We start from the raw sequence: 57671 nt of genomic DNA on the forward strand, positions 1-57671 counted from the left end.
CTCTCCGGCCGCGGCGTCTCCTGGTGCGCGACCTGCGACGGCTTCTTCTTCCGCGACCAGGACATCGCGGTCGTCGGCGGCGGCGACACCGCCCTCGAGGAAGCCACCTTCCTGTCCCGCTTCGCCCGCAGCGTCACGATCGTCCACCGCCGCAACACCCTGCGCGCCTCCAAGGCGATGCAGGAGCGCGCCTTCGCCGACCCGAAGATCCGCTTCGAGTGGGACAGCGCGGTCGAGGAGATCCACGGCGACCCGAAGCTGACCGGCCTGACCCTCCGGGACACCAACACCGGTGACCTGCGCGAGCTCCCGGTCACCGGCCTGTTCATCGCGATCGGCCACGACCCGCGCACCGACCTGTTCAAGGGCCAGCTCGACCTCGACGCCGAGGGCTACCTCAAGGTCGAGGCCCCCTCCACCCGCACCAACATCCCCGGCGTCTTCGCCGCCGGCGACGTGGTCGACCACACCTACCGCCAGGCGATCACCGCCGCCGGCACCGGCTGCTCCGCCGCGCTGGACGCCGAGCGCTACCTCGCCGCGCTGACCGACGCCGAGGCCGAGACCGCGGCCGTCGCGGTCTGACGCCACACCGGGCCGAGCAGCCCTCCGGCCGGGGGCGGCGACCGTTTCCTCCCCGAAACAGAACCGCCCCCGCCGTTGTTATCCCTCTCGCATCTCTCCTCCGACCCCAAGGAGTTCCCGTGGCCGGCGCCACCAAGGAAGTAACCGACGCCACCTTCGCGGCCGAGGTCCTCAAGAGCGACAAGCCCGTCCTGGTCGACTTCTGGGCCACCTGGTGCGGCCCGTGCCGCCAGATCGCCCCGGTCCTGGAGGACATCGCGGCCGAGCACGGCGACAAGCTGTCCGTCGTCAAGCTCGACGTGGATGCCAACCAGGAGACCGCCGCGGCCTACAACGTGATCTCCATCCCGACGCTGAACGTCTACAAGGGCGGCGAGCTGGTGAAGACCATCACCGGTGCCCGCCCGAAGGCCGCGCTGCTGCGCGAGCTGGCCGAGTACCTGTAGTCCGTTCCGGACGGCCGTCGCCGAGGCGGCCCGCGCGGGGAACCCCCGTACGGGCCGCCTCGGCGTTTCCGTGGCCCCACGAGCCGTCGCAGGCCACCGCAATGCTCCACGAGGCTTCGTCAGGAAGCCCTGAGAGCACGGCGGCCCGCTCCGCGCCGACCGGCCCGGAGCGCAGAACGCGTCCCGCAAACTCCCTCAGACACCCTCAGAACGGCCGCAGCGCCGGTTCCTTGCGCCGCCCGCCGAGCAGCCGCTCCAGCGCGCCCTCCATGTCACCCTTCCAGGACAGCGTGGAACGCGCCTCCAACCGCAGCCGCGGATACCGGTGGTGCGGCCGGACGGTCTTGAAGCCGACCGCCAGCAGGTACTCGGCGGGCAGCACGCAGCTGGGGATCTCACTGCCCTGTGCGCCGAACGCCTCGATCGCCCGGAAGCCGCGCCGGATCAGGTCCTTGGCCACCGTCTGCACCAACACCCGCCCCAGGCCCTGTCCCTGAAACTCCGGCAGCACCCGGGAGACCATCAGCTGCACCGCGTCCGGGGAGATCGGGCTGGTCGGGAACGACTGCCCGCGCGGCACGTACGCGGGCGGGGCGTAGAGCACGAACCCGGCTGGTCGGTCGTCCACGTAGGCGACTCTGCCGCAGGATCCCCAGTCCAGCAGTACCGCGGAGATCCAGCCCTCCTTCTCCAACTCGCCCTTGCCGCCGTCCTGCGCGGCCCGTCCGCTGACCGGATCGAGCTCCCAGAACACGCAGGAGCGGCAGGTGTTCGGCAGCTCCGAGAGGTTGTCCAGTGTCAGCGGAACGACCCTTCGCCCCACGCCCGTACCTCCTCCTCCACGCGGAAACCGGCCCTGGAGTCCAGTCTGCTCCGAGCGACGAAACGGGTGCACGTTTCACGTGAAACATGCACCCGTTGTTCGCCGTTCGGGCTCACCGTCAGGAGAGCTGCAGCCCCTGCTCGCCCGGCGCGAGGCTGTCCAGGATCCGGTTCAGGTCCTCGACCGAGGCGAACTCCAGCACCACCTTGCCCTTGCCGATCCGGCCGTCACGCTGCGAGGCCTCGACCTTGACCCGGGTCTCGAAGCGGTCCGAGAGCCGGTCCGACAGCTCGGTGAAGGCCGGCGAAACCGTCCGGCCCACCCGCGGACCGGCCTTCTTCGCCTTCGGGGTCTCACCGGCCATCAGCCCGGCGATCTCCTCGGTGGCCCGCACCGTCAGCAGCTCGGCCACCACCCGCTCGGCCAACAGCTCCTGGCCCGCCCCGTCCGGCACCATCAGGATCGCCTTGGCGTGCCCGGCGGTGACCGTCCCTGCCGCGACCTTCAGCTGCACCGCGACCGGCAGCTTCATCAGCCGCAGCGTGTTGGACACGTGCGAGCGGGACTTGCCGACCCGCCCGGCCAACTGGTCGTGCGTGCAGGCGAAGTCGCGCAGCAGCTGGTCGTACGCGGCAGCCTCCTCCAGCGCGTTCAGCTCGGCCCGGTGCAGGTTCTCCAGCAGCGCGTCCAGCAGCAGCTTGTCGTCCTCGGTGGCCCGGACGATCGCCGGAATCACCTCCAGGCCGGCCTCACGGGAGGCCCGCCAGCGGCGCTCACCCATGATCAGTTCATAGCGCTCCGGGCCGGTCTGACGGACCACCACGGGCTGCAGCAGGCCGACCTCCTTGATCGAGGCGACCAGTTCGGCGAGCTTCTCCTCGTCGAACACCTCGCGCGGCTGGCGCGGGTTGGGGCTGATCGAATCCAGCGGCAGCTCGGCGAACCGGGCCCCGTTCACCGGCGCCAGCGCCTGCTCCAGCACACTGCGGCGCTGATCCCCGGCCAGCTCCCGCAGACTCTCCGCGGCGGCCTTGGCCGCCACCGTGCCGCGATCGGTGGGAACCACCGGCGCCGGCGGGCCGGCCGGTGCGGCCGCTCCCCCGGCCGCCGCCGGGGTCGCCGGAATCAGCGCTCCCAGACCCCTGCCCAGACCCCTGCGCGTGCCACTCACCGCTTGCCCTCCATCGAACTGTGCTGTGCCGTCGACGCGGACGGCTCCGCGCCATTGCGAGGCGGAACGACCTCCGCACCCGCCCGGTGGCGCCCCACCGTCGTCTTCGCGACCTCGGCCCGCAGCGCCAGCTCGCGCCCCGCCTCCAGGTAGGAGAGCGCGCCACTGGAACCGGGGTCGTAGGTGAGCACGGTCTGCCCGTAGCTCGGGGCCTCGGAGATGCGCACCGATCGCGGGATGGCGGTGGCCAGCACCTCCTTCTCGAAGTGCGTCCGCACCTCCTCGGCGACCTGCGCGGCCAGCCTGGTCCGGGCGTCGTACATGGTCAGCAGGATGGTCGACACGTGCAGCATCGGGTTCAGGTGCGCCCGCACCAGCTCCACGTTCTTCAGCAGCTGGCCCAGCCCCTCCAGCGCGTAGTACTCGCACTGGATCGGGATCAGCACCTCCTGGCCGGCCACCATGGCGTTGACGGTCAGCAGCCCGAGCGAGGGCGGACAGTCGATCAGCACGTAGTCCAGCGGCTGCTCGTAGGCGGCGATGGCCCGCTGCAGCCGGCTCTCCCGGGCCACCAGCGAGACCAGTTCGATCTCCGCGCCGGCCAGGTCGATGGTGGCCGGGCAGCAGAACAGCCCCTCGACGTCCACCACCGGCTGCACCACGTCGGCCAGCGGCTTGCCCTCCACCAGCACGTCGTAGATCGACGGCACTTCGGCGTGGTGGTCGATGCCCAGGGCGGTCGAGGCGTTGCCCTGCGGATCGAGGTCGATGACCAGCACCCGCAGGCCGTGCATGGCGAGCGAGGCGGCCAGGTTGACGGTGGTGGTGGTCTTGCCGACCCCACCCTTCTGGTTGGCGACCACCATGACCCGGGTGGCGGCGGGTCGGGGAAGCCCCTCCCCGGCGTACCCGGTGACGGGGACGACGGCGTGCGCGGCACGTGCGACGGGGGTTTCATCCACCTGATCGACGATCTCCGACTCCTGCATGGGGGCCAGTGTTTCACGTGAAACCGGAGCCGCGACAGTCACTGCCGGGTCCCGTTCACGGGTCCGGTTCAGCTCCTGATCAAGTACGCCGGTCAGCAGGAAGCGACGTTTCACGTGGAACACGATGCCCGGAATGTCGGTATCCGGCGGCCCGACACTCCGGGGTGCCGACAAGCCGACGGGGCGGGTGACCCGATCGCCACCCGCCCCGCAACTTCACCGCGTCCAACCGGGTCAGCGCCGCCCGCGGCCACTGCCGCCACGCCGGCCGGCGCCCTCGGCGCCCTTGCCGCCGCGACCGGCCCGGGCCGCCTTGGCCCGCCGGGTGGCCGCCTTGACGCCGCCGGGGCTCTCGCCGGCCTCCACCCGGACCACCCGGGTCTGGGTCTCCAGCACGCCCTCGCCGACGCCGATCACCGACCACTTCACCGCGCCGAGCCGGGTCAGCGCCGCCCGCGAGTCGGTCAGCTCCTGCTCCGCGGTGTCGCCCTTCAGCGCCAGCATCTGCCCGTAGGGCCGCAGCAGCGGCATGCCCCATCCGGCCAGCCGGTCCAGCGGAGCCACCGCACGGGCGGTCACCACGTCCACGGCCAGCTTGCCGATCATCTCCTCGGCCCGGCCGCGCAACACGGTGACGTTCTCCAGACCGAGCTCACGGACCACCTCCTCCAGGAAGGTGGTGCGCCGCAGCAGCGGCTCCAGCAGCGTCACCGAGACGTCCGGGCGGGCCAGCGCCACCGGGATGCCGGGCAGCCCGGCACCCGAGCCGACGTCGCACAGCGAGACCTCGTTGGGCAGCAACTCGCCCAGCACCGCGCAGTTGAGCACGTGCCGGTCCCACAGCCGGGGCACCTCACGCGGACCGATCAGGCCGCGCTGCACGCCGGCGGTCGCCAACAGCTCGGTGTAGCGCACGGCCAGTGGCAGCCGATCGCCGAAGATCCGTCCCGCTGCCGCCGGCGCTTCGGCCAGCCCCTCCAGCGGCGCCTCAGGCTCCGTGCCGTCCCTGTCCATCTCTGCCTCTCCGCTCACCGTCGAATCCACCCACCCGTCCTGCACTGTTCCACGTGAAACATCAGTCCACCGCAAAGGCAACGACCCCGCCCGCGAGAGGCGGGCGGGGTCGGACGCCGTTCCGACGGCACCACCGGCATCAGGCCGGCAGTACGACCACACAACGCTGGGGCTCCTCGCCCTCCGACTCGCTGCGCAGCCCCGCGGCTGCCACCGCGTCGTGCACCACCTTGCGCTCGAACGGGGTCATCGGCTGCAGCTTGACCTGCTCGCCGGTGCGCTTGACCCGCTCGGCCGCGTCCGCGCCCAGCTCCGCGAGCTCGGCCCGCTTGCGCGCCCGGAAGCCCGCGACATCCAGCATCAGTCGGCTGCGCTCACCGGTCTCCCGGTGCACGGCCAGCCGGGTCAGCTCCTGGAGCGCCTCCAGCACCTCGCCGTCCTGGCCCACCAGCCGCTGCAGCGTCCGGTCGTCGCCCTCGCCGACGATGGAGACCAGCGCCCGGTCCCCCTCGACGTCCATGTCGATGTCGCCGTCCAGGTCCGCGATGTCCAGCAGACCCTCCAGGTAGTCGGCGGCGATGTCACCCTCGCGTTCCAGACGCGTGAGGGCGCTCTCACCGGCCGGCGCGGTCTCGACGGCGGAGGTGGTGCCATCGGTCACAGGTGGACTCCTTCAGCAATGAGGCCCTCGGATGGGGCCGGGAACGAGGGTCGGGACTACTTCTTCTTCGGCCGCGAGGTCTGGCCGCCGCGCTTCGGCTGCTGGCGCTGACCCTGCCGGTCGGCCGGCTTCGCCCCGCCCGCCTTCGTACCGGACTGCTCGGCATCGGTCGGCTCGGCGCTCGCCTCGTCGCCCGCCGGGCCCTGCTCCTCCGCGGCGTGCGCCTGGTGGGCCGCCGTCGCCTGGCGCTGGGCCTTGCTCTGCTTGCGCGGCTGCTGCCGGCGCACCTGCACGCTCTCCTCGGCCACCGCCTGGGCCTGGGCCTCGGCGCTCTTGGAACCGGTCAGCGTGGCCAGCACACCGCCGGCCTTCTTGACCGAGCCGTCCGGGTTGAGCCGGCCCTGCTTCTTCAGGCGGGCCTGCCGCTCGTCCCACGCCCGGCTGCCCGGCGTCGGGTTGTTGCGGATGACGACCAGCTGCTGGCCCATCGACCAGACGTTGGTGGTGAGCCAGTAGACCAGCACACCGACCGGGAAGTTGATACCCATCACGGCGAACATGACCGGGAAGACGTACATCAGCATCTTCTGCTGCTGCATGAACGGCGTCTTGACCGACAGGTCCACGTTCTTCGTCATCAGCTGGCGCTGCGTGATGAACTGCGACAGCGACATCAGCACGATCATGACCGCGCAGACGATCTGCACCTGGATGCTGTCCGCGCCGACGAACTTCGCCGACAGCGGGGCACCGAAGATGTGCGCGTGCTTGGCGCTCTCCAGCAGGCTCTGGTCGATGACGCCGATCGGCTTGTCGTTGGCGACCGAGGCCAGCACACCGTAGAGGGCGGTGAAGAACGGCGCCTGCACGAGGATCGGAAGGCACGAGGAGAACGGGTTGGTACCCGCCTCCTTGTACAGCTTCATCATCTCTTCGGACTGGCGCTGCTTGTCGTTCTTGTAGCGCTCCTGGATGGCCTTCATCTTCGGCTGGATCGCCTGCATGGCCCGGGTCGCCTTGATCTGCTTCACGAAGAGCGGGATCAGGCAGATCCGGATGACGACCACCATCATCACGATGGACAGGCCCCAGGCCCAGCCGCCGTCAGGATCGAAGACGTGGCTGAACAGCGAGTGGAACTGGACGATGATCCAGGACACCGCGTAGTAGAGGGGACTCAGAAAACCGAAGGTCACCGGTCAGACTCCTTGGACATCGGGCTTCGCCACCGGCTCCGGCTCGGCGGTCCCGCTCGTGGGGGTCATCAGATTGCGCAGCCGGCGGTGCCACACCGGATGCTTTCGCGGCGGAACATGGTCGACCCCACCGGGAGACCAGGGATTGCAGCGCAGGATGCGCCAAGCGGTCAGCCCGCTTCCCTTGATCGCCCCATGGACGCGCACCGCCTCGTACCCGTAGCGGGAGCACGAGGGGTAGTAACGGCACACCGGGCCGAGCAGTGGACTGATCGTCCACTGGTAGAGCCTGATCAGGCCCATCAGCAGGTACTTCATCGCCCTGTTCCCGTCGGGGCACTGCCGGCCGGATCCGACCTGAACAGGCGGCGCAGCGCCGCGTCCAGGTCGTGCCCGAGCTCTTCGTACGAGGCCGCCGCCGCAGCGGGCAGCGCCCGTACCACTATCAGGCTACCTTCGGGCACCCGGGACAGACGCTCGCGGACCAGGTGACGCAGCCGACGCTTCACCACGTTGCGGACCACGGCCGGACCAACGGCCTTGCTCACGACGAAACCCGCACGCGCCGAAGGAAGCCCCTCGGCGACGTGCGGGCGGGAGTCGCTGTTCCGGTCGGCGCCCTCATCAGGTGCCACCTCTCTGTGGAGGTGGACCACCAGCAGGGGCCGACCGGCGCGGCGACCGCGTTTCACCGCGGTCGCGAAGTCCTGGCGCCGCCGCAGCCGATTCTCGGTGGGCAGCACTGCAGACCCTTGGCGCGGATCAGGCGGACAGGGCGCTGCGGCCCTTGTTGCGACGCGCGGCCAGGATGGCGCGGCCGGCGCGGGTACGCATACGCAGCCGGAAGCCGTGGGTCTTGGCGCGACGACGGTTGTTCGGCTGGAAGGTGCGCTTGCTCACTCGGGGGCTCCTGGGGTGAATCGTAGGATGACGGGAGGTCGCTTGGCCGTCACCGTGCGTCCGCGCGATCTCCCCTTGCACTGGGAAATCCGGTCCCGGGGCCCAGATCTGCTGGACCGGGACCACCACGGCGCCCGTGCTGCGCGCGTCATGGAAGCGGGTGGACCCGCGGACATGCGGCAGCGGCCATCGACAACTCGACCTGGTTACGGTACGCGGCGGCGGGTCCGAGGGTCAAACCAGGTGGGTGGCGGCCCGTTGCCCACAGCCTGTGGACAACGACTTGAATCAGCTCTGCGCGCTGACTACCGTTGCAGGACTTGTCTCTTTTGTTCTGTGCTCGCGGCCGCCTTCGCGCCGCGCCCACCCCAACCACTCCCGACCTTGACTGACTGCCCCTGCCCGGGGAACGAGAAAGCGTGTACCAGTGGCTGATGTCAACAGCGATCTCGTCCTGATGTGGTCGAGGGTCGTCGAGCGACTGGTCAGCGACAGCGATGTCGTGGAGAAGGACAAGAACTGGGTCCGCCGCACCCAGCCGATGTGGATGATGCACGACACCGCCCTGCTCGCGGCGCCCAACGAGTTCGCCAAGCAGGTGCTGGAGGGCCGGCTGCTGCCGCAGCTGACCGAGGCCATCTCGCACGAATTCGGCCGGCAGGTGCGGATCGCCGTCATGGTGGACGCCAACGCCGCCCCGCCCGCCGAGCAGGAGCCCGAGCCGGAGCCCGAGGACGGCGCGGAGTGGCCGCACCCGCGGTCCGAACACGGCTACCCGTCCGAGCAGGGCTACCCGTCGGAGCAGGGCTACCAGCAGGCCGAACAGGGCTACCAGCCGCAGCCGGGCGCCTGGCCGGGCCGCCCCGGCGGCGACGACTACCAGCGTCCGTCCTACCCGCAGGGCTACCCGCCGGCCGAGCCCTACGGGGCCCCGCCGCAGGACCCGTACCGGGAGCAGCCCGACCCGAACGGCGGGAGCTGGGAGCCGCAGGCGGCGCCCGAGCGGCGCCCGGAGCCGGCCCCGCGGCGGACCAGCCGTCCGGGCCCGGACTCGGCGCAGGGCGACCTGTTCGGCGGCGCGCTGGGTTCCCCGGACGAGGACCGGCCGCGGCACGGCGGCTCCCGGCGGGGCGCGCCCCGTCCGTCCGACCGGCCGGCCCCGGTGGAGCGGCGCCCCGCTCCCGGCGTCCCGGCCCCGCCCGGCGCTCCCCCGGCCGGCGGCTCCCGCAAGGACGAGCCGAACGCCCGGCTGAACCCCAAGTACCTGTTCGACACTTTCGTGATCGGCGCCAGCAACCGCTTCGCGCACGCCGCGGCGGTGGCGGTCGCCGAGGCCCCGGCCAAGGCGTACAACCCGCTGTTCATCTACGGCGAGTCCGGTCTCGGCAAGACCCACCTGCTGCACGCCATCGGGCACTACTCGCGCAGCCTGTTCCCGGGCACCCGGGTGCGGTACGTGAGCTCCGAGGAATTCACCAACGAGTTCATCAACTCGATCCGGGACGGCAAGGCGGACGCGTTCCGCAAGCGCTACCGGGACATCGACATCCTGCTGGTCGACGACATCCAGTTCCTGGCCAGCAAGGAGTCGACGCAGGAGGAGTTCTTCCACACGTTCAACACCCTGCACAACGCCAACAAGCAGATCGTGCTCTCCTCGGACCGGCCGCCCAAGCAGCTGATCACGCTGGAGGACCGGCTGCGCAACCGGTTCGAGTGGGGCCTGATCACCGACGTCACGCCGCCGGAGCTGGAGACCCGGATCGCGATCCTGCGCAAGAAGGCGATCCAGGAGCAACTCAACGCTCCCGCCGACGTGTTGGAGTTCATCGCGTCCCGGATCACCCGCAACATCCGGGAGTTGGAGGGCGCGCTGATCCGGGTCACCGCGTTCGCCAACCTGAACCGGGCGCCGGTGGACCTGGAGTTGGCCGGGATCGTCCTGAAGGACCTGATCCCGGGCGGCGCCGAGGACGCCGGGCCGGAGATCACCGCGCAGGTGATCATGCAGCAGACCGCCGCGTACTTCGGGCTGGGCGTGGAGGACCTGTGCGGATCCTCGCGCAGCCGGGTGCTGGTGACGGCCCGTCAGATCGCCATGTACCTGTGCCGGGAGCTGACCGACCTGTCGCTGCCGAAGATCGGCGCGCAGTTCGGCGGCCGGGACCACACCACGGTGATGCACGCGGACCGGAAGATCCGCTCACTGATGGCCGAGCGGCGGTCCATCTACAACCAGGTCACCGAGCTGACCAACCGCATCAAGAGCTAGCCGCAGGGCGGCAGTTGACGCATCCGAAGGGGAGTCGGGCCGAGTCGGCCGGGCTCCCCTTCGGCGTGCCCGCAGCGGGCCGCAGACGGGCCGGAAACAGGTCGGAGACGGGCCGGAGATAGGCCGGGAACGGGCCGGAGACGGGCTGCCCGGGCGAATCCGGGCGATCCGTGGGTGTGGAACGGCCGGCAGCGGGGCAGGAATCGACTCAGTGGCCCCGGGCGGCCGACCCGCCGCCCACCCGAACATCAGCGCAGCAATTCGAACGGTTCGGGTGCGTACTGGAGTTGTCCACAGGAACGGGTGGGATTTCCCCGTCCACAGGCTCCACCGGCCCGAGTTATCCAGAGGTTCCTCCACAGGCGGATCACGGCTACGCTCTTCGGCGCAGGTCAGACCCCTGTGGACTTGTGCACAACAGTTATCCACAGCCTGTGGAGAACTGAGGAGCCGTCAGGGTGTCCTCATGGTCGTCCACAGGTCGTCCACAGGAGATGGGGAGTTATCCCCAGGTTTTCCACAGCGGCGTCCACAGTTCGACAACATCAACTCCCTTGTCAGGCCTGGGTGTGAAAGGCGTCACGTGATGTTGATCGAAGCCCGTGGATAACCCAGGCAATTTCTGTGGATGAACCTGGGGATAACCTGTGGATACTGACAGTGCCCTGTGGATTACGCTCCGCTGTCCACAGCAGGCCTAGGTTGTCCACATCGGCCGTCCACAAGACCTGTGGACAAAAAACCGGCTCTGACCTGCGAAAACGGGGTTATCCACGGTATCCACAGGCCCTACTACTACTGCTACACCTAGAGACCTCGAGACTTGATCAACAGTGGGGGTGGCCCGAATCTGTGGACAACCGCGCCCCGACATCTGTTCGGCTTGCTTCCGCCCATCTGCCCCGACTGTCGGCCGAGTACGTCAGACTGTCCTTCGGCACCTGGAAGCCGAGCGGAGCTAGTCCGGTCGGCGGGGAGCCGGAAGACGATCAACAGCGCCGGTCGGCGATACGGGCCGACGGCGCGGCGACAGCAGCCAGGAGGCGGTTACCGGTGAAGTTCCGGGTGGAGCGTGATGTCCTCGCGGAGGCGGTGGCCTGGGCCGCCCGCAGCCTCCCCGCGCGGCCGCCGGTGCCGGTGCTGGCCGGCCTGCTGCTGACGGCGCAGGAGGGCAAGCTGGCGCTGTCCGGCTTCGACTACGAGGTCTCGGCCCGGGTCGAGCTGGAGGCGGACGTCGAGGAGGCCGGCACCGTCCTGGTCTCCGGTCGTCTGCTCAACGACATCTCGCGCAACCTGCCGAACCGCCCGGTGGAGATCTCCACCGACGGTATGCGGGTCAGCGTGGTCTGCGGAAGCTCGCGGTTCACCCTGCCGACGCTGCCGGTCGACGAGTACCCGGCGCTGCCGCAGATGCCGACCGCCACCGGCACCGTCCCGGGCGACGTGTTCGCCTCGGCGGTCAGCCAGGCCGCGGTCGCCGCCGGCCGTGACGACACCCTCCCGGTGCTGACCGGCGTCCGGGTCGAGATCAACGGCAGCGGGATCACCCTGGCCGCCACCGACCGGTACCGGTTCGCCGTCCGCGAGCTGCTGTGGAAGCCCGAGCAGGACGACATCAACGCCGTCGCGCTCGTCCCGGCCAAGACCCTGCAGGACATCGCCAAGTCGCTGGGCAGCGGCGACCACGTGTCGATCGCGCTGTCCACCGGCGGTGCCGGCGAGGGCCTGATCGGCTTCGAGGGCGCCGGCCGGCGGACCACCACCCGCCTGCTGGAGGGCGAGTTCCCGAAGTTCCGGTCGATCTTCCCGACCGAGTTCTCGGCGGTCGCCGCGGTGCAGACCCAGCCGTTCCTGGAGGCGCTCAAGCGCGTCTCGCTGGTGGCCGAGCGCAACACCCCGGTCCGGCTGAACTTCGAGCAGGGCGTGCTGACCCTGGAGGCCGGCTCGGGCGACGACGCCCAGGCCTCCGAGCGGGTCGAGGCGGACCTCGAGGGCGACGACATCTCGATCGCGTTCAACCCCGGCTACCTGGAGGAGGGGCTCAAGGCGATCGACGCCGCCTACGCGCAGCTGAGCTTCACCACCCCGACCAAGCCGGCCCTGCTCACCGGCAAGCCCGCGGTGGACGCGGAGCCCGACGAGGCCTACCAGTACCTGATCATGCCGGTCCGCCTCTCCGGCTGACCGAGCCCGGACCACCAGGGGCGCGAGGGCCACCGGCCTCCGCGCCCCTGTGGCTGCCCGGACCTTCCCGATCAGCGGCGTAGGCTCGGGGAGCGCGGCAACGGCGCCGCCGTCAAGCACGACACCACAGTGAAGGACTTGTCATGGAGCTCGGCCTCATCGGTCTCGGCAAGATGGGCGGCAACATGCGCGAGCGCATCCGCCGCGCCGGCCACACCGTCATCGGCTACGACCGCAACCCCGACCTCGCCGACGTCGACAGCGTGGAGCAGCTGGTCGCCAAGCTCGAGGGCCCCCGCGTGGTGTGGGTGATGGTCCCGGCCGGCGGTCCGACCCAGGAGACCGTCGAGCACCTGGCCGAGCTGCTCTCCCCCGGCGACGTGGTGGTGGACGGCGGCAACTCCCGCTGGACCGACGACATCCAGCACGCCGAGCTGCTGGCCGCCAAGGGCATCGGCTTCGTCGACTGCGGCGTCTCCGGCGGCGTCTGGGGCCTGGAGAACGGCTACGCGCTGATGTACGGCGGCAACGCCGAGCACGTCGCGAAGGTCCAGCCGGTCTTCGACGCGCTCAAGCCCGAGGGCGAGTTCGGCTCGGTGCACGCCGGCAAGGTCGGCGCCGGCCACTTCGCCAAGATGGTCCACAACGGCATCGAGTACGCGATGATGCAGGCCTTCGCCGAGGGCTGGGAGCTGCTGGAGGCGGCCCCCGAGGTCACCGACGTGCGCGAGGTGTTCCGCAGCTGGCAGGAGGGCACCGTCATCCGCTCCTGGCTGCTCGACCTGGCGGTCCGGGCGCTGGACGACGACGAGCACCTGGCCAAGCTCAAGGGCTGGGCCGCGGACTCCGGCGAGGGCCGCTGGACGGTCGAGGCCGCGATCGACCACGCGGTGCCGCTGCCGGCGATCACCGCCTCGCTGTTCGCCCGCTTCGCCTCCCGCCAGGACGACTCGCCGCAGATGAAGATGATCGCCGCGCTGCGCAACCAGTTCGGCGGCCACGCGGTCGAGTCGAAGTAACCACCCACGGCCAGAAGGCGAGCGCAGTCCACCGTCATGCACGTCGCGCACCTGTCGCTCGCCGACTTCCGTTCCTACGCCCGGGTCGAGGTTCCGCTCGACCCGGGCGTCACCGCGTTCGTGGGGCCCAACGGGCAGGGCAAGACCAACCTGGTCGAGGCGATCGGCTACATCGCCACCCTGGGCAGCCACCGGGTCGCCACCGACGCCCCGCTGGTGCGCCTCGGCACCGAGCGGGCGGTGATCCGTGCCAACGTGGTCGCGCAGGGCGGCCGGAACACCCTGGTGGAGCTGGAGATCACCCCCGGCAAGGCCAACCGGGCCCGGCTGAACCGCTCCGACAACGTCCGCCCGCGCGACGTGCTGGGCGTGCTGCGCACCGTGCTGTTCGCCCCCGAGGACCTCACCCTCGTCAAGGGCGACCCGGGCGAGCGCCGTCGCTTCCTGGACGAGCTGCTGACCGCCCGCGCGCCCCGGCTGGCCGGGGTGCGCTCCGACTACGAGCGGGTGCTCAAGCAGCGCAACGCCCTGCTGAAGACCGCCGCGACGGCCCGCCGGCACGGCGGCGGCAAGGCCGCCGACCTGGCCACCCTGGAGGTCTGGGACGGCCACCTGGCGCGCACCGGGGCCGAACTGACCGCCTTCCGGATCCAGCTGGTCGCCGCCCTGCAGCCGCTGGTCGCCGAGGCCTACCGCCAGCTCGCCCCGGGCGGCGGGGAGACCGTGCTGGAGTACCGCTCCTCCTTCGAGGGCGAGCTGCCGACCAGCCGCGAACAGGCCGAGCAGCAGCTGCTGGACGCCCTGCAGGCGGCCCGGCCGCAGGAGGTCGCGCGAGGTCTGACCCTGGTCGGCCCGCACCGCGACGAACTGCTGCTGCGGCTCGGCCCGCTGCCCGCCAAGGGCTACGCCAGCCACGGCGAATCCTGGTCGTACGCGCTGGCCCTGCGGCTCGCCTCGTACGAGCTGCTGCGCTCCGAGGGCGGCGAGCCGGTGCTGATCCTGGACGACGTCTTCGCCGAGCTGGACGCCCGCCGCCGCGACCGGCTGGCCGAGCTGGTGGCCGGCGGCGAGCAGGTGCTGGTCACCGCGGCGGTCGCGGAGGACGTCCCGAAGGCGCTCAGCGGCGCCCGGTACGCCGTCGCGGACGGCACCGTGACCCGGCTCACCGCGTGAGTCCCGGCGAGCCCGTACCCTGGACCGCTCGTCGGTGCAGTTGTCCACAGCCTGGGGATGGAGCGTGATGTCGGAGGGTTCGGAGCTTTCGGGTGTGGACCTGGCCCGGGTGGCGTTGCGCGCCGCCAAGGAGCAGGCCCGGCAGCGCGGCGAGCAGGTCCGCGAGCGCCGGGAGGCCAAGCGGACCGGACTGCGCAGCGGCGCCCGCGCGGACGGCCGCGACCCGGTGCCGCTGGGTGCCGCGCTGAACCGGCTGATCACCGAACGGGGCTGGGAGGCGCCGGCCGCGGTGGGCGGCGTGATGGGCCGCTGGTCGCAGATCGTGGGGCCGGACATCGCTGCGCACTGTGAACCCAAGTCGTACGCGGAGTCCGAGGCGGTGCTCACCGTGCAGTGCGACTCCACCGCGTGGGCCACTCAACTCCGGCTGCTGGCACGCCAGTTGGTGGCCCGGCTGAATCACGAGCTGGGGCACGGCACGGTCCGGGTGATCAAGGTGCTCGGCCCGGACGCCCCGGTCCGCGGTTACGGGCGGTTGCGGGCGCCCGGCAGCAAGGGCCCCGGGGACACCTGGGGCTGAGCCCGGCGGAGCGGATCGGGGCCCTCCGGAATCGCTGACGGCCCGTCCAGGCGCTCTGAGCCCCCCTGCCGAGTATCGGGACTCGTCCCGAGGGGATTCAGGGCGGCACATCTGCCCTCAGGGGCTGCCAAACGCCCCTCTCTGTCAGTCGTACCGGTAGACTGAAGCGCAAACACCGTTGCGTGGAGCAACAGAGTCGAAACGCCGTGGTCGCACACCTGCCCAGACAAGCGGGAAGGGGCGCGGCCCCGCTGTGCCAGAGAGGGCGCTTCGTGGCCGATTCCGGCAACCCCAGCCAGACCCCAGACCCGTCCGACAACAAGGCGTACGACGCCAGCGCGATCCAGGTGCTGGAGGGACTCGACGCCGTCCGCAAGCGCCCCGGCATGTACATCGGCTCGACCGGTGAGCGCGGCCTGCACCACCTGGTCTACGAGATCGTCGACAACTCGGTCGACGAGGCGCTGGCCGGCCACGCCGACACCATCGACGTGACGATCCTGTCCGACGGCGGCGTGCGGGTGGTGGACAACGGCCGAGGCATCCCGGTGGGCATCATGCCCGGCCAGGACAAGCCGGCCGTCGAGGTCGTCCTGACCGTGCTGCACGCGGGCGGCAAGTTCGGCGGCGGCGGCTACGCGGTCTCCGGCGGTCTGCACGGCGTCGGCATCTCCGTGGTGAACGCGCTCTCCAACCGCCTCGCGGTGGACATCCTCACCGACGGCGCCCGCTGGACCCAGGAGTACAAGGCCGGTGCCCCGACCGCCCCGCTGGCCAAGCACGAGGCCACCGAGGAGACCGGCACCACCGTCACCTTCTGGGCCGACCCGGACATCTTCGAGACCACCGTCTACTCCTTCGAGACGCTCTCGCGCCGCTTCCAGGAGATGGCCTTCCTCAACAAGGGCCTGACCATCTCGCTGACCGACGAGCGCGCCGAGCACGCCGACGAGGAGGGCAAGCCGCTCGCCGTCACGTACAAGTACGACGGCGGCATCGCCGACTTCGTCGCGCACCTCAACTCCCGCAAGGGCGAGGCGGTCCACCCCTCGGTGATCGACTTCGAGGCGGAGGACAAGGACAAGCGGATCTCCGCCGAGATCGCGATGCAGTGGAACTCGTCCTACACCGAGGGCGTGTACTCGTTCGCGAACACCATCCACACCCACGGCGGCGGCACCCACGAGGAGGGCTTCCGCGCCGCGCTGACCGGTCTGATGAACCGGTACGCGCGCGACAAGAAGCTGCTCCGCGACAAGGACGACAACCTCTCCGGCGAGGACATCCGCGAGGGCCTGACCGCGATCATCTCGGTCAAGCTCGGCGAGCCGCAGTTCGAGGGCCAGACCAAGGACAAGCTCGGCAACACCGAGGCCAAGACCTTCGTGCAGAAGGTCGTCAACGAGCACCTCGCCGACTGGCTGGACCGCAACCCCAACGAGGCCGCGGACATCGTCCGCAAGTCCATCCAGGCCGCCAGCGCCCGGGTCGCCGCCCGCAAGGCCCGCGACCTGACCCGCCGCAAGGGCCTGCTGGAGTCCGCCTCGCTGCCCGGCAAGCTCTCGGACTGCCAGTCCAAGGACCCGGCCGAGTGCGAGATCTTCATCGTCGAGGGTGACTCGGCCGGCGGCTCCGCCAAGCAGGGCCGCGACCCGCGCACCCAGGCCATCCTCCCGATCCGCGGCAAGATCCTGAACGTCGAGAAGGCCCGGATCGACAAGGTGCTGCAGAACACCGAGGTCCAGGCGCTGATCTCGGCCTTCGGCTGCGGCATCCAGGAGGACTACGACGCCGAGAAGCTCCGCTATCACAAGATCGTGCTGATGGCCGACGCCGACGTCGACGGACAGCACATCCGCACCCTGCTGCTGACCCTGCTGTTCCGCTTCATGCGCCCGCTGGTCGAGGCCGGGTACGTCTACCTGGCGATGCCCCCGCTGTACAAGATCAAGTGGGGCCGGGACGAGTTCGAGTACGCCTACTCCGACCGCGAGCGCGACGCGCTGATCGCGGCCGGCGTCGAGGCCGGCCGCCGGCTCCCCAAGGACGACGCCATCCAGCGCTTCAAGGGCCTCGGCGAGATGAACGCCGAGGAGCTGCGCGTCACCACCATGGACGCCGCCCACCGCCTGCTGCTCCAGGTCACCCTGGAGGACGCCGCCCGTGCCGACGACCTGTTCTCCGTCCTGATGGGCGAGGACGTCGAGGCCCGCCGCTCCTTCATCCAGCGCAACGCGAAGGACGTCCGCTTCCTGGACGTCTGACGTCCGCCAAGGATCGTTGAAAGGAAACTGACCACCAGTGGTCGACGACAACCGTCCGGACGGCGGCGAGCAGCCCGAGGACAGCACCACCCCTGCCCAGAGCGGACACCGGGTCGAGCTCATCGAGCTCGAGACCGAGATGCAGCGCTCCTACCTCGACTACGCGATGAGCGTCATCGTGTCGCGCGCCCTGCCCGAGGTCCGCGACGGCCTCAAGCCGGTGCACCGCCGCGTGCTCTACGCGATGTACGACGGCGGCTACCGGCCCGAGAAGGGCTACTACAAGTGCGCCCGCGTGGTCGGCGACGTGATGGGTAACTACCACCCGCACGGCGACACCTCGATCTACGACACCCTGGTCCGCCTCGCGCAGACCTGGTCGATGCGGATGCCGCTGGTCGACGGCAACGGCAACTTCGGCTCCCCGGGCAACGACCCGGCCGCGGCGATGCGCTACACCGAGTGCAAGATGATGCCGCTGGCGATGGAGATGATGCGCGACATCGACGAGGAGACCGTCGATTTCGCCGCCAACTACGACGGCCGCCAGCAGGAACCCACCGTCCTGCCCGCACGCATCCCCAACCTGCTGGTCAACGGCGCCACCGGCATCGCGGTCGGCATGGCCACCAACATCCCGCCGCACAACCTGCGCGAGGTCGCCTCCGGCGCGCTCTGGGCGCTGGAGCACCCCGAGGCCTCCAACGAGGAGCTGCTGGAAGCCCTGATCGAGCGGATCAAGGCCCCCGACTTCCCGACCGGCGCGCTGATCGTCGGCCGCCGCGGCATCGAGGACGCCTACCGCACCGGCCGCGGCTCGATCACCATGCGCGCGGTGGTCGAGGTCGAGGAGATCCAGGGCCGCCAGTGCCTGGTGATCACCGAGCTGCCGTTCCAGGTCAACCCGGACAACCTCGCCCTGAAGATCGCCGACCTCGTCAAGGACGGCCGGATCGCCGGCATCGCCGACGTCCGCGACGAGTCCTCCTCGCGCACCGGCCAGCGCCTGGTCATCGTGCTCAAGCGGGACGCGGTCGCCAAGGTCGTGCTCAACAACCTGTACAAGCACACCGACCTGCAGACCAACTTCGGCGCCAACATGCTGGCCCTGGTCGACGGCGTGCCGCGCACCCTCTCGCTGGACGCCTTCATCCGGCACTGGGTCGCCCACCAGATCGAGGTCATCGTCCGCCGGACCACCTTCCGGCTGCGCAAGGCCGAGGAGCGCGCCCACATCCTGCGCGCGCTGCTCAAGGCACTCGACCAGATCGACGCGGTGATCGCGCTGATCCGCGCCTCGGAGAGCGCCGACGCCGCCCGCACCGGCCTGATGCAGCTGCTGGAGATCGACGAACTCCAGGCCAACGCCATCCTCGAGATGCAGCTGCGCCGCCTGGCCGCCCTGGAGAGCGCCCGCATCCTCAGCGAGCACGACGAGCTCCAGGCCAAGATCAACGAGTACAACGCGATCCTCGCCTCGCCCGCCCGGCAGCGCGAGATCGTCTCCGAGGAGCTCACCGCGATCGTCGAGAAGTACGGCGACGAGCGGCGCTCCACCCTGATCCCCTCCGACGGTGACCTCTCGATCGAGGACCTCATCGCCGAAGAGGACATCGTGGTCACCATCACCCGCGGCGGCTACGTCAAGCGCACCCGCTCCGACCTCTACCGCTCGCAGAAGCGCGGCGGCAAGGGCGTGCGCGGCGCGCAGCTGAAGCAGGACGACATCGTCGACCACTTCTTCGTCACCACCACGCACAACTGGATCCTGTTCTTCACCAACAAGGGCCGGGTCTACCGCGCCAAGGGCTACGAGCTGCCCGACGCCGGGCGCGACGCCCGCGGCCAGCACGTCGCCAACCTGCTGGCCTTCCAGCCGGAGGAGCACATCACCCAGGTGATGGCGGTGCGCACCTACGAGGACAAGCCGTACCTGGTGCTCGCCACCCGCGGCGGCCTGGTCAAGAAGTCCCCGCTCAAGGACTACGACTCCCCGCGCTCCGGCGGCCTGATCGCGATCAACCTGCGCCAGGACGAGGAGGGCCGGGACGACGAGCTGATCGGCGCCGAGCTGGTCTCCGCGGACGACGACCTGCTGCTGATCTCCAAGAAGGCCCAGTCGATCCGCTTCAAGGCCACCGACGAGGCACTGCGCCCGATGAGCCGGGCCACCTCCGGCGTCAAGGGCATGTCGTTCCGCGAGGACGACGAACTGCTCTCGATGAACGTGGTCCGCCCGGGGACGTACGTCTTCACCGCCACCGACGGCGGTTACGCCAAGCGGACGTCGGTCGACGAGTACCGTGTCCAGGGTCGCGGCGGATTCGGTATCAAGGCTGCGAAGATCGTCGAAGGCCGGGGCTCGCTGGTCGGCGCCCTGGTGGTCGAGGAGACCGACGAAATCATGGCCATCACGCTCTCCGGAGGAGTGATCCGGACCAGGGTTTCCGAGGTTCGTGAAACCGGACGTGACACCATGGGCGTCCAACTGATCAACCTCGGAAAGCGCGACGCGGTGGTGGGCATGGCCCGCAACGCGGAAGCCGACGAGGAGGAGGGCGCGGAGCTCGACGCCGAGGCGACCGAGACCGCGACCGCCACCGAGCACGAGGCGGACGGCACGCCCGACCAGGGCTGACGCACGACCGCGACCGTGGTGCCCGTCCCGCTTCCGGCGGGGCGGGCATCGCGGGTTGACCGCAGGCCAACCGGGCAGGCGGAGCGAGCACAACACGGACCAGGCGGTTCGATCGGCCTGGCGGACGGTTCGGGAGGACCACGGTGAGCGGAGCCACGGGTGCTGGAGGTGCCACGGGCGGTCTGTCGGGCGGACCGGGCGGGACACCGTACGGTGCGCCGCAGCGCCCCGAGAACCCCGCCACGTCCACCTCGGTGATGCCCCAGGCCGGCCAGCCCGGCTACAGCGGCCAGAACCCGCCGGCCCCCAGCGGCCCGCCGGGCTTCTCCCAGCCCACCACGTACGCCAAGGGCCAGAACACGCCGGCGCGCGGCACCCGCACCGGCGGCCCGGGCCCGCAGGGCGGCGCCCCCGGCGCCCCGCGCCCCGCACAGGGCACCGGTGGCGGCGGTGGCGGCGGCGGCACCGGCCGGGTCCGCAAGGCCCGGCTGCGGATCACCAAGGCCGACCCGTGGTCGGTCATGAAGGTCAGCTTCGTGCTCTCGCTGGCCGTCGGCATCATCGTCATCGTCGCCTCCGCGGTGCTCTGGATGACCCTGGACGGCCTCGGCGTCTTCGACTCCCTGACCAGCACCCTCAAGGACGTCACCGGCACCGACAGCTCCGGCGCGTTCAACCTGATGGACTACATCGGGTTCGGCAAGGTCATGATGTTCACCACCCTGATCGCGGTGGTCGACGTGGTCCTGATGACCGCGCTGTCCACCCTCGCCGCGTTCATCTACAACACCGCGGCCGGCTTCACCGGCGGCGTCGAACTCACCCTCGCCGAAGAGGACTGACCCAGCGTCAGATCACGGAATTCCCCGGGCCCCGAAGGCTGTTGAAGCCTTCGGGGCCCGTCGCCGTCTCCGGCGGCAATCGGGTGACCGGGCGGCGCGCCGGGATCGGCCGCACCGCAGCCGCGTGGACAAATGACATACACGAACGAGCACGGGGCCCACCGGCCGCGACAGCGGACACCGGGCGGCCCGGACGGGTACGGCCGGTCGAGAGGTCCGTGATGGCGGAGAACGCACAGCAACTGGTCCGAGCACTCGAAGGCCTGATCGGCCGTCGGCTCCCACTGCGAGTACGCACCTGGGACGGCTCCCAGGCCGGCCCGCCGGGCGCCCCCACCATCGTCCTGCGCAACCGCCGCGCCCTGCGCCGCCTGATCTGCGCCCCCGGCGAGCTCGGCCTGGCCCGCGCCTACGTGGCCGGCGACCTCGAACTCGACCCCGGCACCGACCTCTACGAGGTGCTGGACGCCGTCGCCGCGTTCGCCGAGGACCCGGACATCCGCACCCTGCGGCTCGGCCCGCGCCACTTCCTCGGCGCCCCCGGCCGCCGCCTGCTCGCCGCCGCCCTGCGCCTCGGCGCGCTCGGCCCGGTACCCGCGCCCCCGCCCGAGGAGGTCCGGAGCCGCCGCGGCAGCCTGCACAGCCGCCGCCGCGACCGCGCCGCGATCAGCCACCACTACGACGTCGGCAACGACTTCTACGGGCTCGTGCTGGGCCCCACCATGGTCTACTCGTGCGCCTACTGGACCCCCGACTCCAAGAGCCTGGAGGACGCCCAGGAGGCCAAGCTCGACCTGATCTGCCGCAAGCTCGGCCTGCGCCCCGGCATGCGCCTGCTGGACGTCGGCTGCGGCTGGGGCTCCCTGGTGCTGCACGCGGCCCGCCACTACGGCGTCCAGGCGGTCGGAGTGTCCATCTCCACCGAACAGGTCGCGCTGGCCCGTCAGCGGGTCGCCGAGGCCGGTCTGGCCGACCGGATCGAGATCCGGCTCCAGGACTACCGGGAGATCCCCGACGGGCCCTTCGACGCCATCTCCAGCGTCGGCATGGCCGAACACGTCGGCTCGGCCCAGTACCTGGTCTACGCCCGCCACCTGTACGACCTGCTCGCCCCGGGCGGCCGCCTGCTCAACCACCAGATCGCCCGCCGCCCGCTGGACCCGGGCGAGAAGTACCGGCTCTCCCCCTTCATCGACCGCTACGTCTTCCCCGACGGCGAGCTCTCCCCCGTCGGCGCCACCGTCACCCGCCTGGAGGAAGCCGGCTTCGAGGTCCGCGACGTCGAGGCCCTCCGCGAGCACTACGGCCGCACCCTCCGCGAATGGGTCGCCAACCTGGAGTCCCACTGGCCCGACGCCGCCGCCCTCGCCGGCCGCGGCCGAGCGCGGGTCTGGCGTCTCTACATGTCCGCCTGCGCCCTCGCCTTCGAGCAGAACCGCATCGGCATCAACCAGGTCCTCGCCGTCCGCCCCACCCCCGCGGGCGCCTCCCGCCTCCCCGCCACCCGCGCCCAGTGGCTCGCCGAGGCCGCTGAGCAGCACCGCCCGACGGGGGCCGCGGATACGGATTTGGGAGATCAGCCATCGGTCCGCTAATCTTTGAGTGCGGCAAGGGCCTATAGCTCAGACGGTTAGAGCGCTTCCCTGATAAGGAAGAGGCCACAGGTTCAAGTCCTGTTAGGCCCACCGGCGCGAAGGCCCCGATCACCTGGTGATCGGGGCCTTCGACATTTTCCCCGTAACCTCCGGCCGCGACGGCTCGTTGAGCCCGGTGCGCAGAGGCGAAACACAGGGTGAGCTGACTCGAAACTGATGTGAAGTCGGGGATAGCCGGGCGACAGACCCGGTCATTGGGTGACGTGGGACACAACGCGACCTCTGCTCCGGCCGGCGGATGACCGGCCCCGCCCGCCCCGGGCACCCGGGCGGTTCCCCCGTCACGTTGTCTTTCACCCTGTGAGGCATCCCCATGTCCATGGAAGCCGCCCTGATCGAATCCAGGACGCTCCGAAGCGGCCTGTGCGAGCGCACCGAAGTCCTCGACGAGGTCAAGGCCCTCGTCCTGCTGCCCGACGGGCTGCACGCCACCACGCGGATGGTCGCCGACTACTTCGGGGTCAGTGAGCCCGCCATCTACAGCTTGCTCCGACGGCACCGCGAGGAGTTGGAGAGCAACGGATTCACCGTTCTCAGGCCTGTGGAAAACCCCGCTGACCAGACATTCAAAACGAATGGCTGGCAGGTCAGCGGCCCGCAGAGCCGTCAGCAGGAGGCGCAGGCGGGCGACCCGGCTGCGCAGCCTGTGGACAACCCGGGAAACCAGAAGTGCAAAGTGAACTTCTGGCAGGTCGGCGGCCCGCAGAGCGGTCAGCCGCACACGCAGGCGGGTGGCCTGCCTGCGCGGCCTGTGGACAACCCCGCGAGCCAGAGTGACAAGACGTCACTCTGGCAGGTCAGCGGCTCGGAAGGCCCCCACGGCCACCCCTCCGGCGCGGGCCACCGTCCCACCGTCAGGGGCGCCGCCCAGCGCCCCCAGGGCGGCGGAAACGGCGTCGCGCTGTACTCCCGGCGGGCCGTGCTGAACGTGGCGATGCTGCTGCGGGACAGCGAGGTCGCCCGGGCCGTCCGCAGCAGGCTGCTCGATCTGATCGAGGGTGCCGCCCGTCCGGCGGCGGGGCCGGCGGCGGTGTACGCATTCCCGGCCCGGCCGTGGAAGCGGTGGAGCGAGTTGCGGTGGGACGAGGAGGAGGCGGTGCGGCGGGATCCGGCCGTGGCGGCGTGGCGGCGGCGGATCGACGGGCTGGAGCCGTTCGAGGCGTGCCTGCCGGCCGTGCCGCCGGCGGGGGAGGAGCCGGAGGACCTGCCGGGTGTGGACGCCGAGCTGGCCGAGGCGCTCGGGTCGGTGGACCGGCGGTTGGAGGCGCAGGGCGTGGTGATCTCCGCGATCAGTGTGCGGTTCGCCCGGCAGGAGTCGCGGCTGGACGCCCACGGCGGCCGGCTGGACGCGCTGAGCGAGGACGTCCGGGCGATCCGGCGGGATGTCGCGCTGCTGCGCAGGCGTCGCCGCGGATAGTTGCCGGGGTGTTCGAAGGGCCCGTCGGCGGTGCGGAACCGACGGCGGGTCCGACTCGTCGGTATTCGGGGGAGGCAGTGGGCTCGCAGTCCGATGACCGTACTGGTAGGGAAGCGTCAAAGGCGCTTGCAGATCGGCCGGTTGACGGTGGCGGGGGCCGCTTCTGAACCGGTTACCGGTGTGTATCATCGGCCCCAGGGCGGTCTTCAGCCTGACCGCTGGTTCGTGCCCTTACATCCAAGTAAGCAAGAAGGACGAGGTCCCGCGGTGAAGAAGCTTCTCCTGGTCGCCCTGGTCGCCCTCGGCGGCTTCTTTGTCTACCGTCAGGTCCAGGCGGACCGCGCCGAGCAGGACCTGTGGACCGAGGCGACCGACCCGGTTCCGGCCGGCCGCTGAGCTGACGCACGAGTCTTCCTCGGACCGGCCTGCGGAGCACAGGCCGGGGCCGGTCCGAAACCCGCGTGGGGCGCTGCCCGGGAGCGGGTAGGCTAGTGCCCGTTGCTCGGGGCCTTAGCTCAGTTGGTAGAGCGCTGTCTTTGCATGGCAGATGTCAGGGGTTCGACTCCCCTAGGCTCCACTTCGAAACGACTCCGCCCGGCCGCAGTTCTGCGGTCGGGCGGAGTCGTTTCTGCTGTCGGGTGCGGGGTCGTCAGCACCGCCCCGGTTCAGTGCGGCTTGCGGGGGTCGTGCGGCTTGGGGCGGTCGTCCTCGGACGGGGTGCCGACCGGTGGCTGGCCGGGCGTGGTTCCCGTTCCCTGCGCGTCCTCGGGGGTGTCGTGCGGGACGGAGCCGTTCATGGTGGCCCCGCCGACCGGGGCGCCGGTGGCGCTGCCCGGCCGGGGCGTGGCGGGCGGCGCGGTGGCGGGCTCCGGGGGCTCGGTCAGCCATTCGGGGTTGTTCTGCTTGCGGTACCACTGCCAGGCGGCGACGCCGGCACCGATCGCGACGGCGCCGGCCACCGCGAGGCCGGTCGCCCAGCCGTTGCAGCGCTTCTTCTTGGCGTTCTTGGCGGCCAGCTCGCTGATCTCGGCAGCGCTGACGTTGCCGTGCAGTGCGGTGATCGCGGCGGCGCTGCGGGCCTGCGCCTCCTGGGCGAGCGGGACGACGCTCTCCCGTGCGGCCTGGAAGGTCTCGGCGACCTTGGGGGCGACCGTGGTCCGGGCCTGGCAGGCGGCCTGGCCGGCCGACAGCTTGGCGGCGAGCACGGCCTCCTGGGCCCGGTGGATGGCCCTCAGAGCGGCCTTCTGGGTGTCCGGGGGGAGGCTGAAGAAGGCCTGCTCCAGGTGCGGGGCGAGGTGCTTGACGTACTGCACCCGGGCGGCCTGCGCGGCCTGGCCGGCCCCGCTGCGGGCCTGTGCTCCGGCGGCCGCGGCCTTCGGGCCGAGCGCCTCCAGCTTGGGGCCGAGCACCTGCCTGGCCTCCTCGGCGTAGTGCAGATAGGCCTCCTTCGCGGAGGCGGCGTAGGGCGCGACGGCGTCCTTCGCCCGTCCGGCGGTCTCGCGCGCGGTGTCCGTACGGCTCACGGGCTTCTCCTTCTCGGCGGGTGTCCGGCGTTCTTGTCCGGTATGCACCTTTCCACCTGATAGGAGATCATGCATCCTGCTTCCTCGCCGAGCACCTTCGGCTGAGCCGTCTGCGGCGATCATGGGATGATTCCTCGGATAGTCAGCTAGAAAGACAGGAAGGTACTCCCGTGGCCGAGGAACTCACCGCCACCCTGAAGACCAACCGCGGCGACATCGTGGTCAAGCTCTTCCCGAACCACGCCCCGAAGACCGTGGCCAACTTCGTCGAGCTGGCGGAGGGCACCCGCGAGTGGAAGAACCCGGAGACCGGCGAGGTCGCCAAGCAGCGGCTGTACGACGGCACCGTCTTCCACCGCGTGATCGACGGCTTCATGATCCAGGGCGGCGACCCGCTGGGCAACGGCACCGGCGGCCCGGGCTACAAGTTCGCCGACGAGTTCCACCCGGAGCTGTCGTTCGACCGCCCGTACCTGCTGGCCATGGCCAACGCCGGCCCGGGCACCAACGGCTCGCAGTTCTTCATCACGGTGGCCCCGACCACCTGGCTGAACCGCAAGCACAGCATCTTCGGCGAGGTCGTCGACGCGGCCAGCCAGAAGGTCGTGGACGCGATCGGCACCACCGCCACCACCAAGCCCTACGACCGCCCGGTCCAGGACGTGGTGATCGAGTCGGTCGTCATCTCGCGCGGCTGATTCGGACCCCTGCCGCCCTGCGGGGCGGCCCCGCGCGTTCCGGCGCGCAGTAGCCTGGACGGTCCCGGTGGTGCCCCGTTTCGCACGGCGGCGGCGCCGGGACCGTTTTCGTTGATGGAGGGACTGCGCCGATGCTTCCGGAGGAGCCCGTGCGGCCGACGCCCGTGGACAGCCAGGAGTCCGGCCTGCCCCGGTGCCACCGGCACCCCGAGCGGGAGACCGGCGTGTCGTGCGCGCGCTGCGGACGTCCGATCTGTCCGGAGTGCATGGTGCCCGCCTCGGTGGGCTTCCAGTGCCCGGACTGCGTGCACGGCGCGGCCGAGCGGCAGCCCCGGCAGCGGACGACGTTCGGCGGGGTGCTGGCGCTCGGCGACGGCGCGCTGGTCACCAAGGTGCTGATCGGCCTGAACCTGCTGGTGTTCCTGCTGACCGAGTACGTGGCCACGCAGTGGCAGGTCAAGCTGGGCCTGTTCAGCTGGGTGCCGCGGCCGGGGCTGGAGTTCGGCATGGCCGCCGGGCCGCAGGAGTGGTACCGGCTGGTGACGGCGATGTTCGTGCACGGGGGGCTGCTGCACATCGCGACCAACATGTTCTCGCTCTGGGTGCTCGGACCTCAGCTGGAGCGGGTGCTCGGCCGGGTGCGGTTCCTCGGCCTGTACCTGGTGGCGGGTATCGCGGGCAACGCGCTGTCGTTCCTGCTGGCGTCGGCGCACGGGCAGCTGTTCACGGTCGGCGCGTCGGGGGCGATCTTCGGACTGCTGGGCGCCACCGCGGTGCTGTTCAAGGTGAACCGGGTGCCGATGCAGCCGGTGATCGCGCTGCTGGTGGTGAACCTGGTGCTCACCTTCTCGCTGAGCAGCATGATCGACTGGCGGGCGCACGTCGGCGGTCTGGTGGCGGGCACCGTCATCGGCGCGGGCATGATGTACGCCCCACGGGCGCACCGGAATCTGGTGCAGGGGTTGACGACGGCCGCGGTGCTGGCCGCGAGCCTGGCCCTGGTGCTGATCGGAATGGCCCGTCTGCCGGGCTGACCGGGCCGGTCGGCGGTGCCGCAGTCTTTCCACAGGTGGGATGTGGTGGGCGATTGGATTTCCCGGGTCTACGCGCGTTATCCTGCTGCGTTTCGGGTTATCCACAGGATCGGCGAAGTTTTCCCCAGTGTGGACAACCCTGTGGATAAACGTTCGGACGCTCCGTGACCGGCCGACGTCCGGGCATGCCGAACACCGCTTCGGCCCGGAGTCCGAAGCGGTGCGGGGCAGGCGTCAGGCCGAGAACCGCCCGGCGGGCGGCACCGGCCTCACTTCCACTGCGTGGAGACGGCGAAGCCCGCCGCGATGAAGCCGAAGCCGGCCAGGATGTTCCAGTTGCCCCAGCTGTGGATCGGCCAGGTACCGCTGGTCACGTAGTAGCTGACGATCCAGGCCAGGCCGATCAGGAACAGCACCAGCATCAGCGGCGCCACCCAGCTCCGGCCGGAACTGATCTTCACGGCGGTCGCGGAGGACGGCGGCGGCGTGTAATCGGCCTTCTTGCGGAGTCGAGACTTCGGCACGAGGGGGCTCTCCTGTCGATGCGCTGTGACCGCGCAGGTGGTCAGTGGGGGCGGGGTGGCACGTGTGGACCGGTCCGTACGGTCGCGGAGCTCCGCACATGCCACCGGCGTCCGTTAGCGTAGTGGCTCGCCGGGTCTGAGGGAGATAAGGGTACGGTGACTGATTCCACGATTTCTTCGCCGAGTCCGGTCGCGCGCCCGCGTCGGGGCCGAATTGTCGGACGTGCCCTGACCTGCACCGTCTTCGCGATGGCCGGGTTGCTGTTCTACGTGAGCGCACAGACCGCGCACGGAACCGATCTGCGCACCGACAACTCGCTGCTGGGGCTCAGCGACGTCATACAGCAGCGCTCCACCCAGAACCAGCAGCTCCAGGAGCAGGTCGCCGCCGACCAGGACCGGGCCGACGGGCTGGCTCGCGGGCAGGGGCAGAGCCCGGACGACGAGGCCCGGCTGACCGCCCTGCAGCAGGCCGCCGGGCTGGACGCGCTGCACGGGCCGGGGCTGACCGTCACGCTGGACGACGCCCCGCCGAACGCCACCGCCCGGATCCCCGGCGTCCCCGAGCCCGGGGTGAACGACCTGGTGATCCACCAGCAGGACATCCAGGCCGTGGTGAACGCGCTGTGGCGCGGCGGCGCCGAGGGCATCCAGGTGATGGACCAGCGGCTGGTCTCTACCAGCGCGGTGCGCTGCGTCGGCAACACCCTGCTGCTGCAGGGCCGGGTCTACTCCCCGCCGTACGTGATCCGCGCGGTCGGCAAGACCGATTCGCTGCGCGCCGCGGTGGACACCGACCCGACGATCCGCAACTACCTGGGCTACGTGGCCGCCTACGGGCTGGGCTGGAAGGTCCAGGAGGCCAACGAGCTCAGCCTGCCAGGGTACGCCGGATCGATCGATCTGCGGGCCGCCTCCGCCCAGTAGGTCGCCACGTCGGCCCGTTGCGCCGATACCCGCCTGGGGCGGGCGGACGGGCGTCTACGCTTGTGCCGACCCGACCATCGAGGAGCACCATGTACGGCTGGATCTGGCGGCATCTTCCGGGCCCCGCGCCGGTTCGTGCGCTGATCGCGCTGCTGCTCGTCCTCGGGGTGGTCTACGTCCTGTTCCAGTTCGTGTTCCCGTGGGCCGAGCCGCTGCTCCCCTTCGGGAACGTGACGGTGGATCAGGGCGCCGGCGGCTGAACCGGCTCCCGGTTCGTCCGCCCTTCGACGCACGCACACCCCAGGAGTTAGCGATGACCTCCGCCGGCCACCCGCCCCGGATTCTCGTGGTCGACAACTACGACAGCTTCGTCTTCAACATCGTCCAGTACCTGTACCAGCTGGGTGCGGTCTGCGAGGTGGTCCGCAACGACCAGCTGACGGTGACTCAGGCCCGGCCCAGAAGCGGCGAGGAGGGCTACGACGGGGTGCTGCTCTCCCCCGGGCCCGGGACGCCGGAGGAGGCGGGGGTGTGCGTGGAGATGGTGCACCACTGCGCGCGGATCGGCCTGCCGCTGTTCGGGGTGTGCCTGGGCCTGCAGTCGATCGCGGTGGCGTACGGCGCCGTGGTCGGCCGGGCGCCGGAGCTGCTGCACGGCAAGACCTCCTCGGTGGTGCACGAGGACGGCGGGGTGTTCGAGGGCCTGCCCTCGCCGCTGACCGCCACCCGCTACCACTCGCTGGCGGTCGAGCCGGACACCGTGCCCGCCGACCTGGTGGTCACCTCGCGCACCGAGAGCGGCGTGATCATGGGCCTGCGGCACCGTGAACTGCTGGTCGAGGGCGTCCAGTTCCACCCCGAGTCGGTGCTCACCGAGGGTGGCCACCGGATGCTCGCCAACTGGCTGGCCGAGTGCGGGTTCCCGGAGGCGGTGGGCCGTTCGTCCGGCCTCGCCCCGGTGATCGGCCGGAGCTGATCCGGTGACCACCGTGCGCCCGGAGCGGGGCGTTCCCGAGGAGATGGACGAGCCGGACGGCTGGGGTGTCTACGAGCCGGCCCCGGAACAGACCCTGCAGCTGCGGCTGCCGCCCGACCAACCGGACCGGGGCGCGATATCCGGGCCGGACATCCAGGACGGACAGCGGCGCGCTCAGGGGCCGGTGGGCCTGCGGGCGGGCACCGGCCGTCGGCGGGCGTCCGGGCGGGCCGCAGGGCCGCGTCCGAAGCGGCCCAAGGAACGCAAGCGGGTGGTCCTGGCCCGGATGGTGGGGGAGCTGTTCATCACCCTCGGCGTGGTGATGCTGCTGTTCGTCTCCTACCAGCTGTGGTGGACCAACGTGGTGGCCGACAACGCCGCCGACGAAGCGGGCAAGAAGCTGGAACAGCAGTGGGGGCAGCCGGCCGCCCCGCCGGCCGACGGCGCGCCGCCGGCGCCGGCCAAGTTCGAGCCCGGTAAGGGCTTCGCGATCATCCACATCCCGAAGCTGGACCTGAACTACCCGATCGCCGAGGGCACCAACAAGCAGCAGGTGCTCGACAAGGGCCTGGTCGGCCACTACACGGGCACCGCGATGCCCTCCGACCAGTCCGGCAACTTCTCGGTCGCCGCGCACCGCACCACGCACGGCCAGCCGTTCCGGGAGATCGGCAAGCTGGCCCCGGGCGACAAGATCGTGGTGGAGACGGCCACCTCCTACTACACGTACGAGGTCGCGGGCGGCATCCCGGAGACCCCGCCGAGCAACGTGACGGTTATTCAGCCGGTGCCCAAGGGATCACCTTTCACCGGACCGGGTCGTTATCTCACGATGACGACATGCACGCCGGAGTTCAGTGCCCGGGGAAGGCTCATCGTCTTTGGCAAGATGGTCGACGAACGGCCGAGGAGCCAGGGCCAGCCGGAGGCGCTGACCGGGCAACACTGAGCAGCGAGGCACGGCACCATGGGCACAGCCAATCTGGGCGGGCGACGGCGCGGACGGGTGGCTGCGGCCCTTGGCCTGATGGGGGAGATGCTGATCACCCTGGGGCTGGTGATGGCGCTGTTCGTCGGGTACTCGCTGTGGTGGACGGACGTGGTGGCCGCCCGGGCCGCCAGCCGGCAGGGGGACAAGCTGCGGCAGAGCTGGAGCGCCCCGGCGGTCACCGCGCCCGGGTCCGCCGCCCCGGCCCCCGCCCCGGAGTACGAGGCGGGTGACGGCGTGGGCTTCCTGCACGTGCCGGCGTTCGAGAAGGACGACCGGACCACGCTGATCCGGATGGGCACCAACACGGACGTGCTCAACGAGGGCGTGGCCGGGGTCTACGAGGAGCCGTACCGGTCGGCGATGCCGTGGGACGCCGAGGGCAACTTCACGATGGCGGCGCACCGGGACGGGCACGGCGCGAAGTTCCACGACCTGGACCGGCTCGCCGACGGCGATCCGGTGGTGGTGGAGACCCGGGACGACTGGTACGTGTACAAGGTCGCCGGGACGCTGCAGCAGACGTCCAAGTACAACGTGGGCGTGGTCGCGCCCGTCCCCGAAGGCTCGCCGTTCACCGGCCCGGGCCGGTACCTCACGCTCACCACCTGCACGCCGGTGTACACCTCGCGCTACCGGATGGCGGTGTGGGCGAAGCTGGTGCGGGTGGACCCGATGGACGCCCGCCGCACCCCACCGCCCGAGCTCCGCTGACGCGCCGTCAACACGGAAGGGGCCGCACCGTCCGAGGACGGTGCGGCCCCTTTCAGCGTGCGGTGCAGGTCAGGGCGTGCCCGGCTTGTCCGCCAGCTTGAGGTACAGCATCACGACGTCGTCCGGGGTGATCTGCGTCCCGGCGGACGGGGTGAAGTTGATGACGATGGCCTGCGGGTCCTGCGGGCCCACCGGCTGGTACTTCGTGATCCCGGCCGCGGCCAGCGCCTTGATCGCGTCGGAGAGCTTGAGGTTCTGCAGCGGCGGCACGGTCAGCTTGTCGGCCAGCTTGCCGACCGTGATGGTGACCTTGGTGCCCTTGGCGACCTGGCCGCTCTTCGGGTCCTGGCTGATGACCTGGCCGACCTTGGCCTGCTCGGTGGGGCCGACGACCTTGGTGACCACGTTCGCCGACAGGCCGAGGTCGGCGAGCGCCTGGGTCGCGTTGTCCTGGGACTGCCCGACCAGGTTCGGCACGGTGACCTTCTGCTGGCCGGAGGAGACCACCAGGGTGATGGTGGTTCCGGTCGCGGCCTTGCCGGACACCGACTGCGAGACGACCTTGTCCTGCTCGACCTTGTCGTCGGTGCTGTAGTTGACGGTGACCGTGAAACCCTTGCCGGTCAGCGCGGCGTTGGCGGCGTCCTTGGTCTGGCCGACGACGTCGGGGACGTCGACCTGCGCCGGGCCGGAGGACAGGTGCACCGTGATCTTGCCGTTGGTGGCGATCTCGGTGCCCGAGGCCTGCTCCTGGGTGCAGACCTGGTCCTTCTGGATCTTGGTGTCGGGGCAGGCGATCGCGTCGCCCGCGACCACGGTGAGCGAACTGTTCTGCGCCTTCGCCGCGGCCTCCGCGTCGGACAGCGTCTTGCCGACCAGGTTCGGGACGGTGGTCTTGGCGTTCGTTCCGCCGGTCTTCACCAACGACTGCACCACGAAGAACGCGCCGACCAGGACCAGCACCGCCGCGACGGCGAGGATGATCCAGGAGGTGTTGCTCTTCTTCGGCTGCTCCTCGCGCCGCCGGCTGCTGCGGCCCTCGTAGCCGTCGTCGTTGCCGTCCTGGTAGCCGCCGTACTGCGCGGGCTGCTGGTGGCCGACCGGCGGCAGCATGGTGGTGGGGCCGCCCTGCTGGGGCAGCATGTTGGTCTGGCCGTACGGGTCGTACTGCCCGCCCTGGTCGTATCCGTAGCCGCCTGCGCCGGTGCCGTAGGCGGCCTGCTGGGCGGCGGCGACCGGGAGGCCGTCGAGGAAGCGCTCGATGTCGTCGCGCATCTCGTCGGCGGACTGGTAGCGGTAGTCGCGCTCCTTGGCGAGCGCCTTCAGCACGATCGCGTCGATCTCCGGGCGCACCTCGGGGTCGTACGCGGACGGCGGGGCGGGCTCCTCGCGGACGTGCTGGTAGGCCACCGCGACGGGGGAGTCGCCGACGAACGGCGGTCGAACCGTGAGCAGTTCGTAGAGCAGGCAGCCGGTCGAGTACAGGTCGGAGCGGGCGTCGACGGTCTCGCCCTTGGCCTGCTCGGGGGAGAGGTACTGGGCGGTGCCGATGACCGCGGAGGTCTGGGTCATCGTCATGCCGGCGTCACCCATCGCGCGGGCGATGCCGAAGTCCATCACCTTGACGTTGCCCTGCCGGGTCAGCATGACGTTGGCGGGCTTGATGTCGCGGTGCACGATGCCGGCGCGGTGCGAGTACGCGAGCGCCTGCAGGATGCCGATGGTCATCTCCAGCGCGCGCTCGGGCAGCAGTCGCCGCCCGGTGTGCAGCAGCTCGCGCAGGGTGGAGCCCTCGACGTACTCCATGACGATGTACGGGATGGAGATCCCGTCGATGTAGTCCTCGCCGGTGTCGTAGACGGCCACGATGGCGGGGTGGTTGAGCGAAGCGGCGGACTGTGCCTCGCGGCGGAAGCGGGCCTGGAACGAGGGGTCGCGGGCCATGTCGGTGCGGAGGGTCTTCACTGCGACCTGGCGGCCGAGCCGGGTGTCGTGGGCGAGGTACACCTCGGCCATGCCACCGCGTCCGAGGACGCCGCCGAGCTCGTACCTGCCGCCTAGGCGACGAGGCTCTTCCATATCTCCGACCCTCTCCCCCACCGGTCGGTGAGGATATGACGTAGTGTCCCCGCACGCTCTGTCTTGACGCGGCCGCCGCCGCGGTGGTTTCACGGTGCCGGCGTCCGCAGTCGATCGCCGCGGACTGGCTGCGGGTACACCCGCTGCTGGCGGATACGCTACCGGGCGAACCTGACCGGCCCCGTACAGGCGGCCACCTGAGACCAGACCGGTATCGACCAGGACCGTCCCATTGTGACAATTCCGGCCACCGATCGAGGATCGATGGCCGGAATGTGACGGATACGACCGACCTACTTGCCGAGTGCCGCCTGCATCATCGACTTGGCGATCGGCGCGGCCAGCGAGCCGCCGGAGATCTGCTGCGCCTCGCTGGAGCCGTCCTCGACCACCACGGCGACGGCGACCTGCTTGCCGTCCTGGCCCTTGGCATAGGAGACGAACCAGGCGAACGGCAGGCCGGAGTTGTCCTGGCCGTGCTGGGCGGTGCCGGTCTTGCCGCCGACCGTCACGCCCGGGATCTTCGCGTTCTTGCCGGTGCCGTTCTGCACCACCGACTCCATCAGCTGCTGGAGCTTCTGCGCGGTGGCCGGCGAGACCGCCTGCGACATCTGGCGCTCGGTGTGGGTGGAGATCACGTTCCCGGCCGAGCCCTCCTGTGCGACCAGGTAGGGCTCCATCAGCGAGCCGTTGTTGGCGATCGCCGCCGCCACCATGGCCATCTGCAGCGGGGTGGCCCGGGTGTCGTGCTGGCCGATCGCGTCCATCGCGGTGCCGTCGGGCTTGGAGCCGGACGGGAAGTGGCTGGCGTCGGCCCGGACCGGGATGGTCACCTCTTTGTTGAAGCCGAACTTCTCGGCCTGCGCCCGCAGCTTGTCGCCGCCCAGTTCGGCGCCCATCTTGCCGAACACGGTGTTGCAGGAGATGTCCATCGCGTCCTGCACGGAGACGTTCGCGCAGACCTCGCTCGGGCTGGCGTTGATCAGCGCGGTGTTGGTGCCGGGCAGGATGTACTTGTCCGGGGTGTCGGTGAGGTCCGTCGGCTTCTGGTACTTGCCGGTCTCGAACGCGGTCGCCGCGGTGATCAGCTTGAAGGTCGAGCCGGGCGGGTAGGTCTCGCGCAGCGCCCGGTTCAGCAGCGGCTTGTTCGGGTCGGCGTCGAGCGCTGCCTTGGCCTTGGCGTCGTCGGCGGTGCCGCCCGCGAAGGTGCTCGGGTCGTACGAGGGGGTGGAGACCAGCCCCAGGATCGCCCCGGTCTTCGGGTCGATGGCGACCGCGGCGCCCTTCTTGTCGCCGAGCCCCTCGAAGCCCGCCTTCTGCACCTTGGGGTCGATGGTGGTGACCACGTCGCCGCCCTGCTTGGGCTTGCCCGTCAGCATGTCCAGGGTGTTGCGGAAGAACAGCCGGGAGTCGGTGCCGGAGAGGATGCCGTCCTCCAGCTTCTCCAGCTGGGTGGCGTCGTACGTCTGCGAGGAGTACCCGGTGACCGGCGCGTACATCGGGCCGTCCGGCCAGGAGCGCTTGTACTTGTAGCGCAGGCCGTTGACGAAGTCGGACTTGGTGACGGCCTGACCGCCGACGATGATGTTGCCGCGCGGGTAGGCGTACTTGTCGTACTTGGTGCGGTCGTTGTGCGGGTTGCTGGCCCACGCCGACGCCTGCACGCCCTGCACCCAGTTCACCCGGAGCATCAGGGCGAGGATCAGGACCAGGCAGAAGATCGACACCCGGCGGATCGGCTTGTTCACGAGGTCGCTCCCCTGCTCTCGTCCGGTGCGCCCGGGCCGGCGGCCCCGAGCCGCTCCGGTCCGGCCGGTTCCGGGATGGCGGCGGCCGGTTCGACGGCCGGCCGGCGGGCGGTGTCGCTGATCTTCAGCAGGATGGCGATCAGGGCCCAGTTCGCCACCACGGAGGATCCGCCCTGGGCGAGGAACGGCATGGTCATACCGGTCAGCGGGATCAGGCCGGTGACGCCGCCGGCGACCACGAACACCTGCAGCGCGAACGCCGAGCTCAGGCCGACCGCCAGCAGCTTGCCGAACGGGTCGCGGGCCGCCAGCGCGGTGCGCAGGCCGCGCTGCACCACCAGACCGTAGATCATGAACAGCGCCATCAGGCCGGTCAGGCCCAGTTCCTCGCCGAACGAGCCGAGGATGAAGTCGCTCTTCGCCGCGAACTGGATCAGCCAGCTGCGGCCCTGCCCCAGCCCGGTGCCGACGATGCCGCCCGAGCCGAGCGACATCAGGGTCTGCCCGATCTGCTCGGAGGAATGCTCGGGCGGCTTCGGTGCGAACGCCGCCATCGGGTCGAGCCAGGCATTGATGCGGGTCTTCACGTGCGACTCGGTGGAGGCCACCAGGGCCGCGCCGCCGAGCGACATGGTCAGACCGAAGACGATCCAGCTGGTCCGCTCGGTGGCGACGTACAGCATCACCACGAACAGGCCGAAGAACAGGAAGGAGCTGCCCAGGTCGGTCTCGAACACCAGGATCAGGATCGACAGCAGCCAGACCACCACGATCGGGCCGAGGTCGCGCCCGCGCGGCAGGTACAGGCCCATGAACTTGCGGCTGGCCAGCGCCAGGGCGTCCTTCTTGACCATCAGGAAGCCGGCGAAGAACACCGTCAGGATGATCTTGGCGAACTCGCCGGGCTGGATCGAGAACGAGCCGATGCGGATCCAGATCTTCGCGCCGAAGTCCTCCTGCCGGGACGGGAAGAAGGCCGGCGCGGCCAGTAGCACCAGCGCCACCACCATCGAGATGTAGGTGTAGCGCTGCAGGATCCGGTGGTCCTTCAGCAGGATCACCACGCCGATGAACATCGCCACGCCGAGCGCGGACCACATCAGCTGGTTCCCGGCCGCCGGGAAGTTGTTGCGCAGCAGCTTGCCGGCCTTGTCGAGCCGCCAGATCATCACCACGCCGAGCCCGTTCAGCAGCGTCGCCAGCGGCAGCAGCAGCGGGTCGGCGTACGGCGCGAACCGCCGCACCGCCAGGTGCGCGCCCAGCGCCAGTACGCCCATGCCGAGGCCGAACTTCAGCATGCCGACGGGCAGGCTGCCGTCCATCGCCAGGCCGACGTTGGCGTACGCCAGCATCGGGATCGCCAGGGCGAAGCCCAGCATCAGGAGTTCGGTGTTGCGCCGGTTCGGGGTGTCGCCTGCCGAGGACCGGCCGACGGCACGGCGCCGCCCGGTGCCGGGCGTGCTGCCGCTGCTCACGTCGAATGTGCTCATGCCTGTGAAAACCCCCGGGTTCGCCCGCGGCCTACTGCCCGGCGCAGGACACCGCGAGCTGCTGCTCCTGCTCGGTCAACGGCGGGGCGGACGGCGTGGCGTCCCCGGTGGACGGGGCGGCCTTGGACTCGGCGACCTTCTTGCAGACCTCGGCCTGCGTGCGCAACGTCTCGATCTGCTTCCGGGCGTCGTCGAGGCTGCCGGCCTGGATGTTCTTGGAGACCTGGTCGCGCTGGAACGCGGGCAGGTACTTCAGTTCGACGTCGTACTGCTGGTAGACCGAGCTGAGCTTCAGTCCGGCCAGGTTCTGGTCGAGGCCGCGGTAGACGGCGAGCCGGCCGTTCTCGGCGCCGACGTAGTACTGGCTCTGGTTCCACCGCCAGGCGAAGAAACCGCCGCCGCCGAGCACCGCGAGCACCAGCACGCCGATCAGGGTGAACTTCAGGCCGCGCTTCTTCTTGCGCCGGCTCGGCGGGGCGTCGCCCTCGTACGGGTCGTGGCCGCCGTACTCGCCGCCGTCGCCGGACGGGAAGCCCGCCGGGTCGGCGTAGCCGCCGGGCTGGTCGTAGCCGCCCTGGTAGCCCTCGGCGGGGCCGAAATCGCCGGCCGGGGCGCCGTAGCCGGGCTGCTGGTCGTAGCCGCCGTGGTAGCCCTCGGCGGGCCCGAAGGCGCCCTGCGGGGGCTGCGGAGTGCGGCCGAGGCCGGCCGCGCGACCGGCGGGGGTGTCCAGCAGGTGCGGGTCGTGCATCGGGTGCGGCTGGGTGTCGGCGACCGCGCCGACCACCTCGGGGGCCTGGGTGACCTGGCCGCTGAGGGTGTCGGTGGCGCCGACGTCGATCACGTCGGCGACGATGCAGGTGATGTTGTCCGGGCCGCCGCCGCGCAGCGCCAGCTGGATCAGCTCCTGGACGGTCTGCTGCGGCGCGTAGTAGCTGCCGAGCGTCTCCTCCAGGGTCTGGTGGCTGACCGGGCCGGACAGGCCGTCGGAGCAGATCAGGTAGCGGTCACCGGCCCGGACCTCGCGGATCGACAGGTCGGGCTCGACCTGTCCGCGGCCGTCCAGGGCGCGCATCAGCAGCGAGCGCTGCGGGTGGGTCTCGGCCTCCTCGGCGGTGATCCGGCCCTCGTCGACCAGCCGCTGCACCCAGGTGTGGTCCTGGGTGATCTGGTCGAGCCGACCGTCCCGCAGCAGGTAGGCGCGGGAGTCGCCGATGTGCACCTGGCCCATCCGGTGGCCGTCCCACAGCAGCGCGGTCAGGGTGCAGCCCATGCCCTCCAGCTGCGGGTCCTGCTCGACCATCTGCCGCAGCCGGTCGTTGGCGGTCTGCACCGCGTCGCCCAGCAGGGTCAGCAGGTCGGCGCCGGGGTGTTCCTCGTCGAGACGGACGATCGACCCCAGCACCTCGGAGGAGGCGACCTCACCGGCCGCCGCCCCGCCCATGCCGTCGGCCACCGCGAGCAGCCGCGGCCCGGCATAGCCGGAGTCCTCGTTCCCCTCGCGGATCAGGCCCTTGTGCGAGCCGGCGGCGAAGCGCAGCACGAGACTCATGCTGTCCGGGCCCTCCTTCGGGTGGAGCTGGTCCTCATGCGCTGACTACTTCCGCAGCTCGATGACGGTCCTGCCGATTCGGATCGGCATCCCGATCTGGAGCGGCGTCGGCGTGGTCAGCCGCTGTCGGTCCAGATAGGTGCCGTTTGTGGAGCCTAGATCCTCGACGGTCCACTGCCCAGCCTGATCCGGGTAGATCCTGGCGTGACGGGAGGACGCGTAGTCGTCGTCCAGGACGATCGTGGAGTCGTGCGCCCGGCCGAGCGTGACGGTCTGGCCGTGCAGCGCGACGGTGGTGCCGGCCAGCGAGCCCTGGGTGACCACCAGGTGCGTGGGCTGGCCGCGGCGCTGCCGGGCCTGCTGCTGCTGGGCGGCGGCCGGCTGCCCCTGGGGCGGGCGGCCCGCACCGGGCGCGGCGGGGGCGGCACTGGGCGTCGCGGCCCGGTGCCCGGAGCGCGCGGCGCCCTTGGTGGTGAACAGGTCGCTGCGGATCACCTGCACGGCGACGATGACGAACAGCCAGAGCACGGCGAGGAAGCCCAGCCGCATGACCGTCAGGGTCAGATCAGACATACCGGCCCGCTTCTACCCTTCGACCTGTCGGTAGACGATGGTGGTCGACCCCAGGACGATCCGGGAGCCGTCGCGGAGCGTAGCGCGCTGGGTGTGCTGTCCGTCCACCACGATGCCGTTGGTGGAGCCGAGGTCCATCACCATCGCGGGCGTTCCGGGGCGGATCTCCGCGTGCTTCCGGGACACTCCGGGGTCGTCGATCCTGATGTCGGCCTCGGTGGAGCGGCCCAGTACGACCGCGTTCTGGGTGATCTGGTGCCGGGCGCCGTTCACCTCGATCCAGCGCCGGGTGCCGGCGCCGCCGTGGCCCGCGCCGGGGAACGGCCGCACGTTGTTGCCGGGGGCCGGCGGGGCGGGCGGCATCGCGGGCGGGGCGGAGGGCGGCGGCGGAGCGCCGTACGGGGCGCCGGTGCCCTGCTGCCAGGGCGCGCCGGGAGCCGGCGGCGTCGGCGGGCGGCCGTAGCCGGGCGGGGCGGCGGGCGGCGCGGGCGGCCGCTGCGGCTCCTCGGCCGTCAGTGTGCGGCTGCGCACCCGGTACAGGCCGGTGTCCAGATCGTCGGCCTTCTCCAGGGCGACCTGGAGCGGGCCCATGAAGGTGTACCGCTGCGCCTCGGCGTACTCGCGGACCATGCCGGCCAGTTCGGTGCCGAGCTGGCCGGCGTAGGGGCTGAGCCGCTCGTGGTCGTGCGGGCTGAGTTCGACGATGAAGTCGTTCGGGACCACCGTGCGGTCCCGGTTCCAGATGCTGGCGTTGTTGTCGCACTCGCGCTGCAGGGCGCCGGCGATCTCCACCGGCTGGACCTCGGACTTGAACACCTTCGCGAAGGTGCCGTTCACGAGACCTTCGAGTCGCTGCTCGAACTTTTTCAGGACTCCCACGGGGCACCCCCTCTCAGGGCTCGGTCGGGCCGGCTCGTCGGCTGGAAAGCGGTACTTCCGTACTGATCGTATCCACGCCCGGCCCTTCCGTACGGTTCCCCGGCCAGGTCGCGCCCGGAGGGTACCCACTGGGGGCTCCGCTCACCCGTTCGGACCGGGTCGGGTTGCGGTCCGGTGGGAGCGGTGCGGGGGGCCATCCGGAATGGATTCGCAGGTGGGGCTCGGAGCGTGCTAATGTTTTCCATGTCGGAAGGGGCGCCCGCAAGGGAGCCGAACGGAAGACCCGGAGAGATGCGCTAAGCTTCTCGAAGAGTCGAAAGAGCGACAAGCTCCCGAAGACAACACCCATGCGCGGGTGGCGGAATAGGCAGACGCGCTGGATTCAGGTTCCAGTGCCCGAAAGGGCGTGGGGGTTCAACTCCCCCCTCGCGCACAGCGAAGCCCCGCAGATCTCAGGATCTGCGGGGCTTTTTGTTGTTCCCGTGCCCCCGGGGGAATTCCCGGTGCTTTTCAGGCGGGCAGTACGGCGTGCAGGCTGAAGCCGCCGTCGGGGGTCGGGCCGGCGGTGAAGGTGCCGCCGAGCAGGGCGGCGCGCTCGCGCAGGCCGATCAGGCCGTGGCCGCCGCCGGGCAGCGGGGCGGCGGTGGGGCGGCCGGCCGGCGGGCCGTTGCGGACCTCGACGTGGAGTTTCTCGCCGCGGGCGGCGACCCGGACGGTGACCGGGGCGCCGGGGGCGTGCTTGGTGATGTTGGTGAGGCCCTCCTGGACGGTCCGGTAGGCGGCCCGTTCGACCGCTTCGGGCCAGTCGCGCCGGCCGGGGTCGAGGCGGCGGGTGACGGGCAGGCCGCTGCCGTCGATCAGCCGGGGCAGGTCGGCGAGGGTCGGCTGCGGGGCGAGCGGGGTGCCGTTGCCGACGCCGGCGGCACGCAGCACGCCGACCATCTGACGCAGTTCGTCCAGGGTGCGGACGGAGAGCTCGCGGATGGTCCGGGCGCCGTCCCGGGAGGCCGGGTCGGTGCTGGCGACCTGGATGGCCCCGGCCTGGATGGAGATCAGGCTGACCTGGTGGGAGACCACGTCGTGCATTTCGCGGGCCAGCCGGGCGCGTTCCGCGGTCAGCACCCGCTCGGCGATCAGCCGGCTCTCGCGCCGGCGGCCCTTGGTGAGTTCGGTGACGCGTTCGGCGAGTTCGCGGCGGGTGCGGGTGAGCATGCCGAGCGCGGCCGGTCCGGCGCCGAGCATCGCGGACTGGATGGCGTACAGCGCGTTGTCCCGGCTGAGTGCGAGCAGGTCGGGAGAGAACGGCCAGTGGAAGAACTCGACCAGGGCGAAGGAAACGGCGCAGGTGACCGGGATCCGCGGCTTCGGGTAGGCCGCGGCGACCGCGTACACGGCGGTGAGCGGGGCCAGCCAGATTTCGTTGAAGAACGCCGCGGGCAGGGTGAGCAGGGCCACCGGCAGCGGGTGGCGGCGGCGGCCGAGCAGGGCGACCACGGACAGCGCGGACAGCGCGAGCTGCCAGGGCGCGGAGCCCTTGGCGACCAGTGCGGAGTCCACCGCGGCGGCCGCCACCGGGATCAGCAGCGTGGTGCGGGGGGACCGCAGCCAGGCCCAGCGGCGCGGGGCCTCGGCCTCGGCCTCGGCGGGAGCGTCGGTGTCCGCGTCGGCGTCGGGTACGGCCGTCGCGTCGGCGGAGGTCACTCCCCGTCCCGGGGTTCGCGGACCAGGCCGGCGCGGTGTGCGATGACGGCGGCCTGGACCCGGTTGGCGGCGCCGAGCTTGGCCAGGATGGCGCTGATGTGGTCCTTGACGGTGCCGGTGCCGAGGAACAGCCGGTCGGCTATCTCGGCGTTGGAGAGGCCTTCGCCGAGCAGCGCCAGCACGTCGAGTTCGCGGCCGGTGAGCCGGTGGGTGAGGGCGGTGGCGGTGAGGTCGGGGCCGCCGCCGTCGACGTAGCCGCTGATCACGGTGCGGGCGACGGACGGGGAGAGCACGCTGCCGCCGGACGCGAGCACCCGGACGGCGTGCACCAGCTGCTCGGGGGCGGTGTCCTTGAGCAGGAACCCGGCGGCGCCGGCCCGCAGCGCGGTGCCGATGTACTCGTCGGTGTCGAAGGTGGTGAGCATGGCGACGACGGGTGGGTCGGGCAGCGCGCGCAGGCGGCGCAGCACGCTGATGCCGTCCAGGTCGGGCATCCGGACGTCGAGCAGCACCACCTGCGGGGCGAGCGCCCGGGTCTGCTGCTCGGCCTGGCCGCCGGAGCAGCCGCCGACCACTTCGAGGTCGGGTGCGGAGCCGACGATCAGGCCGAGCCCGGAGCGGACCAGCACCTCGTCGTCCACGATCAGGACCCGGGTCGGCGGCATGTCTCTCCCTGGTGACGGGCTTGCACCCCCGCCGATCGGCGGGGGTGGGAATCCGCTACCGGATTCACGCAATTCTCATCTTCGCTGGGCAACCATGGAAATCGGGGTGAAGTGCGCAGACCGCGCGCGGATGCGCCCCGTAGTTCGATCGTCTGGAATGGTTGCTGTGTCCACTGTGAAGACGCCTGCCTCGGCCGTGTCCCCCGCCCGCGGCGAGGGGCCGGGGGCGCAAACGCGCTGGCGCCGGCGGGCTGCCGCCTCGACCGTCTGGTACCTGCGGCTGGTGGCCCTGCTGAACCTGGTGGCGGTGCTGTCGGTGCCGTTCCGGAACCAGGTTGAGCGGCACAACGAGGGGCAGTTCTTCACGCCGTACCTGGTGACCGCGGGCTTGACCGCGGCGGTGCTGTCGCTGTTCCTGGCGGTGGCGATGCGCCGCCGCAAGCGGGCGGCGTGGATCTTCAACACCGTCGCGGCGGGGCTGACGTTCGCCGTCTTCGTGGTGGCGATGGTGTGGGGGAAGCACTTCACGTCCCACCCGTTGAACTGGTTCTCGATGGTGCTGACCGGCCTGTTCCTGGTGGCGCTGCTGGTCTCGCGCCGGGAGTTCCCTTCCAAGGGCGACCGGTCCAACCCTAAGACCGCGGTCGCCGCGGGGGTCGGCGGCGTGCTGCTCGGCGGCCTGATCGGGTCGGTGCTGGTGCAGCTGACCAACCACATCAGCGGGGCGGGCTTCGGCACCCGGTTCAGCTACTCCGTGCACCGGATGATCACCGTGACGCCTTCGGCGAAGGTGGCCGACGTGGTCTCCGTGCCGACCTGGGTGAACTTTGCGATCAACGTGATGGGCGCGGTGCTGTTCCTGGCCGTGGTGTACGTGATGTTCCGCTCGCCGCGCGGCGAGGAGCTGCAGAGCGACGAGGACGAGCGGAAGCTGCGCGAGCTGCTGGACCGGCAGGGCGAGCGGGACTCGCTGGGCTACTTCGCGCTGCGCCGGGACAAGGCGGTGGTCTTCTCGCCGAGCGGGAAGGCCGCGATCGCCTACCGGGTGGTCGGCGGCGTGACGCTGGCGTCCGGCGACCCGATCGGCGACCCGGAGGCCTGGCCGGGCGCGATCGACGCCTGGCTGGCGGAGGCCCGCGAGCACGCCTGGGTGCCGGCCGTGATGGGCGCCTCCGAGGAGGCCGGCGTGATCTACGCCCGGCACGGTCTGGACGCGCTGGAGCTGGGCGACGAGGCGATCGTCGAGCTGGACGAGTTCTCGCTGGACGGCCGGGCGATGCGGGTGGTCCGGCAGGCCTACAACCGGGTCAAGCGGGCCGGGTACACGGTCCGGATCCGCCGCCACGAGGACATTCCCGAGGCGGAGATGGCCGAGCTGGTGGCGAAGGCCGACCACTGGCGGGACGGCGCGACCGAGCGCGGCTTCTCGATGGCGCTGGGCCGGCTCGGCGACCCGGGCGACGGGCGCTGCGTGATGCTGGAGTGCTTCGACGGGGAGGGCGAGCTGCGGGCGCTGCTGAGCTTCGTGCCGTGGGGCGCGCACGGCCTTTCGCTGGACCTGATGCGGCGCGACCGGGACAGCGAGAACGGCCTGATGGAGTTCATGGTGATCGAACTCCTGCAGCGCGCGAAGGAAGTCCAGCTGGAACGGGTGTCGCTGAACTTCGCCATGTTCCGGTCGGTTTTCGAGCGCGGTTCCAAGTTGGGTGCCGGCCCGGTGCTGCGGCTGTGGCGTTCGGTGCTGGGATTCTTCTCCCGCTGGTGGCAGATCGAGTCTCTCTACCGGGCGAATGCGAAATACCGGCCGATCTGGGAGCCGCGTTATCTGCTCTTCGAGAAGAGCGGCGAGATTCCCCGGATCGGTCTCGCCTCGGCCCGTGCGGAGGGTTTCATCACGGTGCCGAGCCTGCCGGCGCTGTTCCGCCGCAGGCACGTCGGCCAGAGCTGAGTTCACGGGCTTCCCGGCCCGCTGGGGCCGGGGACGGTGGTCCCTCCGCCGGGGGGCGGAGTGGGCCGGAGAAATCAGACCCCGGTATGACACGAGCAGGCTTCGAAGCTGATGCCGTTGGTTGGTCCGGTGCGTAGTGTCGAACACGAGGCGTAGAAGGAAGAGACGCGAAACAGGACGGACGTCGGGACAATCCGCACGTCGTCGGGACGGGAGAACCGGTTCGTGAAGCTGAACACCCACGCGGGGGGCGTGCGGCCGGGGCTCGGGGCGGTATTCCGCCGGGCCGCGATCGCCGAGTGGGGGGCGCTGTACGGCGCCGTGAAGGAACGGGTGCTGCGGCGGAAATTCGCCGCCGTGCCGCTGGCGACCGCGGCGACCGCGCTGGTGCTGCTGTTCTCGATCGTCCAGCACCTGCCGGGCGGGGACCGGTTCGTCGCGGAGATCGGGGTGGTGAAGGCGGCGCTGCCGCTGGACGTGTCGCTGCTGCGCACCCCGCTGTCGCTGTACGTGCCGGCGCTGGACCTGCCGGTGTGGGGGGCACTGGCGCAGGTGTTCCTGGTGTTCGGCGTGGCGGAGGTCGTGCTGGGGCGGCGGCTGACCCTGGTGGTGGCGTACGCCTGCACCCTGGCGGGGACGCTGTTCGCCCGGATCGCGGTGGCGCTCGGCCCGCACCACCTGCTGGGCTTCCCGCGCTGGGTGGCACACGTGCGCGACACCGGCCCTTCGGCGGCGGTGGTGGCGCTGGCCGTGGTGGTGGCGTTCCGCAGCCGGGCCTGGTGGACGGGCGGAGCCGTGGTGCTGGCGATGACGGTGGAGGCCGTGCTGCTGCCGAACCTGGCCGGCCTGGAGCACCTGGTGGCGATCAGCACCGCCGTGCTGATAGCGGTGTGGGTCGAGGTGTTCGGCGACTACTGGCCGCGCGTGCTGTCCGGGGTCGGCGCGGCCGCCTCGGTGGCCCAGGGCGGGGCCAGGGCAGTCACGCCCTGAGCCCGGCCCAGTGGTCGCTCAGCCACGCGGCAGCGGCATCTCGAAGTAGACGACCTTGCCGACCGCCTTGCGGGCGGTGCCCCACTTCTCGGACAGCTTGCTGACCAGGTTCAGGCCGCGGCCGTGCTCCGAGAGCGAGTCGGCGGGCTCCAGCGACGGCAGGTTGTGGTTGTCGTCGCTGACCTCGACCAGCAGCTTGTCGACCCGGATCAGCTGGAGCTGCACCTCGGAGCGGGCCACCCGGACCGCGTTGGTGACCAGCTCGGACACCAGCAGCTCGACGGTCTCGGTCAGCGCCGTCAGCTGCCAGGCGGCGAGCTGGTCGCGCACCAGGCTTCGGGCCCGGCCGACCTCCGCCTCGGTGACGCCCAGCTGCCAGGTGGCGACCTCGGTCGGCGGGACGCCGTCGAAGCGGGCCACCAGCAGCGCGATGTCGTCCTGGCGGTCGTCGGAGTGCAGGGTGTTCAGCACGGTGTCGCAGGCCTCGTCGGGGGTCTGCTTGGGGTCGATCAGGTTGCCGCACAGCGCGGCCAGGCCCTCTCCTATGTCGCCGCCGCGGACCTCGACCAGGCCGTCGGTGCAGAGCACCAGCATCGAGCCGTCCGAGACGTCGATCCGGGTGGCGACGAACGGCACGCCGCCGACGCCGATCGGCGCGCCGGAGGGCAGCTCGAGCAGTTCGCCGCGCCCGTCGGGGTGGACCAGCACGGGTGGGACGTGGCCGGCGGAGGCGAGTTCGCAGGTGCGGTTGATCGGGTCGTAGACGGCGTACAGGCAGGTCGCGAGATGGTCGTCGCCGAGTTTCTGGGCCAGGTTGTCGAGGTGGCGCAGCAGCTGGCCCGGTGGCAGGTCGAGGGCGGCGAGGGTCTGCATGGCGGTGCGGAAGCGGCCCATCGCGGCGGCCGAGTGCAGGCCGTGGCCCATCACGTCGCCGACCACCAGGGCGACCCGGCTGCCGGGCAGCTGGATGGCGTCGAACCAGTCGCCGCCGACCTCGGCCTTGCGGTCGCCCGGCATGTAGCGGTGGGCGATCTGCACGCCGGGGATCTTCGGCGGGCGGGTGGGGATCATCGAGCGCTGGAGGGTGGTGGCGACCTTGGACTCGGCGCGGTGCAGGCGGGCGTTGTCCAGGGACAGCGCGGCGCGGGCGGCGATCTCCTTGAGGGTGTCGGCGTCGGCGCGGGTGAACGGTGCCCGGTCGGACAGCCGCAGCAGCTTGAGGATGCCGAGCACCGCGCCGCGGGCGGACAGCGGCAGCACCAGCATGGAGCGGCCGACCACGGTCGGCTCCAGTTCGGGGCCGCCCAGTGAGGCCGCGTAGTCGACCGCGACGTCCGCGGAGATCAGCGGCACCAGCACCGGCTGGTTCTCCTGCAGGGCCAGGCCGGGCGGGGTGGAGCGCGGCATGGTCCGCAGCGAGCCCTCGTCCAGGACGTGGTTCCAGCGCGGTGAGGTGGCGTTGAAGGTGCGGGCGACGCGGCGCAGCACGGTGCGGTCGTCGGGCGGGTCGGCGGGCAGTTCGCCGTCCGAGAGCAGGCCGTCGAGCAGGTCGACGCAGGCGAAGTCGGCGACCCGGGGGACCAGTACCTGGCACAGTTCGCGGGCGGTGGTGTCCAGGTCGAGGGTGGTGCCGACCTGGCTGCCGACCGAGGCCAGCAGCGCGAGGTCGCCGTCGTCGGGCAGACCGCGGACCACCTCGACGCCGTCGGAGGCCTTGGCGGGGCCGGGCAGGGTGGGAGCCGGTGCGGGCGGGGCGGGGTCGATGGCGGGGCCTCCCGGGGTCGGGCCGTGGGCGGCGGCTTCGCGTGGGGCGGGGACGGTGCTGCCGGTCACCCGCGCGTCCTCCTGGGCGGCGGGCCCGGCAGCCTGTATCCGTACCCCGACCGGGGCCCGGACACCCGTGCGCTGCGGCTCCGCCGGGCGGCGGGCGGCGCGCTCGCGCTGCTGGGCGGCCCGCTGCTGCGGGGTGGGGTAGCGGCGGCCGAGGCCGGTGGCGACCCGGGCGGTGCCGGACGGCCCGCCCGGCGAGGACTGGTGGGGCAGCACCGGCAGCAGCGTCGCCCCGTCCACCCGCAGCGCGGGCGGGCCGGCCGCGGCCAGGGCGGCCAGCAGCCGGCCGCGGCGCTGCGCGGAGCAGGACGGCAGCAGCGCGGCCAGCGAATCGGGGGCCGCCTCGGTGGGCGGTGCGAACGCGGCCGCGACCTGCTGCGGGCGGGCCGCGGCGGGCGCGGCGGCGTACGGGACGAGGCGCTCGCCGAGGGCGAGGGCGATCCGGGGGCCGGTGGCGCGCAGCGGACGGGCGTCGGCGGCCAGCACCAGCAGTGCGCGGCCGGCCGGTTCGGCCAGCGGGTAGGCCCACCACAGGATGTCGCGCCGCCGTTCCTCGCGGTCGTGCACCGTCATCGCGCCGGCCCACGGGCCGTCGGTGGCGAGGTCGTCGAGGGTGTCGAAGGCATCGCAGCGGTGCTCGGGGGAGCCCGGGTCGTGGCGGGGGCAGACGGCGGGCAGCAGACCGTTCGCGGTGCGGCCGGCGGCGACGGCGGCGCGGTGGCCGAAGAGCTCCTCCGCGGTGCGGTTCCACACGGCGATCCGGCCGTCCGGGTCGACCAGCACGGCGGCCGCGCGAAGCAGCGCCACCACCCCGGCGGGGCGGCCGCCCGGGAGGTCCGCCCGGTCGGGTGCGGAAATGGGCTGGTCCACCATGGATATCGGTCTGCCCCTTTGAGTTCTTGCTGCTCCTCCTGGCCGGTGCGCGCGTCCTTGCACGCGCCATCCAATGAAGCACGGAGATGCCAATGGGAGGTAGTTAATCGGGCAGATTCGTCCGTATCAGTTGCGTGTCGTTGACGGCGCGCCCCCGGCGTGCTCCACCGTCACCCGGTCGGGCGGTGTGGCGACCCCGGTAGGGTGGCCCGGGTGAGCGTACCGAGCGTCGAGGTGTGGGCGGATCCGGAGCGGCAGGAGCTGGAGGAGCGGGTCGCGGCAGCCGAGCTGGCCTGGCTGACCCTGGACGTCGACGTGGCCACCCTACGGGTGGAGATCGACAACTTCGCGCTCGCCCACCATCAGCTGCTCGGCCCGCTGTACGCCGAGCTGGACGAGCTGGACGCGCTGATCGCCGAGTCGGTGGCGGCGCTCAGCGGCGACCCGGAGGACCTGCGGCGGGCCCGCGAGGCCCGGGAGCGGGTCGAGCCCGCCGAGGAACGCGGCCCGCGCGAGGGCGAGCCGGAGGCCCGCCGGGTGCGGCCCGACAAGGACGCCCAGCGGATCTACCGCGAACTGGCCCGCCGCGCCCACCCCGACCTGTCCACCGACCCGGCCGAACAGCAGCGCCGCTCGGCGTTCATCGCCCGGGTCAACGAGGCGTACGCGCTGGCCGACACCGAAGGGCTGGAGCGGCTCGCCGAGGAGTGGTCCACCGACCCGGAGTCCGCGCCCGCCGTCGACTCCCCCGACCGGCTGGCCTGGCTGCGCCAGCGCCTGGAGTGGCTGACCGGCCGGATCACCGCGCTGGCCACCGAGCAGGTCCGGCTGGAGCGCACCCCGATGGGCGAACTCCTGCTGCTGCGCCCCGACGAGCCGGAGCGCCTGCTGGAGGACCTCGCCGAACAGCTGCTCGCCACCGCCGCCGACCGGCAGGCCAAGCTGGCCGCACTGCTCCCCGACAATGGCTCGAACGATCCGTACCGACCCCAGGAGACCCCCCCGATGTTCGCTCAGCTGCCCACCACCGACGTCGCCTCGGTGCCCGCCGACGCCCAGCTGCTCGACGTCCGCGAGCAGGACGAGTGGGACGCCGGCCACGTGGACGGCGCGCTGCACATCCCGATCGGCCAGGTGGTGGCCCGCCTCGACGAGCTGCCCGAGGGCCGGCTGTACGTGCTGTGCCGGGTCGGCGGCCGGTCCGCGCAGGTCGTGCAGTACCTGGTCCAGGGCGGCCGGGACGCGGTGAACGTGGACGGCGGCATGTTCGCCTGGGACGCCGCGGGCCGCCCGATGGTGAGCAGCGACGGCCAGGACGCCTTCGTTCTGTAACAGCAGTCCCTCCCGCCCCTGTTCGAACGCGTGCGCGGTGCGGCAGGATGGCCGCCGTGCGCGTCTGGTCCAAGCCCGCCCGGGCGGTGCTGGCGTTCGCCGGGGCGGGGCTGGGGGCCGGCACCCTGGCGTTCCTCGGCGTGCTGTTCCTGCAGGTGGCGCCGGAGAACTCGGTGTCCCGCGAGTACCGGGCGCAGCTGAACGCCGTGGCGTACCCGGAGTTCGAGCGGAACTGGCAGCTGTTCGCCCCCGACCCGCTGCAGCGCGAGGTCACCGTGGCGGCCCGGGTGCAGACCATCGCCGACGACGGCCGGATCACCACCCAGGACTGGCACCCGCTGACCGCCGGGGACTTCGCGGCGGTCCGGCACGACCCGGCGCCCAGCCACCTCGACCAGAACCTGCTGCGCCGCGCCTGGGACTTCTACACCGTCACCCACCCCGACGGCGACGGCCCGGCCGCCGCCGACTCGCGCGGCCGGCTCGCCGAGCAGTACCTGAAACGGATAGCCCTGCAGCGGATCGGCCCCGGCGGGGAACGGGTGCTGCAGGTGCAGCTGCGGGCGGACACCGCCACCATCGCCCCGCCGCCCTGGAGCCACGAGCAGGTCGACACCTCCGTGCACTCCCGCGAACTGCCCTGGTGGCCGGTGCGGGCCGAGGACTGGCGGGGCCTGGAGTGAGCCTCCTCGGCGCGATCCGGGCCGCCCTGCCGCGCCTGCTGACCACCCTCGCCCCGTACCAGGCGGCGGCGGTACGGGTCGGCGTGGCCGGCACCTGGGGCGCCTACCTGCTGCGCGAGTGGCCGAACCGGCGGCTGCTGTACGGGGACCGCTCGCCCTGGTCGGCGGAGCTGAACGAGCGGCTGCTCGCCGACACCCACGCCTTCACGGTGCTCTCCTGGAGCGGCGGCCGCTGGTGGTTCGAGGCGGTGTACCTGCTGGCGCTGGTCTCGGCGGCGGCCCTCGCGCTCGGCTGGCGCACCCGGGCGAGCGCGGCGGCCTTCGCGCTGACCGTGCTGTCGCTGCAGAACCGCAACGCGCTGGTCGGCGACGGCGGCGACAACCTGGTCCACCTGCTGGCGATCTACCTGGTGTTCACCCGCTGCGGCACCGTCTGGTCGCTGGACGCCCGCCGCCGCGCCCGCCGGCCGGCCCCCGACCGGGCGGCCTGGGGCGAGCCGCGGGCGCTGGCCGACGCGCTGGCGGCGATGCTGCACAACTGCGCGATGCTGGTGATCGCCGCGCAGGTGGTGCTGGTGTACGCCACGGCCGGCTGGTACAAGGTGCAGGGCGCCCGCTGGCAGGACGGCACCGCCGTCCACTACCCGCTGCACCTGGGCTGGTTCACGCCCTGGCCGGGCCTGTCGGCGCTGCTCGGCGGCAGCCTGCTGCTGACCTTCCTGCTGACGTACGGCACGGTGGTGGCACAGGTGGGTTTCCCGTTCGCGCTGGCGAGCCGGCGGTTGAAGAACGTGCTGCTGGTGCTGATGGGCGCCGAACACCTGGCGATCGCGGTGCTGCTGGGGCTGCCGTTCTTCTCGCTGGCGATGCTGGCCGCCGACGCCGTGTTCTGGCCCACCGGGGCGCTGCTGACCGTGGGACGCGTGCTGACGGGCCGGTGGAGGAAAAGTCGCTAAGCTCCCGTTATGTCCTGGTTCAAGGCGCTGCGCGACACCGCGCGGACCGGCCTGACCGTGGACTTCTCGCTCACCAACCCGCGCCGGTCGCTGCGCGCCGCGGTCGCCGCCGCGCTGGTGATCTTCCCGACCATGGCGATCTACGGGCCCTCGCACGCCGCCTCCGCCGCGATGGGCGCGTTCATCGCCGGCGTCGCGACCTTCCAGCGCTCCTTCCGGCCGCGCGCCTCGCTGGCCCTGGTGGCGGGCGCCGGGCTGGGCGCGTCGACCTTCCTCGGCTACCTCGCGGTCGGCATCCCCGGCGCGTTCCCGGTGCTGCTGGCGCTGTGGGCGTTCGGCGCGGGCATGGCCTGGGCGGTCAGCCCGACCGCCGGCGTGGTCGCCGCCAACACGCTCTCCGTGATGCTGGTGGTGGTGCAGCTGCCCGTGTCGGCGTCCGCCGCGCTCGGCCACGCCGTGCTCTGTTCGGTCGGCGGCGGCGTGCAGGCGCTGGTGGTCACGCTGTGGCCGATCGACAGCTGGCGGGCGCAGCGCGACGCGCTCGCCGACATCTACGCCGGGCTCGGCGACTACGCCCGGAGCCTGCGGCAGGACCCGGTCGCGCACGTCGACCCGGAGCCGTTCATGGTCGCCCGGCAGGCGGCCCGGCTGTCCCCCCGGCAGGCCCGCCGCCGTCCGGCCGAACTGCGCGGCCTGCGCACCATCGCGGAACGGATCCGGCCCACCCTGGCCGCGCTCGCCGACCCGCGGGTGGGCGCCGCCGAGGAGGGCCCCGAGCGGGACCGGGCCCGCGAGGTGCTGGCCGCCGCCGCCGGGGTGCTGGACGCGCTGGCCCGGGCGATCCGCACCGGCGACCCGGTGCGGCTGCCGATGGACACCCCCGGCCTGGCGCTGGCCCGCCCCGGTACCGGCGAGGACCTGCTGCGCGGCGGCGCCCGCCGCTCGGCGCGCCGGCTGTCCGGACTGCTCGGCCGGGCCGCCGACCGCCTCGACCGGCAGGACCGCGCCACCGTCCCCAGCCCCGGCCGGGCCGGCCTGCGCCGCCCTTCGCTGGTCGAGGTGGTGCCCGGCGCGCTGGCCACCATCGGCCGGCAGCTGCACAAGCGTTCGGTGCTCCTCCACCACGCGCTCCGGATGTCCGCGGTGGTCACCTCCTCCTACCTGGCGGCCCGGCTGCTGGGCATCGAGCACGGCTACTGGGCGCCGATGGCCTCCGCCATGGTGATGCGCCCCGACTTCGCGCAGACCTTCAGCCGCGGCGTCGCCCGGATCGCCGGCACCGTCGCCGGCGTGCTGGTGTCCACCATCGTGGTGCAGGTGTTCCACCCCAACGACTGGGTGCTGGCCACGCTCGCCGTGATCTCGATGGGGCTCTCCTACATGATGCTGAGCACCGGGTACGCGCTGCTGACGGCCGCGATCTCCTCGTACGTGGTGTTCCTGCTCGGCCTGCAGCCCGGCCACCCGGTGCAGCTGGCCGTCGACCGGGTGGCGATGACGCTGCTCGGCGGCGCCGTCGCGCTCGGCGCGTACGCGCTGTTCCCGACCTGGCAGACCGCCCGGCTGCCGGAACGCCTGGCCGAGTGGCTGGCCGCCGCCGGGCGGTACGCGGCCGCCGTGTTCACCGCGTACGGCGACCCGGCGGGCGGGCACGCCGAGAAGGACGTGCGGCCCGCGCTGCTGGACGTCCGGGAGGCCCGCAGCGAGATGCTGTCCGCGCTGGACCGGGCCGAGGTGGAACCGGTGCGGCACTTCGCGCGGGCGCCGGAACTGAGCCGCAAACAGTTCGACCGGGCCCGCACGGCGGTCGGCATGCTGGACCGCTCCATCGTCCTGCTGGAGGCCCACCTGCCCACCGAGGACGCCCCGCCGCTGCCCGGCGCCGGCGCCTTCGGCGAGGAGCTGCGGGACGCCACCGCGATCGCCTCCGCCGCCGTCCTGCTCGGCGAGGCCGTCGACTTCGCCGCGCTGCGCGAGGCCCACCGGACCTGGGACTACCTGCTGGCCCAGCTGCCCCGCGACGACCGGATCGACGTCACCCGGGCCGGGTCCCGGCTGGTCATGCAGGCGCTCACCGAGCTGGAGCGGTCGGTGCGGACGCGCCCGAGGCCCGCCCGGGAGGAGCCCGTACCCTCGAGGGCGTGAGCGACACCTCGGTGCCCCAGCTGGGCGAGCAGTACGACGACGGACACCTCCCCGACGACCGGGAGATCGGCGTCGGACCGCACCCCGAACCGTGGCCCGACGACCCCCGGCTCGACCCCGAACTGCTCGCCGCCGGCGACCGCCGCAACGTCACCGACCAGTACCGGTACTGGCGGCACGAGGCGATCGTCGCCGACCTGGACACCCGGCGGCACGGCTTCCACGTCGCCGTCGAGAACTGGCAGCACGACTTCAACATCGGCTCCGTGGTGCGCACCGCCAACGCCTTCCTGGCGGGCGAGGTGCACATCGTCGGCCGGCGGCGCTGGAACCGGCGCGGGGCCATGGTCACCGACCGCTACCAGCACGTCCGGCACCACGACTCGGTGGCCTCGCTGGCCGCGTACGCCGCCGAACGGGGACTGCCGATCATCGGCATCGACAACCTGCCCGGCGCGGTGCCGCTGGAGACCTACCCGCTGCCCGAGCGCTGCGTGCTGCTGTTCGGCCAGGAGGGCCCCGGGCTGACCGCCGAGGCGTGGGAGCACTCGACGGCGGTCTGCTCGATCGCCCAGTTCGGGTCCACCCGCTCCATCAACGCCGGGGCGGCCGCGGCGATCGCCATGCACGCCTGGGTGCGGGCGCACGCCGGGCCGGCCTGAGTCAGCGGAACGGCGGCGGGGGCAGGGGCGACGGGGTGTTCGGGGCGTTCTGGGCGGGCGGTATGTCCTTGCCCTTGTGGTGGACCAGGAAGTCCCAGGTGTCCGGACTGCGCCCGTCGCATGATCTCCGCCCGGGTGGTGGCCGGCTGCGCCGCCGCCGACCGGCGGTTCGTCAGCGGCTCGCAGAACAGGCCCGCGACCTCGCCCTGCGGCGAGCCGGCGGTCTGCGGGCTGCTGTCGCCGGGCGGAGCGGCGGCGGCCGTCGACGCCACCGCCGCTCCGCCCAGCACACTGCCGACGGCGGCGAGCCGCACCGCCGCCCGCCGCGCGCCACCAGTGCCGCGGCCCGGCCGGGCGGCGGGTGGCGCAGTCGCCGCAGGCACGGGGCTCGTCCGGCTCGACCTCGCTGAACTCGACCAGCACGGGAGGGACCTGCCTCTCCTCGGTGAGTGGGACTCACCTTTCACGGAGGCAGCGGCAGGGACCACCTGATGGGCAGTCGGGCGGGGCGGAACGGGGTGAACTTCGGGGCGGTGGCGCGGCGTGGCACCGGCGGTTGAGGGCCGATCAGGCCGGGGCGGTCACTCCCATTGCCAGCGGATGCCCACCTGGCCGGGTTGCTGGTCGGCGGTGAGGACGTGGGCACTGGCGGAGGCGCCGATCCAGAGGGGTTCGCGGTGGCGGTCGGTCTCGGCGCCGGGGGTGCGGTCGAAGCGTTCGCACTGGACGGGGACGGCGGCGGGGTCGAAGTGGACCTGCAGGACGTACTCGCGCACGGGGTTGGCGAAGTACCGCCCGTAGTCGGTGGTGGGGCCGGAGTCGGGGATCCGCACCTCGTACTCGAGGATCGTGGAGTCGCCGAGGGCGAGCGGCCGGTCGAGGAGGAGTTCGGCGACCAGCAGGCCGCTGAGCGGGCGGCGGCGGACCCGGCCGAGGCGGGCGTGCCGGACGTTGGTGATCTCGGGGGTGTCGGTGCCCTCGTCGGCCTTGTGGACCACGACGTGCCGGGTGATGCCGTCCACGGTGGCGCGGACCACCTGACGCAGCCGCAGCAGGTAGCCGCGGCGGGAGGCGTCGACGTAGTAGGCGTCGTGGATGGACTGGCGCTCCAGCTGGCCGGTCGGCGGGGCGTCGAGTTCGGCGAACACCTCGGCGAGCTCGGGATGGCGGGGCCAGACCTGTTCGACCCGCAGACCGTCGGGGGCCGGGCCCTGGGCGACCCAGCGGCCGCGCGGGCGGGGCGGGCCGAGCAGCGCGGTGAGCGCGGTGTGGCGCAGGCCGAGGAGCTCCTCCAGCAGGTGGACGGCGCGCAGCGAGGTGGCCCGTTCGGGCTGGCTGCGGCCGCGACGCCAGTAACTGAGCGTGGTGACGCTGACCCTGACGCCCTGTTTGGCCAGTGCGGCGCGGATCCGGTCGAGGCTGAGGCCGCTGTGTTCGATGGCGGCGTTGAGGACTTCGGCGAAACCGCCCTGGGCGGCGACGGGTGCGGGCACGGGGGTGGTGGGGGCTGCGGCGGGTACGGCGGCAGTGGCCGGTGCGGGGGCGGCGGTCTGTACGGGATCGGATACGGGTGCGGTGCTGCTGCGGACGGCGGCCGACGGGCCGGCCGGCGCGGCCGGTCCGGCCGGTGGCCGGTCACCGCCGTGTTCGCGCTGGCCGACCAGGCGGAGCCGGCCGGCGTGCTGTGGTTGCTGTGAGCCCATGCGACACCTTCCCCACCCGGCGGGTTCGGTGGGTTGCCCCGGCTCCGCGTTGCGTCGGAGGTGCGCCGCCGAGTGTGGGGGAACCCTAGCCAGGGTTGAGAGGCTACGTCATCAATCAGGACATATGACAGTGGTCACGACAAGTATTTCGCAGGCGGAGCGAACACGAAACACTCCTGACACACAGGTGCCGGGAGGGTCCGTGACAGGCCCCCCCGGCAACTCTGTTGAGGCGAGGTCAGGAAATGTTCAGCGCGGTGTCGTCGATGACGAAGCTGGTCTGCAGCGAGGCGTCCTCGACGCCGGTGAACTTCAGGGTGACGGTCTGTCCGGCGTAGGAGGACAGGTCGACGGTCTTCTGGACGTACCCGGTGTTCCTGTCGAGGTTGGAGTACGTGGCCACCGAGGTGCCGTTGGCCGACAGGGTGAGCTTGTCGTAGGCGCTGCTGCCGGTCTCGGCGGTGTCGACGTGCAGCCAGAAGCTGAAGCTCGCCCGGCAGCCGGCCGGGATCGCCACCGTCTGGGCGAGGGTGTCGGTGTGGGCCGCGCCGTAGCCGTTCAGCCAGGCCTTCCAGGAACCGCTGTGCGCGGCCTGCGAGGCGGAGTTGTCGACCACGCCGGTGGAGGTGGTCCACGGGGTGGCGGTGCCGGTTTCGAAGCCGGGGTTGCCGAGCAGCTGGGCGGCGGTGCAGCCGCCGGTGGGCGGCGGGGTGGTGCCGCCGGTGCCGAGCAGGGCGTTCGTCAGGCCGTCGGCGATCGGGGTGCCCCAGCCGGTGACCTGGTCGTAGCCGGCCTTGGCGGCGAAGTCCTGGTTGGAGCCGCTGGTGACGTCGTGCAGGGCGGTGCCGTAGGCGCTGCTGTTGGCGACCGCGTACAGCTTCGGGTTGACCTCGCCCAGGGCGGGCTTGGCGGCGGCCTTGGCCTTCTGGTTGTACAGCGCGGCGTAGCCGGACCACAGCGGGGCGGCCGCCGAGGTGCCGCCGTAGACCTGCCAGCCGGGGCTGCTGGTGCCCTGGGTGTAGATCGCGAAGCCGCTGGCCGGGTCGGCGTTGGAGGAGATGTCGGGCACGGTGCGCATGGTGCCGGTGACGTTGGTGCCGGTCTGCCAGGTCGGCTTGGCGAACTGGGTGGAGACGCCGCCGCCGGCGGTGCTCCAGGCGCTCTCCGAGCTGTAGGTGGTGCCGGAGACCTTCAGGTTGGTGCCGCCGACGCCGGTGTTGTACGGGCTGGAGGCGGGGAAGTCCACGGCCTTCACGGTGGAGCCCGAGGTGGAGCGGGTGCAGTCCCGGGAGCCGTCGTCGCCGGAGGCCGAGAAGATCGAGATGCCCTGGGCGGCGGCCTGCTTGAAGGAGTTGTTCACCGCCGTCATCGAGGAGGCGGTGGTGTCCGGCTCGCAGGAGCCCCAGGAGATCGAGATGACCGAGACCCGGTTGTCCGAGACGATCTTGGCGGCCATGTCGATCTCGCCCTGGTCGGTGTTGGGCGCCTCGTAGACCAGCTGGGTGGCCTTGGGGGCGACACCGCGGAGGATCTCCGAGTCCAGCTCGACCTCGCCCTGGCCGCCGCCGGGGGCCGCGTCGTAGTTCGCGCCGTCCACCGAGACGGTGCTGACCGCCGGGCCCGACAGGCCGTACTGGCTGTCGTAGGTGGTCAGGTTGGAGGACTTGTAGCCGTCGAACTCCCAGAGCGCCACGGTGCTGCCGGTGCCGTCCGCGCCCATCTGGTTCAGGCGGTACGCGCCGTCGTAGCCGGCCGGGCCGAAGCCGTTGGGGGTGGCGTGCGGGGTGGCCGCGTCGGGCTTGGCGATCCGGGAGGTGCGCACGGTGTGGTCGTTGAGGCCGCTGACGCCCTCGACCACGCCGGCCAGCGAGGCCGGCACCGAGGCGGCGGCGTCGTTGGCGAAGAAGCTCCGGTTGCCCTGCTGCGGGTCGCTGTAGGTCGACTCGTGGGTGCCGAACGCGGCGGCGACCGCCGAGGCCGAACCGGTGGCGTTGACCACCTGGCGGTTCGCGCTCACCGAGTCGACCTTCAGACCCTGCGCGGTCAGGAACGTGCGCACCTGGTCCACGTCGGCCTGGGTCGGGCCGAAGCGCTCGTTGAACTGTGCGGGCGTCAGATAGTGCCCGAACTCGGCGGTGCCGGGAGTGGCCACCGCCGAGAGGAACCGGTCGAGTTCGGCGGTGTTGCGCAGCTTCAGCGCGACCGCCACGGATATCTTCCGGTCGGCCGGGACGTCTCCCTGCTTGTGGGAGCGCGCCACCGCCGGCGTGACGGTCTGCGGCAGCGCCACCCGGGCGCTGGCGTTGGGCGTCGGCGCCGCCTGGGCGGTACCGACGCCCAGGCAGACGGCGGTGAGGGGCAGGACAGCCAGGGCTGCGGCAAGGGCCAGCGAGCGGGGTCGCACGGGTTCCTCCGGAAGTCTGGGGGCGTTCCGGTTTTCGAAAACGCTCGCCAGAATCTCTCAGAGAACTCCCAGGAACTGGCCCATGCCTGGGCAATTGCTTACTAAAGAACAGTCAACTGTGGAACTGCGGAAGGCTTTTGTGAATGAACAGAGTTCCGCCCGGGGAATTCAGTGAATAAGCATCAGGGGCGGCCCAGCCAGTGGCTGAGCGCGGCCCGCAGCTCGCCCCGGGTCGGATCGACACAGGC

General features: G+C 71.6%; 51 protein-coding genes and 3 tRNA genes (1 of these 54 running past the window's edge). 31 read left to right on the forward strand and 23 right to left on the reverse strand.

Going from position 1 to position 57671, the window contains the following annotated elements; genetic code table 11:
* A partial coding sequence (locus ACGFWJ_RS23960; protein ID WP_392952956.1) for an NAD(P)/FAD-dependent oxidoreductase occupies positions 1-585 on the forward strand: 585 nt, incomplete at its 5' end.
* A gap of 119 nt (positions 586-704) precedes the next feature.
* Positions 705-1031, forward strand: coding sequence for a thioredoxin (gene trxA, locus ACGFWJ_RS23965; protein WP_380480255.1), 327 nt, complete (start codon positions 705-707; stop codon positions 1029-1031).
* Positions 1032-1236: 205 nt separating this feature from the next.
* Here trxA and ACGFWJ_RS23970 read toward each other — a convergent pair whose 3' ends face one another.
* The 9 genes from ACGFWJ_RS23970 to rpmH form a co-directional block, all read right to left on the reverse strand.
* The gene (locus ACGFWJ_RS23970; RefSeq protein WP_392952959.1) at positions 1237-1854 is read right to left on the reverse strand and encodes a GNAT family N-acetyltransferase; all 618 of its coding nucleotides are present in this window, start codon (positions 1852-1854) and stop codon (positions 1237-1239) included.
* 118 nt (positions 1855-1972) lie between these two features.
* Entirely contained in the window at positions 1973-3025 is a 1053-nt protein-coding gene (locus tag ACGFWJ_RS23975; protein ID WP_392952961.1) for a ParB/RepB/Spo0J family partition protein, read from the reverse strand.
* The gene (locus tag ACGFWJ_RS23980; RefSeq protein WP_392953304.1) at positions 3022-3987 is read right to left on the reverse strand and encodes a ParA family protein; all 966 of its coding nucleotides are present in this window, start codon (positions 3985-3987) and stop codon (positions 3022-3024) included. Before ACGFWJ_RS23980 ends, ACGFWJ_RS23975 begins: the two co-directional genes overlap by 4 nt.
* 261 nt (positions 3988-4248) lie before the next feature.
* Complete coding sequence (gene rsmG / locus ACGFWJ_RS23985) at positions 4249-5028, reverse strand: 16S rRNA (guanine(527)-N(7))-methyltransferase RsmG (protein ID WP_387640716.1); 780 nt, start codon at positions 5026-5028, stop codon at positions 4249-4251.
* A 139-nt stretch (positions 5029-5167) separates the two neighbouring features.
* Positions 5168-5689 (reverse strand): protein jag, encoded by a 522-nt coding sequence (locus ACGFWJ_RS23990; protein ID WP_387639812.1) that lies wholly within the window; start codon positions 5687-5689, stop codon positions 5168-5170.
* Positions 5690-5745: 56 nt separating this feature from the next.
* Entirely contained in the window at positions 5746-6885 is a 1140-nt protein-coding gene (gene yidC / locus ACGFWJ_RS23995) for a membrane protein insertase YidC (protein WP_392952964.1), read from the reverse strand.
* 3 nt (positions 6886-6888) lie between these two features.
* Positions 6889-7203, reverse strand: coding sequence for a membrane protein insertion efficiency factor YidD (yidD, locus tag ACGFWJ_RS24000; protein ID WP_387639816.1), 315 nt, complete (start codon positions 7201-7203; stop codon positions 6889-6891).
* On the reverse strand, positions 7200-7628 hold the full coding sequence (gene rnpA / locus ACGFWJ_RS24005; RefSeq protein WP_392952967.1) for a ribonuclease P protein component: 429 nt from the start codon (positions 7626-7628) through the stop codon (positions 7200-7202). Before rnpA ends, yidD begins: the two co-directional genes overlap by 4 nt.
* Positions 7629-7647: 19 nt before the next feature.
* Positions 7648-7785: a 50S ribosomal protein L34 gene (rpmH, locus tag ACGFWJ_RS24010; protein ID WP_387639821.1), complete on the reverse strand. Its 138-nt coding sequence runs from the start codon at positions 7783-7785 to the stop codon at positions 7648-7650.
* 427 nt (positions 7786-8212) lie between these two features.
* Between rpmH and dnaA the strand changes: the two genes are divergently transcribed.
* The 13 genes from dnaA (at position 8213) to ACGFWJ_RS24075 (ending at position 24406) form a co-directional block, all read left to right on the forward strand.
* Complete coding sequence (gene dnaA / locus ACGFWJ_RS24015; RefSeq protein ID WP_387639823.1) at positions 8213-10057, forward strand: chromosomal replication initiator protein DnaA; 1845 nt, start codon at positions 8213-8215, stop codon at positions 10055-10057.
* Positions 10058-11110: 1053 nt separating this feature from the next.
* Positions 11111-12241 (forward strand): DNA polymerase III subunit beta, encoded by a 1131-nt coding sequence (dnaN, locus tag ACGFWJ_RS24020; RefSeq protein ID WP_387639826.1) that lies wholly within the window; start codon positions 11111-11113, stop codon positions 12239-12241.
* A gap of 143 nt (positions 12242-12384) precedes the next feature.
* Positions 12385-13260 (forward strand): phosphogluconate dehydrogenase (NAD(+)-dependent, decarboxylating), encoded by an 876-nt coding sequence (gnd, locus tag ACGFWJ_RS24025; protein ID WP_387639828.1) that lies wholly within the window; start codon positions 12385-12387, stop codon positions 13258-13260.
* 36 nt (positions 13261-13296) lie between these two features.
* On the forward strand, positions 13297-14433 hold the full coding sequence (gene recF, locus ACGFWJ_RS24030; RefSeq protein WP_392952970.1) for a DNA replication/repair protein RecF: 1137 nt from the start codon (positions 13297-13299) through the stop codon (positions 14431-14433).
* A gap of 67 nt (positions 14434-14500) precedes the next feature.
* The gene (locus ACGFWJ_RS24035) at positions 14501-15013 is read left to right on the forward strand and encodes a DUF721 domain-containing protein (RefSeq protein ID WP_387639835.1); all 513 of its coding nucleotides are present in this window, start codon (positions 14501-14503) and stop codon (positions 15011-15013) included.
* A gap of 272 nt (positions 15014-15285) precedes the next feature.
* Positions 15286-17277, forward strand: a complete 1992-nt coding sequence (gene gyrB, locus ACGFWJ_RS24040; RefSeq protein WP_387639837.1) for a DNA topoisomerase (ATP-hydrolyzing) subunit B — start codon at positions 15286-15288, stop codon at positions 17275-17277.
* A gap of 37 nt (positions 17278-17314) precedes the next feature.
* A complete protein-coding gene (gene gyrA, locus ACGFWJ_RS24045; RefSeq protein WP_387639840.1) occupies positions 17315-19915 on the forward strand; it encodes a DNA gyrase subunit A in 2601 nt (866 codons plus the stop codon).
* Positions 19916-20058: 143 nt separating this feature from the next.
* Positions 20059-20757 carry a DUF3566 domain-containing protein gene (locus tag ACGFWJ_RS24050; protein ID WP_392952975.1) on the forward strand — a complete coding sequence of 233 codons (699 nt, stop codon included), beginning with the start codon at positions 20059-20061 and terminating at the stop codon, positions 20755-20757.
* Positions 20758-20978: 221 nt separating this feature from the next.
* Positions 20979-22352: a class I SAM-dependent methyltransferase gene (locus tag ACGFWJ_RS24055; protein ID WP_392952978.1), complete on the forward strand. Its 1374-nt coding sequence runs from the start codon at positions 20979-20981 to the stop codon at positions 22350-22352.
* A 16-nt stretch (positions 22353-22368) separates the two neighbouring features.
* Positions 22369-22442: transfer RNA gene (locus ACGFWJ_RS24060), tRNA-Ile, on the forward strand.
* A gap of 283 nt (positions 22443-22725) precedes the next feature.
* Positions 22726-23829, forward strand: coding sequence for a hypothetical protein (locus ACGFWJ_RS24065; protein WP_392952981.1), 1104 nt, complete (start codon positions 22726-22728; stop codon positions 23827-23829).
* Positions 23830-24096: 267 nt separating this feature from the next.
* Complete coding sequence (locus ACGFWJ_RS24070) at positions 24097-24225, forward strand: DLW-39 family protein (RefSeq protein ID WP_014137031.1); 129 nt, start codon at positions 24097-24099, stop codon at positions 24223-24225.
* A gap of 108 nt (positions 24226-24333) precedes the next feature.
* Positions 24334-24406: transfer RNA gene (locus ACGFWJ_RS24075), tRNA-Ala, on the forward strand.
* A gap of 88 nt (positions 24407-24494) precedes the next feature.
* Here the strand turns inward: ACGFWJ_RS24075 and ACGFWJ_RS24080 are convergent.
* Positions 24495-25352 (reverse strand): DUF5324 family protein, encoded by an 858-nt coding sequence (locus tag ACGFWJ_RS24080; RefSeq protein ID WP_392952984.1) that lies wholly within the window; start codon positions 25350-25352, stop codon positions 24495-24497.
* A 170-nt stretch (positions 25353-25522) separates the two neighbouring features.
* On the opposite strand from ACGFWJ_RS24080, the gene ACGFWJ_RS24085 reads away from it, so the two are divergent.
* Together ACGFWJ_RS24085 and ACGFWJ_RS24090 are read left to right on the forward strand one after the other, a co-directional pair.
* Positions 25523-26050, forward strand: a complete 528-nt coding sequence (locus tag ACGFWJ_RS24085) for a peptidylprolyl isomerase (protein ID WP_387640067.1) — start codon at positions 25523-25525, stop codon at positions 26048-26050.
* Positions 26051-26181: 131 nt separating this feature from the next.
* Positions 26182-27084 (forward strand): rhomboid family intramembrane serine protease, encoded by a 903-nt coding sequence (locus tag ACGFWJ_RS24090; RefSeq protein ID WP_387860289.1) that lies wholly within the window; start codon positions 26182-26184, stop codon positions 27082-27084.
* Positions 27085-27353: 269 nt separating this feature from the next.
* Here ACGFWJ_RS24090 and crgA read toward each other — a convergent pair whose 3' ends face one another.
* On the reverse strand, positions 27354-27608 hold the full coding sequence (gene crgA, locus ACGFWJ_RS24095; RefSeq protein ID WP_387640071.1) for a cell division protein CrgA: 255 nt from the start codon (positions 27606-27608) through the stop codon (positions 27354-27356).
* A gap of 249 nt (positions 27609-27857) precedes the next feature.
* Between crgA and ACGFWJ_RS24100 the strand changes: the two genes are divergently transcribed.
* From ACGFWJ_RS24100 to ACGFWJ_RS24120, 5 genes are all read left to right on the forward strand, one after another.
* Positions 27858-28535 (forward strand): DUF881 domain-containing protein, encoded by a 678-nt coding sequence (locus ACGFWJ_RS24100; protein WP_392952988.1) that lies wholly within the window; start codon positions 27858-27860, stop codon positions 28533-28535.
* A gap of 89 nt (positions 28536-28624) precedes the next feature.
* Positions 28625-28795 (forward strand): hypothetical protein, encoded by a 171-nt coding sequence (locus ACGFWJ_RS24105; protein WP_387640076.1) that lies wholly within the window; start codon positions 28625-28627, stop codon positions 28793-28795.
* A gap of 53 nt (positions 28796-28848) precedes the next feature.
* Positions 28849-29511, forward strand: a complete 663-nt coding sequence (locus ACGFWJ_RS24110) for an aminodeoxychorismate/anthranilate synthase component II (RefSeq protein WP_387640078.1) — start codon at positions 28849-28851, stop codon at positions 29509-29511.
* A gap of 4 nt (positions 29512-29515) precedes the next feature.
* Entirely contained in the window at positions 29516-30460 is a 945-nt protein-coding gene (locus tag ACGFWJ_RS24115) for a class E sortase (protein WP_392952991.1), read from the forward strand.
* Between the two features lie 57 nt (positions 30461-30517).
* Complete coding sequence (locus ACGFWJ_RS24120) at positions 30518-31213, forward strand: class E sortase (protein ID WP_392952994.1); 696 nt, start codon at positions 30518-30520, stop codon at positions 31211-31213.
* A 69-nt stretch (positions 31214-31282) separates the two neighbouring features.
* Here ACGFWJ_RS24120 and pknB read toward each other — a convergent pair whose 3' ends face one another.
* The 6 genes from pknB to ACGFWJ_RS24150 all read right to left on the reverse strand — a co-directional run bounded on the left by pknB (position 31283) and on the right by ACGFWJ_RS24150 (position 39531).
* Positions 31283-33292, reverse strand: a complete 2010-nt coding sequence (gene pknB / locus ACGFWJ_RS24125) for a Stk1 family PASTA domain-containing Ser/Thr kinase (RefSeq protein ID WP_392952997.1) — start codon at positions 33290-33292, stop codon at positions 31283-31285.
* A gap of 293 nt (positions 33293-33585) precedes the next feature.
* On the reverse strand, positions 33586-35040 hold the full coding sequence (locus tag ACGFWJ_RS24130) for a peptidoglycan D,D-transpeptidase FtsI family protein (protein ID WP_392952999.1): 1455 nt from the start codon (positions 35038-35040) through the stop codon (positions 33586-33588).
* Positions 35037-36530 (reverse strand): FtsW/RodA/SpoVE family cell cycle protein, encoded by a 1494-nt coding sequence (locus ACGFWJ_RS24135; protein ID WP_392953002.1) that lies wholly within the window; start codon positions 36528-36530, stop codon positions 35037-35039. Before ACGFWJ_RS24135 ends, ACGFWJ_RS24130 begins: the two co-directional genes overlap by 4 nt.
* A 31-nt stretch (positions 36531-36561) precedes the next feature.
* The gene (locus ACGFWJ_RS24140) at positions 36562-38079 is read right to left on the reverse strand and encodes a protein phosphatase 2C domain-containing protein (protein WP_392953004.1); all 1518 of its coding nucleotides are present in this window, start codon (positions 38077-38079) and stop codon (positions 36562-36564) included.
* 45 nt (positions 38080-38124) lie between these two features.
* Positions 38125-38652: an FHA domain-containing protein gene (locus tag ACGFWJ_RS24145; protein ID WP_392953007.1), complete on the reverse strand. Its 528-nt coding sequence runs from the start codon at positions 38650-38652 to the stop codon at positions 38125-38127.
* A gap of 12 nt (positions 38653-38664) precedes the next feature.
* Positions 38665-39531: an FhaA domain-containing protein gene (locus ACGFWJ_RS24150; protein WP_387640101.1), complete on the reverse strand. Its 867-nt coding sequence runs from the start codon at positions 39529-39531 to the stop codon at positions 38665-38667.
* A 349-nt stretch (positions 39532-39880) separates the two neighbouring features.
* On the opposite strand from ACGFWJ_RS24150, the gene ACGFWJ_RS24155 reads away from it, so the two are divergent.
* A tRNA-Leu gene (locus tag ACGFWJ_RS24155) sits at positions 39881-39964 on the forward strand.
* Positions 39965-40041: 77 nt separating this feature from the next.
* Here the strand turns inward: ACGFWJ_RS24155 and ACGFWJ_RS24160 are convergent.
* Together ACGFWJ_RS24160 and ACGFWJ_RS24165 are read right to left on the reverse strand one after the other, a co-directional pair.
* Complete coding sequence (locus tag ACGFWJ_RS24160) at positions 40042-41232, reverse strand: sensor histidine kinase (protein WP_392953010.1); 1191 nt, start codon at positions 41230-41232, stop codon at positions 40042-40044.
* Positions 41229-41897 (reverse strand): response regulator, encoded by a 669-nt coding sequence (locus ACGFWJ_RS24165; protein ID WP_387640106.1) that lies wholly within the window; start codon positions 41895-41897, stop codon positions 41229-41231. Before ACGFWJ_RS24165 ends, ACGFWJ_RS24160 begins: the two co-directional genes overlap by 4 nt.
* A gap of 157 nt (positions 41898-42054) precedes the next feature.
* Between ACGFWJ_RS24165 and ACGFWJ_RS24170 the strand changes: the two genes are divergently transcribed.
* Positions 42055-43845, forward strand: coding sequence for a phosphatidylglycerol lysyltransferase domain-containing protein (locus tag ACGFWJ_RS24170; RefSeq protein WP_392953013.1), 1791 nt, complete (start codon positions 42055-42057; stop codon positions 43843-43845).
* A gap of 225 nt (positions 43846-44070) precedes the next feature.
* Complete coding sequence (locus tag ACGFWJ_RS24175) at positions 44071-44835, forward strand: hypothetical protein (RefSeq protein WP_392953016.1); 765 nt, start codon at positions 44071-44073, stop codon at positions 44833-44835.
* 18 nt (positions 44836-44853) lie between these two features.
* Here ACGFWJ_RS24175 and ACGFWJ_RS24180 read toward each other — a convergent pair whose 3' ends face one another.
* Positions 44854-47538: a SpoIIE family protein phosphatase gene (locus tag ACGFWJ_RS24180; protein WP_392953019.1), complete on the reverse strand. Its 2685-nt coding sequence runs from the start codon at positions 47536-47538 to the stop codon at positions 44854-44856.
* Positions 47539-47751: 213 nt separating this feature from the next.
* Between ACGFWJ_RS24180 and ACGFWJ_RS24185 the strand changes: the two genes are divergently transcribed.
* The 6 genes from ACGFWJ_RS24185 to ACGFWJ_RS24210 all read left to right on the forward strand — a co-directional run bounded on the left by ACGFWJ_RS24185 (position 47752) and on the right by ACGFWJ_RS24210 (position 53808).
* Positions 47752-48870, forward strand: coding sequence for a rhodanese-like domain-containing protein (locus tag ACGFWJ_RS24185; RefSeq protein ID WP_392953021.1), 1119 nt, complete (start codon positions 47752-47754; stop codon positions 48868-48870).
* Positions 48871-48926: 56 nt separating this feature from the next.
* Complete coding sequence (locus ACGFWJ_RS24190; RefSeq protein WP_392953024.1) at positions 48927-49553, forward strand: DUF5819 family protein; 627 nt, start codon at positions 48927-48929, stop codon at positions 49551-49553.
* Positions 49550-50509, forward strand: a complete 960-nt coding sequence (locus ACGFWJ_RS24195; RefSeq protein WP_392953027.1) for an HTTM domain-containing protein — start codon at positions 49550-49552, stop codon at positions 50507-50509. Before ACGFWJ_RS24190 ends, ACGFWJ_RS24195 begins: the two co-directional genes overlap by 4 nt.
* A 9-nt stretch (positions 50510-50518) precedes the next feature.
* Positions 50519-52654, forward strand: a complete 2136-nt coding sequence (locus tag ACGFWJ_RS24200; protein WP_392953030.1) for an FUSC family protein — start codon at positions 50519-50521, stop codon at positions 52652-52654.
* Entirely contained in the window at positions 52651-53316 is a 666-nt protein-coding gene (locus ACGFWJ_RS24205) for a TrmH family RNA methyltransferase (RefSeq protein ID WP_392953032.1), read from the forward strand. The genes ACGFWJ_RS24200 and ACGFWJ_RS24205 overlap by 4 nt, the downstream gene beginning before the upstream one ends.
* Positions 53317-53436: 120 nt before the next feature.
* A complete protein-coding gene (locus tag ACGFWJ_RS24210) occupies positions 53437-53808 on the forward strand; it encodes a hypothetical protein (protein ID WP_392953035.1) in 372 nt (123 codons plus the stop codon).
* Positions 53809-53897: 89 nt separating this feature from the next.
* On the opposite strand, the gene ACGFWJ_RS24215 is transcribed toward ACGFWJ_RS24210, so the two are convergent.
* The 3 genes from ACGFWJ_RS24215 to ACGFWJ_RS24225 all read right to left on the reverse strand — a co-directional run.
* Entirely contained in the window at positions 53898-55019 is a 1122-nt protein-coding gene (locus ACGFWJ_RS24215; RefSeq protein ID WP_392953037.1) for an XRE family transcriptional regulator, read from the reverse strand.
* Positions 55020-55257: 238 nt separating this feature from the next.
* A complete protein-coding gene (locus ACGFWJ_RS24220; RefSeq protein ID WP_392953040.1) occupies positions 55258-57423 on the reverse strand; it encodes a protease pro-enzyme activation domain-containing protein in 2166 nt (721 codons plus the stop codon).
* A 182-nt stretch (positions 57424-57605) separates the two neighbouring features.
* Positions 57606-57671 carry the end of an FAD-dependent monooxygenase gene (locus ACGFWJ_RS24225; RefSeq protein ID WP_392953043.1) on the reverse strand. It continues 1410 nt past the right edge of the window, so 66 of the gene's 1476 nt are visible here — the last part of the coding sequence; the start codon falls outside the window, past its right edge; it ends in the stop codon at positions 57606-57608.

The organism is Kitasatospora sp. NPDC048407, from assembly GCF_043200475.1.
GTDB lineage: Bacteria > Actinomycetota > Actinomycetes > Streptomycetales > Streptomycetaceae > Kitasatospora.

What these genes read in the sequence shown, in the direction of transcription:
- ACGFWJ_RS24110 (WP_387640078.1), top strand. Translation starts at nt 28,849, where the DNA reads ATGACCTCCGCCGGCCACCCGCCCCGGATTCTCGTGGTCGACAACTAC.
- ACGFWJ_RS24105 (WP_387640076.1), top strand. Translation starts at nt 28,625, where the DNA reads ATGTACGGCTGGATCTGGCGGCATCTTCCGGGCCCCGCGCCGGTTCGT.
- ACGFWJ_RS24165 (WP_387640106.1), bottom strand. Translation starts at nt 41,897, where the DNA reads ATGCCGCCGACCCGGGTCCTGATCGTGGACGACGAGGTGCTGGTCCGC.
- ACGFWJ_RS24100 (WP_392952988.1), top strand. Translation starts at nt 27,858, where the DNA reads ATGGCCGGGTTGCTGTTCTACGTGAGCGCACAGACCGCGCACGGAACC.
- ACGFWJ_RS24090 (WP_387860289.1), top strand. Translation starts at nt 26,182, where the DNA reads ATGCTTCCGGAGGAGCCCGTGCGGCCGACGCCCGTGGACAGCCAGGAG.
- ACGFWJ_RS24145 (WP_392953007.1), bottom strand. Translation starts at nt 38,652, where the DNA reads ATGTCTGATCTGACCCTGACGGTCATGCGGCTGGGCTTCCTCGCCGTG.
- ACGFWJ_RS24170 (WP_392953013.1), top strand. Translation starts at nt 42,055, where the DNA reads ATGGTTGCTGTGTCCACTGTGAAGACGCCTGCCTCGGCCGTGTCCCCC.
- pknB (WP_392952997.1), bottom strand. Translation starts at nt 33,292, where the DNA reads ATGGAAGAGCCTCGTCGCCTAGGCGGCAGGTACGAGCTCGGCGGCGTC.
- ACGFWJ_RS24140 (WP_392953004.1), bottom strand. Translation starts at nt 38,079, where the DNA reads ATGAGTCTCGTGCTGCGCTTCGCCGCCGGCTCGCACAAGGGCCTGATC.
- recF (WP_392952970.1), top strand. Translation starts at nt 13,297, where the DNA reads ATGCACGTCGCGCACCTGTCGCTCGCCGACTTCCGTTCCTACGCCCGG.
- ACGFWJ_RS24035 (WP_387639835.1), top strand. Translation starts at nt 14,501, where the DNA reads ATGTCGGAGGGTTCGGAGCTTTCGGGTGTGGACCTGGCCCGGGTGGCG.
- ACGFWJ_RS24180 (WP_392953019.1), bottom strand. Translation starts at nt 47,538, where the DNA reads ATGGTGGACCAGCCCATTTCCGCACCCGACCGGGCGGACCTCCCGGGC.
- ACGFWJ_RS24055 (WP_392952978.1), top strand. Translation starts at nt 20,979, where the DNA reads ATGGCGGAGAACGCACAGCAACTGGTCCGAGCACTCGAAGGCCTGATC.
- ACGFWJ_RS24210 (WP_392953035.1), top strand. Translation starts at nt 53,437, where the DNA reads ATGATCTCCGCCCGGGTGGTGGCCGGCTGCGCCGCCGCCGACCGGCGG.
- ACGFWJ_RS24200 (WP_392953030.1), top strand. Translation starts at nt 50,519, where the DNA reads ATGTCCTGGTTCAAGGCGCTGCGCGACACCGCGCGGACCGGCCTGACC.
- ACGFWJ_RS24135 (WP_392953002.1), bottom strand. Translation starts at nt 36,530, where the DNA reads ATGAGCACATTCGACGTGAGCAGCGGCAGCACGCCCGGCACCGGGCGG.
- gnd (WP_387639828.1), top strand. Translation starts at nt 12,385, where the DNA reads ATGGAGCTCGGCCTCATCGGTCTCGGCAAGATGGGCGGCAACATGCGC.
- rsmG (WP_387640716.1), bottom strand. Translation starts at nt 5,028, where the DNA reads ATGGACAGGGACGGCACGGAGCCTGAGGCGCCGCTGGAGGGGCTGGCC.
- ACGFWJ_RS24215 (WP_392953037.1), bottom strand. Translation starts at nt 55,019, where the DNA reads ATGGGCTCACAGCAACCACAGCACGCCGGCCGGCTCCGCCTGGTCGGC.
- yidD (WP_387639816.1), bottom strand. Translation starts at nt 7,203, where the DNA reads ATGAAGTACCTGCTGATGGGCCTGATCAGGCTCTACCAGTGGACGATC.
- ACGFWJ_RS24065 (WP_392952981.1), top strand. Translation starts at nt 22,726, where the DNA reads ATGTCCATGGAAGCCGCCCTGATCGAATCCAGGACGCTCCGAAGCGGC.